At 57.2% G+C, this 55,762-nt stretch carries 57 protein-coding genes, 1 pseudogene and 2 riboswitches (2 of these 60 cut by a window edge); of the genes and pseudogenes, 43 read left to right on the top strand and 15 right to left on the bottom strand.

Annotated features, from left to right (window positions below; genetic code table 11):
- Together MJA45_RS20420 and MJA45_RS20415 are read left to right on the top strand one after the other, a co-directional pair.
- On the top strand, positions 1–140 hold the final stretch of the coding sequence (locus MJA45_RS20420; protein WP_315603741.1) for a YlbF/YmcA family competence regulator. The gene continues 196 nt to the left of window position 1, outside the view; 140 of the gene's 336 nt are visible here — the last part of the coding sequence; its start codon lies off the left edge, out of view; the stop codon is at positions 138–140.
- Between the two features lie 60 nt (positions 141–200).
- The gene (locus MJA45_RS20415) at positions 201–479 is read left to right on the top strand and encodes a hypothetical protein (RefSeq protein ID WP_315603740.1); all 279 of its coding nucleotides are present in this window, start codon (positions 201–203) and stop codon (positions 477–479) included.
- A gap of 140 nt (positions 480–619) precedes the next feature.
- Here MJA45_RS20415 and MJA45_RS20410 read toward each other — a convergent pair whose 3' ends face one another.
- The gene (locus MJA45_RS20410) at positions 620–1,228 is read right to left on the bottom strand and encodes an Hsp20/alpha crystallin family protein (RefSeq protein ID WP_315603739.1); all 609 of its coding nucleotides are present in this window, start codon (positions 1,226–1,228) and stop codon (positions 620–622) included.
- A gap of 185 nt (positions 1,229–1,413) precedes the next feature.
- On the opposite strand from MJA45_RS20410, the gene MJA45_RS20405 reads away from it, so the two are divergent.
- The 7 genes from MJA45_RS20405 (at position 1,414) to MJA45_RS20375 (ending at position 3,801) form a co-directional block, all read left to right on the top strand.
- The gene (locus tag MJA45_RS20405; RefSeq protein WP_315603738.1) at positions 1,414–1,692 is read left to right on the top strand and encodes a spore germination protein; all 279 of its coding nucleotides are present in this window, start codon (positions 1,414–1,416) and stop codon (positions 1,690–1,692) included.
- A 76-nt stretch (positions 1,693–1,768) separates the two neighbouring features.
- Positions 1,769–2,017: a hypothetical protein gene (locus tag MJA45_RS20400; RefSeq protein ID WP_315603737.1), complete on the top strand. Its 249-nt coding sequence runs from the start codon at positions 1,769–1,771 to the stop codon at positions 2,015–2,017.
- 73 nt (positions 2,018–2,090) lie between these two features.
- Positions 2,091–2,303 (top strand): hypothetical protein, encoded by a 213-nt coding sequence (locus MJA45_RS20395; protein WP_315603736.1) that lies wholly within the window; start codon positions 2,091–2,093, stop codon positions 2,301–2,303.
- The gene (locus MJA45_RS20390) at positions 2,296–2,547 is read left to right on the top strand and encodes a hypothetical protein (RefSeq protein WP_315603735.1); all 252 of its coding nucleotides are present in this window, start codon (positions 2,296–2,298) and stop codon (positions 2,545–2,547) included. Before MJA45_RS20395 ends, MJA45_RS20390 begins: the two co-directional genes overlap by 8 nt.
- Positions 2,548–2,550: 3 nt before the next feature.
- Positions 2,551–2,994, top strand: a complete 444-nt coding sequence (locus MJA45_RS20385; protein ID WP_315603734.1) for an Hsp20/alpha crystallin family protein — start codon at positions 2,551–2,553, stop codon at positions 2,992–2,994.
- Positions 2,995–3,006: 12 nt separating this feature from the next.
- A complete protein-coding gene (locus MJA45_RS20380) occupies positions 3,007–3,450 on the top strand; it encodes a hypothetical protein (RefSeq protein WP_315603733.1) in 444 nt (147 codons plus the stop codon).
- 24 nt (positions 3,451–3,474) lie between these two features.
- On the top strand, positions 3,475–3,801 hold the full coding sequence (locus MJA45_RS20375) for a hypothetical protein (RefSeq protein WP_315603732.1): 327 nt from the start codon (positions 3,475–3,477) through the stop codon (positions 3,799–3,801).
- A gap of 82 nt (positions 3,802–3,883) precedes the next feature.
- Here the strand turns inward: MJA45_RS20375 and MJA45_RS20370 are convergent, their stop codons facing one another.
- The gene (locus tag MJA45_RS20370; RefSeq protein ID WP_315603731.1) at positions 3,884–4,195 is read right to left on the bottom strand and encodes a hypothetical protein; all 312 of its coding nucleotides are present in this window, start codon (positions 4,193–4,195) and stop codon (positions 3,884–3,886) included.
- A 149-nt stretch (positions 4,196–4,344) separates the two neighbouring features.
- Here MJA45_RS20370 and MJA45_RS20365 point away from each other — a divergent pair, with 149 nt between their 5' ends.
- From MJA45_RS20365 to MJA45_RS20335, 7 genes are all read left to right on the top strand, one after another.
- Positions 4,345–4,836 (top strand): GNAT family N-acetyltransferase, encoded by a 492-nt coding sequence (locus tag MJA45_RS20365; protein WP_315603730.1) that lies wholly within the window; start codon positions 4,345–4,347, stop codon positions 4,834–4,836.
- A 119-nt stretch (positions 4,837–4,955) separates the two neighbouring features.
- The gene (locus tag MJA45_RS20360) at positions 4,956–5,048 is read left to right on the top strand and encodes a YjcZ family sporulation protein (protein ID WP_315603729.1); all 93 of its coding nucleotides are present in this window, start codon (positions 4,956–4,958) and stop codon (positions 5,046–5,048) included.
- A 131-nt stretch (positions 5,049–5,179) separates the two neighbouring features.
- Entirely contained in the window at positions 5,180–5,962 is a 783-nt protein-coding gene (locus tag MJA45_RS20355) for a YheC/YheD family protein (protein WP_315603728.1), read from the top strand.
- Positions 5,963–6,157: 195 nt separating this feature from the next.
- Entirely contained in the window at positions 6,158–7,315 is a 1,158-nt protein-coding gene (locus MJA45_RS20350; RefSeq protein ID WP_315603727.1) for a YheC/YheD family endospore coat-associated protein, read from the top strand.
- Positions 7,312–8,673, top strand: a complete 1,362-nt coding sequence (locus MJA45_RS20345; RefSeq protein ID WP_315603726.1) for a YheC/YheD family endospore coat-associated protein — start codon at positions 7,312–7,314, stop codon at positions 8,671–8,673. Before MJA45_RS20350 ends, MJA45_RS20345 begins: the two co-directional genes overlap by 4 nt.
- A 196-nt stretch (positions 8,674–8,869) precedes the next feature.
- Positions 8,870–11,038, top strand: a complete 2,169-nt coding sequence (locus MJA45_RS20340) for a 5'-nucleotidase C-terminal domain-containing protein (RefSeq protein ID WP_315603725.1) — start codon at positions 8,870–8,872, stop codon at positions 11,036–11,038.
- A 264-nt stretch (positions 11,039–11,302) separates the two neighbouring features.
- Entirely contained in the window at positions 11,303–12,643 is a 1,341-nt protein-coding gene (locus MJA45_RS20335) for a DRTGG domain-containing protein (protein ID WP_315603724.1), read from the top strand.
- Positions 12,644–12,656: 13 nt separating this feature from the next.
- Here MJA45_RS20335 and MJA45_RS20330 read toward each other — a convergent pair whose 3' ends face one another.
- From MJA45_RS20330 to MJA45_RS20320, 3 genes are all read right to left on the bottom strand, one after another.
- Positions 12,657–12,953 carry a YtpI family protein gene (locus tag MJA45_RS20330; RefSeq protein WP_315603723.1) on the bottom strand — a complete coding sequence of 99 codons (297 nt, stop codon included), beginning with the start codon at positions 12,951–12,953 and terminating at the stop codon, positions 12,657–12,659.
- Positions 12,954–13,017: 64 nt separating this feature from the next.
- Positions 13,018–13,509 (bottom strand): sporulation membrane protein YtrI, encoded by a 492-nt coding sequence (locus tag MJA45_RS20325; protein WP_315603722.1) that lies wholly within the window; start codon positions 13,507–13,509, stop codon positions 13,018–13,020.
- Positions 13,506–13,835 (bottom strand): YtrH family sporulation protein, encoded by a 330-nt coding sequence (locus tag MJA45_RS20320; protein WP_407083061.1) that lies wholly within the window; start codon positions 13,833–13,835, stop codon positions 13,506–13,508. The genes MJA45_RS20325 and MJA45_RS20320 overlap by 4 nt, the downstream gene beginning before the upstream one ends.
- Positions 13,836–14,011: 176 nt before the next feature.
- Here MJA45_RS20320 and MJA45_RS20315 point away from each other — a divergent pair, with 176 nt between their 5' ends.
- The 7 genes from MJA45_RS20315 (at position 14,012) to MJA45_RS20285 (ending at position 22,992) form a co-directional block, all read left to right on the top strand.
- Entirely contained in the window at positions 14,012–17,812 is a 3,801-nt protein-coding gene (locus MJA45_RS20315; RefSeq protein WP_315603720.1) for a DNA polymerase III subunit alpha, read from the top strand.
- Between the two features lie 248 nt (positions 17,813–18,060).
- Positions 18,061–18,249, top strand: coding sequence for a glutamate decarboxylase (locus MJA45_RS20310; protein WP_315603719.1), 189 nt, complete (start codon positions 18,061–18,063; stop codon positions 18,247–18,249).
- 37 nt (positions 18,250–18,286) lie between these two features.
- Positions 18,287–19,147, top strand: coding sequence for an acetyl-CoA carboxylase, carboxyltransferase subunit beta (accD, locus tag MJA45_RS20305; RefSeq protein ID WP_315603718.1), 861 nt, complete (start codon positions 18,287–18,289; stop codon positions 19,145–19,147).
- Positions 19,147–20,115: an acetyl-CoA carboxylase carboxyl transferase subunit alpha gene (gene accA / locus MJA45_RS20300; RefSeq protein WP_315603717.1), complete on the top strand. Its 969-nt coding sequence runs from the start codon at positions 19,147–19,149 to the stop codon at positions 20,113–20,115. Before accD ends, accA begins: the two co-directional genes overlap by 1 nt.
- A 118-nt stretch (positions 20,116–20,233) precedes the next feature.
- The gene (gene pyk, locus MJA45_RS20295; RefSeq protein WP_315603716.1) at positions 20,234–21,988 is read left to right on the top strand and encodes a pyruvate kinase; all 1,755 of its coding nucleotides are present in this window, start codon (positions 20,234–20,236) and stop codon (positions 21,986–21,988) included.
- Positions 21,989–22,107: 119 nt separating this feature from the next.
- Entirely contained in the window at positions 22,108–22,593 is a 486-nt protein-coding gene (locus tag MJA45_RS20290; protein ID WP_315603715.1) for an acyl-CoA thioesterase, read from the top strand.
- A 3-nt stretch (positions 22,594–22,596) separates the two neighbouring features.
- The gene (locus MJA45_RS20285) at positions 22,597–22,992 is read left to right on the top strand and encodes an FxsA family protein (RefSeq protein WP_315603714.1); all 396 of its coding nucleotides are present in this window, start codon (positions 22,597–22,599) and stop codon (positions 22,990–22,992) included.
- Between the two features lie 148 nt (positions 22,993–23,140).
- Here the strand turns inward: MJA45_RS20285 and thiC are convergent, their stop codons facing one another.
- A complete protein-coding gene (thiC, locus tag MJA45_RS20280) occupies positions 23,141–24,958 on the bottom strand; it encodes a phosphomethylpyrimidine synthase ThiC (protein WP_315603713.1) in 1,818 nt (605 codons plus the stop codon).
- 85 nt (positions 24,959–25,043) lie between these two features.
- A riboswitch (TPP riboswitch) is annotated at positions 25,044–25,156 on the bottom strand.
- A gap of 162 nt (positions 25,157–25,318) precedes the next feature.
- On the opposite strand from thiC, the gene MJA45_RS20275 reads away from it, so the two are divergent.
- Both MJA45_RS20275 and MJA45_RS20270 read left to right on the top strand, forming a co-directional pair.
- Positions 25,319–26,818, top strand: a complete 1,500-nt coding sequence (locus tag MJA45_RS20275; RefSeq protein WP_315603712.1) for a sulfatase family protein — start codon at positions 25,319–25,321, stop codon at positions 26,816–26,818.
- A 110-nt stretch (positions 26,819–26,928) separates the two neighbouring features.
- Complete coding sequence (locus tag MJA45_RS20270; RefSeq protein ID WP_315603711.1) at positions 26,929–27,498, top strand: DUF1003 domain-containing protein; 570 nt, start codon at positions 26,929–26,931, stop codon at positions 27,496–27,498.
- A 102-nt stretch (positions 27,499–27,600) separates the two neighbouring features.
- On the opposite strand, the gene ytvI is transcribed toward MJA45_RS20270, so the two are convergent.
- Positions 27,601–28,677 carry a sporulation integral membrane protein YtvI gene (gene ytvI, locus MJA45_RS20265; protein WP_315603710.1) on the bottom strand — a complete coding sequence of 359 codons (1,077 nt, stop codon included), beginning with the start codon at positions 28,675–28,677 and terminating at the stop codon, positions 27,601–27,603.
- Positions 28,678–28,925: 248 nt separating this feature from the next.
- Between ytvI and ppk1 the strand changes: the two genes are divergently transcribed.
- Entirely contained in the window at positions 28,926–31,034 is a 2,109-nt protein-coding gene (gene ppk1, locus MJA45_RS20260) for a polyphosphate kinase 1 (RefSeq protein ID WP_315603709.1), read from the top strand.
- On the opposite strand, the gene MJA45_RS20255 is transcribed toward ppk1, so the two are convergent.
- Positions 30,976–32,511 (bottom strand): Ppx/GppA phosphatase family protein, encoded by a 1,536-nt coding sequence (locus tag MJA45_RS20255; protein ID WP_315603708.1) that lies wholly within the window; start codon positions 32,509–32,511, stop codon positions 30,976–30,978. The two genes, ppk1 and MJA45_RS20255, sit on opposite strands and share 59 nt — an antisense overlap.
- A gap of 265 nt (positions 32,512–32,776) precedes the next feature.
- On the opposite strand from MJA45_RS20255, the gene citZ reads away from it, so the two are divergent.
- The 3 genes from citZ (at position 32,777) to mdh (ending at position 36,255) form a co-directional block, all read left to right on the top strand.
- A complete protein-coding gene (gene citZ / locus MJA45_RS20250) occupies positions 32,777–33,892 on the top strand; it encodes a citrate synthase (protein WP_315603707.1) in 1,116 nt (371 codons plus the stop codon).
- Between the two features lie 100 nt (positions 33,893–33,992).
- Positions 33,993–35,288 (top strand): NADP-dependent isocitrate dehydrogenase, encoded by a 1,296-nt coding sequence (gene icd / locus MJA45_RS20245; protein ID WP_315603706.1) that lies wholly within the window; start codon positions 33,993–33,995, stop codon positions 35,286–35,288.
- 25 nt (positions 35,289–35,313) lie between these two features.
- Entirely contained in the window at positions 35,314–36,255 is a 942-nt protein-coding gene (gene mdh, locus MJA45_RS20240) for a malate dehydrogenase (RefSeq protein ID WP_315603705.1), read from the top strand.
- 53 nt (positions 36,256–36,308) lie between these two features.
- Here the strand turns inward: mdh and MJA45_RS20235 are convergent, their stop codons facing one another.
- A complete protein-coding gene (locus MJA45_RS20235; protein ID WP_315603704.1) occupies positions 36,309–36,731 on the bottom strand; it encodes a glyoxalase superfamily protein in 423 nt (140 codons plus the stop codon).
- 322 nt (positions 36,732–37,053) lie between these two features.
- Here MJA45_RS20235 and MJA45_RS20230 point away from each other — a divergent pair, with 322 nt between their 5' ends.
- The 7 genes from MJA45_RS20230 to MJA45_RS20200 all read left to right on the top strand — a co-directional run bounded on the left by MJA45_RS20230 (position 37,054) and on the right by MJA45_RS20200 (position 41,856).
- A complete protein-coding gene (locus tag MJA45_RS20230; RefSeq protein ID WP_315603703.1) occupies positions 37,054–38,124 on the top strand; it encodes an ABC transporter ATP-binding protein in 1,071 nt (356 codons plus the stop codon).
- Positions 38,121–38,927 (top strand): ABC transporter permease, encoded by an 807-nt coding sequence (locus MJA45_RS20225; protein ID WP_315603702.1) that lies wholly within the window; start codon positions 38,121–38,123, stop codon positions 38,925–38,927. The genes MJA45_RS20230 and MJA45_RS20225 overlap by 4 nt, the downstream gene beginning before the upstream one ends.
- On the top strand, positions 38,911–39,705 hold the full coding sequence (locus MJA45_RS20220; RefSeq protein ID WP_315603701.1) for an ABC transporter permease: 795 nt from the start codon (positions 38,911–38,913) through the stop codon (positions 39,703–39,705). Before MJA45_RS20225 ends, MJA45_RS20220 begins: the two co-directional genes overlap by 17 nt.
- A 28-nt stretch (positions 39,706–39,733) precedes the next feature.
- Positions 39,734–40,327 carry a GNAT family N-acetyltransferase gene (locus tag MJA45_RS20215; RefSeq protein ID WP_315603700.1) on the top strand — a complete coding sequence of 198 codons (594 nt, stop codon included), beginning with the start codon at positions 39,734–39,736 and terminating at the stop codon, positions 40,325–40,327.
- 28 nt (positions 40,328–40,355) lie between these two features.
- Positions 40,356–40,883, top strand: coding sequence for a GNAT family N-acetyltransferase (locus MJA45_RS20210; RefSeq protein WP_315603699.1), 528 nt, complete (start codon positions 40,356–40,358; stop codon positions 40,881–40,883).
- A gap of 17 nt (positions 40,884–40,900) precedes the next feature.
- Positions 40,901–41,332 (top strand): GNAT family N-acetyltransferase, encoded by a 432-nt coding sequence (locus MJA45_RS20205; protein WP_315603698.1) that lies wholly within the window; start codon positions 40,901–40,903, stop codon positions 41,330–41,332.
- 98 nt (positions 41,333–41,430) lie between these two features.
- Entirely contained in the window at positions 41,431–41,856 is a 426-nt protein-coding gene (locus MJA45_RS20200; protein WP_315603697.1) for a hypothetical protein, read from the top strand.
- A 536-nt stretch (positions 41,857–42,392) separates the two neighbouring features.
- Here the strand turns inward: MJA45_RS20200 and yfbR are convergent.
- Together yfbR and MJA45_RS20190 are read right to left on the bottom strand one after the other, a co-directional pair.
- Positions 42,393–42,980, bottom strand: a complete 588-nt coding sequence (gene yfbR, locus MJA45_RS20195) for a 5'-deoxynucleotidase (protein ID WP_315603696.1) — start codon at positions 42,978–42,980, stop codon at positions 42,393–42,395.
- Positions 42,981–43,115: 135 nt separating this feature from the next.
- Complete coding sequence (locus tag MJA45_RS20190; protein ID WP_315603695.1) at positions 43,116–44,300, bottom strand: polysaccharide deacetylase family protein; 1,185 nt, start codon at positions 44,298–44,300, stop codon at positions 43,116–43,118.
- Positions 44,301–44,464: 164 nt separating this feature from the next.
- Here MJA45_RS20190 and MJA45_RS20185 point away from each other — a divergent pair, with 164 nt between their 5' ends.
- The 4 genes from MJA45_RS20185 (at position 44,465) to MJA45_RS20170 (ending at position 50,009) form a co-directional block, all read left to right on the top strand.
- Entirely contained in the window at positions 44,465–46,009 is a 1,545-nt protein-coding gene (locus MJA45_RS20185) for a fumarate hydratase (protein ID WP_315603694.1), read from the top strand.
- Positions 46,010–46,219: 210 nt separating this feature from the next.
- A riboswitch (cyclic di-AMP (ydaO/yuaA leader) is annotated at positions 46,220–46,350 on the top strand.
- Between the two features lie 5 nt (positions 46,351–46,355).
- On the top strand, positions 46,356–47,111 hold the full coding sequence (locus MJA45_RS20180; protein ID WP_315603693.1) for a CAP domain-containing protein: 756 nt from the start codon (positions 46,356–46,358) through the stop codon (positions 47,109–47,111).
- Between the two features lie 262 nt (positions 47,112–47,373).
- A complete protein-coding gene (gene pnpS / locus MJA45_RS20175) occupies positions 47,374–49,167 on the top strand; it encodes a two-component system histidine kinase PnpS (RefSeq protein ID WP_315603692.1) in 1,794 nt (597 codons plus the stop codon).
- Positions 49,168–49,292: 125 nt separating this feature from the next.
- The gene (locus tag MJA45_RS20170; protein WP_315603691.1) at positions 49,293–50,009 is read left to right on the top strand and encodes a response regulator transcription factor; all 717 of its coding nucleotides are present in this window, start codon (positions 49,293–49,295) and stop codon (positions 50,007–50,009) included.
- 80 nt (positions 50,010–50,089) lie between these two features.
- Here the strand turns inward: MJA45_RS20170 and MJA45_RS20165 are convergent, their stop codons facing one another.
- On the bottom strand, positions 50,090–50,968 hold the full coding sequence (locus MJA45_RS20165) for an AraC family transcriptional regulator (RefSeq protein ID WP_315603690.1): 879 nt from the start codon (positions 50,966–50,968) through the stop codon (positions 50,090–50,092).
- 129 nt (positions 50,969–51,097) lie between these two features.
- Between MJA45_RS20165 and MJA45_RS20160 the strand changes: the two genes are divergently transcribed.
- Positions 51,098–52,183 carry a Gfo/Idh/MocA family protein gene (locus MJA45_RS20160; RefSeq protein WP_315603689.1) on the top strand — a complete coding sequence of 362 codons (1,086 nt, stop codon included), beginning with the start codon at positions 51,098–51,100 and terminating at the stop codon, positions 52,181–52,183.
- Positions 52,184–52,316: 133 nt separating this feature from the next.
- Here MJA45_RS20160 and cydS read toward each other — a convergent pair whose 3' ends face one another.
- From cydS to MJA45_RS20150, 3 genes are read right to left on the bottom strand one after another with little or no spacing between them, the layout of a single operon-like run.
- Positions 52,317–52,424 carry a cytochrome bd oxidase small subunit CydS family protein gene (cydS, locus tag MJA45_RS28670; RefSeq protein ID WP_407083060.1) on the bottom strand — a complete coding sequence of 36 codons (108 nt, stop codon included), beginning with the start codon at positions 52,422–52,424 and terminating at the stop codon, positions 52,317–52,319.
- Positions 52,425–52,430: 6 nt separating this feature from the next.
- A complete protein-coding gene (locus MJA45_RS20155) occupies positions 52,431–53,453 on the bottom strand; it encodes a cytochrome d ubiquinol oxidase subunit II (RefSeq protein ID WP_315603688.1) in 1,023 nt (340 codons plus the stop codon).
- Positions 53,454–53,456: 3 nt separating this feature from the next.
- The gene (locus MJA45_RS20150) at positions 53,457–54,791 is read right to left on the bottom strand and encodes a cytochrome ubiquinol oxidase subunit I (RefSeq protein ID WP_315603687.1); all 1,335 of its coding nucleotides are present in this window, start codon (positions 54,789–54,791) and stop codon (positions 53,457–53,459) included.
- Between the two features lie 380 nt (positions 54,792–55,171).
- On the opposite strand from MJA45_RS20150, the gene MJA45_RS20145 reads away from it, so the two are divergent.
- Both MJA45_RS20145 and MJA45_RS20140 read left to right on the top strand, forming a co-directional pair.
- The gene (locus tag MJA45_RS20145) at positions 55,172–55,435 is read left to right on the top strand and encodes a hypothetical protein (protein WP_315603686.1); all 264 of its coding nucleotides are present in this window, start codon (positions 55,172–55,174) and stop codon (positions 55,433–55,435) included.
- Positions 55,330–55,762 (top strand): annotated as a pseudogene (locus MJA45_RS20140) (glycosyl hydrolase family 95 catalytic domain-containing protein); its annotated part runs 185 nt beyond the window's last position; the annotation flags it as partial. The gene MJA45_RS20145 and the pseudogene MJA45_RS20140, both read left to right, overlap by 106 nt.

Raw genomic sequence — 55,762 nt, 5'->3', positions numbered from 1 at the left:
AAAGAATGGAGAAGCTCTTCCAGGTCTTGAACCTGAATCCTTCGATTGGAAGGCTGTTTGAAGCCGAGCGGCGTCTGTCCGTTGTGATGGAGGATGTCCAGAAGATTATTACGGAGCCTTTCGAGGCGGTTTTCCGCTAAGCATACTCGCTTCTTCCGGAGCATACAATGAACGGTACAAGCTTTGGGAGGAGGAGCAAGATGAAGGCGTTTCAATCGATCGGGCTGCTGAGCCTGACGCTCGGCATGATCATTTACGCGGTGCCGCAGCTTGAGATCGGGCAGGGCTGGACCCTTCCCACCATCTTTGGGGTCGTCTGGCTTTCCATGGCGCTGCTCATGGCGGCGGCCCACCTGCATGCGATTCTGGGCGTGGATGAGGAAACGGCGGAGGAGCTGAACCGCATCCGCCGTATGAAGAGGCTGCAGCTGGAGAAGAGGCTTAGAGGAGACGGCAGGCTCCTGCCGTTCCGCAAGTAGGAAAACGGCAGGGCGCCTGCCGTTTTTTCTTTTGGGAAAGAACGTAAAGCATGTCGGGCGGCGGGTGAAGGAGGCTTGTCCAGAGGAACAAGAACCAACCGAGCTCATGCGCTCAGTCGGCAGACCCCGGATGGCGGCGGTTACCGGTAGCGGACAAAAATCTCCTGCTCGCGGCCATCCGGCCTCTTCGGCATCTTGACCTCCAGCACCCCGTTGCCGTAGCGGGCCTGGCTGCCCATGATTTTAACCGGTGCGGGCAAGGAGACGGTCTTTTGCTTGCCTCCCGGGAGCCCTTCCAGCCGAAGCTCATGCGTTCCGACGAAGATTCGCAAGCTGTCCGTCACGGTCTTCTCCGAAATCCGGAAACGGGCTGTGACGAATTTGTCGGTTTCGCGGATATAAGGAGAGACCGGTCTTACGGACCGGGCCGAGGAGGTACGGTAGGTTCGTTCCTCTTTCGGTTGGGCCGTCTCGGTCTGCTGCCCGGGCATGGCCTGCTTGAAGGCATCGCGGATCACCCCTTCGAGCCAGGAGAAATCCATCCCGCCCGGGGAAGCATGCCCGTGAAGGCTGGTTGTTTTGCCATCCGCTCCCGGCTTTGGAATCGTACGCGACAGGATATCCTGGATCAGCGGCTCCACCCAATGGGTCGTATCCCCGAAAGGACCTTTTCCATCGGCAAAAGGCAGCTTAACCCCGAACAGATTGTGAAGCGTTTTCCAAGGCTCGTTTCCTCCGCTGCTGCTCATGATAGAAGCCTCCCCTTTCTACGTAAAACAGGGTGAACCGGCTCCGGCGCCGGGTTCGTTCCTGTTAAAAGCTTATGCGGGCGTCCGCCCCGGCGTGCCCGGCTGCTCCCCTATGGCATAACCCCGACTACGCTCTCATACTATACTATTTATAAGCAGGCGCATTTAGAAACGGGGGATGAATCATGCTGCGCCACCTGGGCGTGCATATTGACCTCAACAACATCAATGTCAATTCGATCGACCGCTCCTCCGGGATCTTCATCGGCCCTAACACCCAATGGGGATGGAGCGCCCATTCCAAAAGCCTAGCCGGCTTCGGAACGATTAACGGAATGTTCAACCGCTGCTCCCACAACCTTAACGTGGTCTACGACAACGACCTTATCGATACGCCGATTGACGACCGGGATATTATGATCAGCCGGGTGATAAGAAGCGAAGGGGTGGAAATCACCTCCTGAGCCAACGGGGAATAGGCTGAAGCACAGGAGAAGGCGGCAGCCGGAAACGGAGGCGGGCCTCTGGAGGTGAAGGACGATGGCGGTAACCGTTAATCTCAACAGTGTGGTCGTCAATGCCATGCAGACCGATTCGGGAGTATTCATCGGGGAGAACACGCAATTCGGCTGGGACAGCCATAACAAAAGGCTGGTCGGCAATGTTTCGATATTCGGCCAATACAACGTGCTGCCGAGCAATCTGGTCATTCTGAACAACAATGTCGTGATCGATACGCCTATTAACGACCAGGACATCAAGTTCGGGTTTACCAACCAGCAGGTCTGAGCCTGCTGCCGGCTTGGCATATTGAAGCAATCCCTTCATATACATTAGAAACGGGAAACGGCAGGTGATCCTTATGGTACGCATTCAACTGAACGATTGGTCCGTGGAGAAGCTGTCGGGCTCGTCCGGTCTTCATGCCGGGACCAATCTTATTCTTGGGAGAAAAAGCTCCTCTTCTTCAACCGAGGGCTTTGGCGCCGTGACCGGGAACCATAATGAAACGGCCGGAGGCCTTCATACGGTGAAGCCTTCGCCGGCGTCCGGGAAGGAGAAGAAGGATGGCTGATCCCCGTACCTGTATCCGGTGCAAGCACCAAGGCGAGCCGACCGATAAATTCTGCGTCCGGTGCGCCGCCCCCTTGATCAACAACTGCACGCATAAAGGCGACATCTTTACCAAAAAGTGCGAGAGGGTTAACCGGGAAGACGCCGCCTTCTGCTCGGGGTGCGGGGCTCCGACGGTTTTTCATAAGGAAGGCTTTGTGCAAGGCTACTCCAATGTTCAAGTGACCAGTACGCGGAGGCCCTGACCGATGGAGGATTATTTGTCTCCCGCGCTATGGAAAAAATTAAGAGGACAGGCCGGCCAAATACTCGGAGAGGAATTCTGGGAGGACCTAAGCCATCTTCTTCCCCGCAAGGAGCCCCGCCTGGATCTTTATCTGCATGAAGGGGAACTGGTGGTGGCGGCGGAGCTCGCCGGGCTGAAATCGCCCGAGCATCTGAAGGTGGGGCTCGGAGGAAACTTCCTCCATCTGCACGGTGAAACGGAATATCCTTACCCGGTGCCCGAAGAGGACCTCCTCCTCGCCGAGCGCAGCCTGGGCCGGTTCAGCCGTAAAATCAAGCTGCCGGTTGCCGTCCTGCCTCAGGAAATCAAGGCTCGTTACGAGAATGGCCTGCTCGTGATCCGGCTTGCCATAGCCCCCGATCCGGGAGACGTGCCGGTGGAGGTCGATTTCGGACAACAGCCGTAAAGCAATGGGGTAATGAGCATGCTCAATCTGTTCAGAAGGAACAAGCCGCCGCCCGATAAGCTCCTGAAGGATATCGCCGCCCGGCTGGAAAGGCTGGAGAAGGGGCTGGAATCCGTTTCCGGGCGTACGGCGGAGTACCGGGTAACGATTGAAAATGTCAATGTCCATCATCCCGTGCTCGAGAATCTCACCTTTAAGCTGGACAGCCTCAACATCCAGGAGCTGAGCGGCGCCCTTAATCTCGGAAACAACTTCTCCCCGAAGGTAGGTTCCCTGGATCCTGCCCCGGAGAAAAAGAATACCCCGCCGGTTCGCCGGGAACCGGCGGAGCCGCCCTTATCGCCGCCGGTGAGGAGGAAGAATGCGCCGGGCGGGTCAGGGAATGCTGCGGGCAAGCCGGATACGAATGAAAGGGGACTGGAAGGGACACAGACGGGATTCCGCATGAAGCTATGAGGTCAAGCGAAGGGGGGAAGGACGATGGCGGCTTCCTTGCTGTCGCCGACGTTCGTTATCGGACAGCTGCGGATTGGTAGCGTGGAAGGAGCTTCCTGTGTGAACTTCGGCAACAACCTGCCCTCGGGCTTTGCGAGCCGCAAGATGCACAACCAGGGGTTTGGTTCGGTGGGAGGGGACGGCAATACGATCCGCGGAGCGCGCTCCACGGTCCGGGAGACGGAAGGGGAAAAGAGTCAGGCGGCCGAAGCCGAAGGGGAGGTGCCCGATTGGATCCGGGAGCTGATCACCGCCTCGTTCAAGGACTATGGGGGCGAAACGTCCGAGAAGGAGGGGCGTCCCAATGGCTAGGAGACCGAAACGTAACAGCGCAAGAAAGGCCCGGCAGAAGATGCCGGGCCTTTCTTTGATAAGCAGCTTAGTGGCGAAAGGATCAGTAGAAGCCTCCTCCATAAAATCCGCCGTAGCCTCCGCCAAATCCTCCGCCGTATGGGAATCCATAGCCTCCGCCGAAGGCAAAGGGGGAAGTTCCTATCGCAAGAAGATCGAACAAGACAAGGGGAATGATGGCTTTAACCGACACCTTTTTATCCTTACCCCTGCTTTTGCCGTTGGACAGAATCAGTTCACTGCCTTTGATGCGGACAAGTTTGCCTGACACCACGCTGCCGTCTTTCTTCAAGGCATAGATCTGCTTGCCGACAAGCTTTCGGACTTCCGCTTTCGTCACCGGTTGCTGCTTCATGGTATGCACCTCCGTTTCCAGTCTTACCCTATCCTATGAAGGGCCCGGGAAGCTTGTATGGTTATCGGTTTAGGTCAGGCAAAATGTGCTCATCGCACAGGCAAAACCCGTGCCTCCTTATAGGATAATAAGGAAGGGAGGAATGAAGTATGCTTCGCAAAAGAATTGCCGCCTCCGACGACGAAACGATTATCCGCCTGTCCCGGGAGCTGCTGCTCCCCTTTGCACGCGCGACCAACCCATCCATAACGGTCGACCGCCTGGAAATGAAGAAGCGGCTTGGCAGGGGCGTGACCTGGGTATCCGCTTCCCACGGCCGGCCGCCGGACGGGTTTATCGTCTTCCTGGTCCGGGACGGCCGCCTGTGGATTGACCTGCTGGCGGTTTCCCCGGGCAGGCAGGGCTCCGGCAGAGGCAGCGCTTTACTCGCCAAGGCGGAGGAACACGGACGGAAAAAGGGCTGCCGGGAAGTTCGCGTTTTTGTAGATGAAAGCAACACAAGGGCCGAATGGTTCTATTACCGGAAGGGCTACCGGCGGGTTTCCTATGTTCAAGGGGTCAAATGCCACATTCTCGCCAAACCCTTGAGCCAAGGGAAACAGGCTTGGTTCGGAGGGGGCCATCCGCCTTTTCCCGCTTGAGCTTCCCATTTTTAGGGAGAACGGATAGGTGTCCAATCATTACGGTCCTTAAGGCCATAGGATAAGATGTGGATAGGGGAATCCACTTCCGAAGCTGGAGAGGAAGGGAGGAGCAGACCATGGGTTACGGATATTCTGGTTTCACCTCGGTAGGTGTCATTCTGGTGCTTTTCATCCTGCTGGTCATTGTCAGCCGCGCCATTATCATCTAATGGTACGGGAAGACCGGTTGTCCTCGGACAGCCGGTTTTTTTATGGCCGCAGGAGGCATTATGAGCGGAGGAAGGTGTCAAACGCTGGGATTGCTTCATACATAGTAGTAAAACCCACAATGGAGGGAATCATGACTTACCAAAACGTCCTGCCCAACAACAAGCTGGGGAAAACCCGATTTCTTAATGGAAACAGCGAGCTGAAAAAGCATATTCCCGAAACGGCACCGGAAACGAAGGAGGATCTCTACGAATTTCTGCAGAGGTACAAAACGGTGTACGTCAAGCCGAATCATGGGACCGGCGGCCACGGTGTCATGCGGGTAAAGCGGACTTCCGATGAAGGGTATGAGTACCAGCTGGGCGAGAAGGTTTATGCTTTCCCAACCTATGAAGAAATGTACCATTCCCTTTACCGCATCACCTCCAAGAGGAGGCATCTCGTTCAGAAAGGGATTCGTCTGCTTAAATACCGGGGCAGGCCGTTCGATGTCCGGATCATGGTTCAGAAGAACCTTAAGGGAGAATGGGAAAATACCGGCATCATCGGAAGGGTAGCTCATCCTAACAAAATCGTAACGAATTACCACAGCGGCGGCACCCCGCTTGCCATGCACACGCTTCTGAAGCCGTACCTGACCGGCAAGCAGATCGACGAATACCTGGTTCATTTGAACCGGCTGGGCCGCGAAATCGCGGAATACTTGGTGAAAGGCTATCCTTTTGTTACGGCTGTGGGCGTCGATGTCGGCCTGGATTCCAAATTCAAGCCATGGATCATTGAAGTGAATACCCGCCCCGACCCCTATATCTTCAAAAAGCTCAAGGACAAGTCCGTCTTTCGCCGCATTATCCGCTACGTGAAGGCCCATCGGAAAGCGTCCCGCTTCTCGGAAGCCGCCGGGGGAAGCTAGCTTCCTGCGGTTCTCCTTCGGGCGGTGCGCAAGAGCAGGGCTCCGCGCTCGCCGCGGGGCTCTGCTCTTGTCGGGTGAGAGACAAACCGGCAGCCGGGCTCTCCTCACTCCCGGCGCGACCGGCGAATACACTGTATGATTAGCAGCCCGGCCAATCGATAACCGATCACCCGGGCTGTCAACGGAGGAACGTCTATGAGCAAACCGGTTATCGGAATCATGGTCTGGAGAAACGGCAGGACCTTAAGCGAACCGGCCTATTTCCGGGGACTGGTCCGGGAAGGCCAGAAGCTTGGGGCCGTCACCTATCTCTTTACCCTGACGGATATCGAAGACAGAAAGAAGAAGATTAACGGCCTTACCCTTTCTCCCGAAGGAGAATGGCAGGAACGGGAGTTTGGCTGGCCCGATGTGGTTATTGACCGTTACCGGAGGGGGGGTTCCCTGTATACCGGTATTCGCAATTCGAGTCTTTTCGTCTATGCCAACAATAAATTTACCAACAAGTGGACGGCCACTCAGCTCTTTTTAAGGGAGGACCGGCTCAAACGCTGGATGCCCGAGACGCTGGAATACAATCATTACAACCTGCGCCGTATGCTGAACCGGCATTCCCTTCTCTACATCAAGCCGGGGAACGGCACGGCGGGCAGCAGCATCGTCAAGCTTAAGGTTCTTTCGAACGGCTATGAGGTGCTGGGCCGCAGCCGCAATCTGACAAGGCGCAAAGCGGTCCTTCCCTCCTCATCCTCGCTGCGGAACTGGCTTGACCAGTGGACGGTGAAAGAAAGGATCCACAATGGCAATTTCATGGTCCAGCAAGGGTTGGATCTGGAATTGGTACCGGGCCGTGTGGTCGACACGCGTCTTCTGATTCAGAAGAACGAGAAGGGGGTCTGGGAAGTCACCGGCCTCGGGATGAGGGTCGGCGCCCCCCGCAGCTCCACCTCCAACCTTCACGGAGGCGGCAAGGCCCTGCCCTTTCATGTGCTCCTTCATAAACGCTTTGGGAAGACCCGGACCGAGAGCATCCGCCAGGAATGCGAGGAGCTGGCCCAGGAAGTGGTGAGGACCATCGAACGCCATTTCGGCTCCATGATGGAGTTCGGGCTCGATATCGGCATCGATGTCGACGGCAAAGTGTGGCTCATTGAGGTGAATCCTAAGCCGGGCCGAGAAATCTTCCGGGAGATGGGGGATAAGACCCTCTACCGCAAAGCCGTCCGCCGTCCGCTGGAGTACGCCGTTCACCTGGCTCAAGCTCTGGCCAAAACCTCGGCCGCCTTGGATGAGGAAGCCTTGGAGCCGAAATCGGCGGGCGAACCGGATGAAGATGCCGAGGTAGAATCATGACCAGAATGAAAGTAAGAATTGCGATCAGCAGAGACCGGGACGAAACCTTCGTTTACCTTCCCCGCACACTGATCAAGAAGCTGAAGCTGCCGGAGGGGCTGCCCATCCGGCTGAAAGCAGGGGCTTACGAGCAGTACGTTCGGGTAATGAGTGCCCCTCGCCTGACGGATATGCGTTTGTCCGAAGGACTGCTGGACCGGGCGGGCTTGGAAGCGGGATCCCAGCTCTGCATCCGTTACAAGGATCGCACCCTTGCCTTGGGGCCGCTCATTGGTGTTCTCCTGAGGGGCGTTCCGTCCAAGAATCCGGAGCGTCCCTTCGGCAACATCACGTCCTTTTGCCAGGAGCTGATCCAGGCGGGCGAGCAGTATGGGGCCCAAGTGTTCTTTTTTACCCCGTCCGGGGCCGCCGATACGGCATCCCTTCGCGGCTGGACCTTCTCGGGGCGGTGGAAGCAGAGGAGGTTTCCGCTTCCCGACGTCGTTTACAACCGGCTGACCTCCCGGATCATTGAGGGCAGCGAAGCCATCCAGACCTTTATGAGGGAGGCCAAGAGCCAAGGGGTCCATATCTTCAACGAGAGATACCTGAACAAGGCAGAGGTTTTTGAAGCACTGGGCAAGGAACGGGGGCTCTCTCCTTATTTGCCGGAATCCTACCTGTACCGAAATTCCGCCATGATGAAAGCGATGTTCAACCGCCATCCGGTGCTTTTCCTGAAGCCCATCATGAGCTCACTCGGCAAGGGGATTATCCGGATCCGCAAGCATGCGGGGGGAACGTTCACCTGCCACTTCGCCAGTCCGTCCGGTCCTCCCCGCGAAGCCGCTTATCCAAGCTTTGCCAAGCTGATCTCCGGTCTCTCCGGCAAGCTGAAGTCGAACAAATATCTCCTGCAGGAAGGGCTTGATCTCATCACCGTAAAAGGCTCTCCCGTGGACTTTCGGGCGCTCGTCCAGCGAAACGGGGAAGGCCAGTGGAGCATCACTTCCATTGTGGCCCGAATAGCGGGCAGCCAAAATTTCGTGTCCAATCTTGCCCGCGGCGGACGGCTTAGCCCGGTACCGGAAGCTCTGGCTCAATCGAACCTGAACGGAATGCTTCAGAAGAAGGTAAGAGCGGAGCTCAGCAAAGGAGCTCTGGAGATTGCCAAAGGCATCGAAACGCAGATTGACGCGCATTTCGCCGAGCTCGGCATTGACTTGGCGGCGGATACCCGCGGACGGGTTCTGCTCCTGGAGATCAATTCCAAGCCTTCCAAGGAAGACAACACTCCGCTTGCCCCCTCGGACGAACCCAAAATCCGTCCCTCGGTAAGGCGCGTCGTCCAATATGCCCGCTTCCTTGGCCAGTTTTGATGCAGACCCTCCCGAACGAAGGGAATTCCAAAACCCGCTTCACCGGTCCCCGGTGGCGGGATTCTTACATAGAGGGGCTAGGGCATGAGCACAAATTTAACATAAAGGTAAATAGGGCTTAACATTCCCCGCTTACAATGGGAGGAGGCAGGCCTCCCGGCTTGCCGTCAATCCAACGCGGAAGGAGTCTGTTTTAATGAAGAAGTGGTTATGCGGCGTGATGAGCTTAGCCCTGGCCGGTTCCCTTGCCGTACCGGCAGGAACGAGCGCAGAACCGTCCGTCCAGCCGGTCCGGGTTCAGCTTCTTGGGATCAATGATTTTCACGGGCAGCTCGACACGGTAGCGGACGTGAAGGATTCGTCCGGTCAAGTGGTCGACCAGCGGGGAGGGGCGGAGTACCTCGCCTCCTATTTGAAGACGAGGAAACAGGAGAACCCGAACACCCTGCTCGTTCATGCCGGAGATGCGGTAGGCGCAAGCGCCCCTTTGTCCGCCTTGTCCCAGGACGAGCCTACCCTGACCTTCCTTAAAGGGCTCGGGTTCTCGGTCGGAACGCTCGGCAATCATGAATTCGATCACGGGGTGGCGGAACTGAAGCGCCAGGTCTATGGCGGAGTGAATCCCGCTACGGGACAAGTCTGGGAGGGAACGGCTCCGGACCTTTCCTACGTGATCGCCAACGTGGTGGACGAGAAGACCGGGGAGACACTGTTCCCCTCCTACACCATTAAGGAGACCGGCGGGGTCAAAATCGGCTTCACCGGTGTGGTGACGATGGAAACCCCCAGCATCGTCAATCCGTCCGGCATCAAGGGCTACAAGTTCATCGACCAGGCGGAGTCCGTGAACAAAGCGGTAGCCGAGATGAAAAAGCAGGGAGTCCAAACCATCGTCGTCCTGGCGCATGATCCCGGATTCGGCAAAACCGAGCAGGACGCGAACGGCGAAGTGGTGGAGCTGGCGAAGAAGCTCGACGACGAAGTGGATGTCATTTTTGCCGGGCATAATCATGGTCTTCTTAATGTTAACGTAAACGGGAAATTGATCGTTCAGGCTTACTCATACGGCACTGCCTTCTCGGATGTCGATTTGGAGATCGATCCCGCCACCGGTCAGGTCATGGCGAAGCGTGCGGAAGTCGTCAGCACCAACCACAAAGGCGTTACCCCGGATGCCGAGACGGTCCGCTTCCTGGAGCAGCTTAAGGCCGGAACGCCCAAGCTGTATGAATCGGTCGGAACGTCGGGCGAGGCGATCACGCGTACCGCTTCCCCGGCGGGGGAAAGCGCCCTCGGAAATCTCATTGCCGACGGCATGCGCGCCGCCATGAAGACGGATTTTGCTTTCATGAACTCGGGCGGGATCCGCTACGATCTTCCCGCCGGAAAGGTGACGTATGGCGACCTGTTCAAGGTCCAGCCCTTCGGCAACGTGCTCATCAAGATGACCTTGTCGGGCGCCCAGTTCCGCGAGCTGCTCAACCAGCAGTGGAAAGGACAGGATCCGGGCAGGCCGCGCATCGGTCAAATTTCCGGGTTTGCCTACCGATGGGACGACAGCAAGCCGGACGGAGAGAAGGTGCTGGACATCCGGAAAGAGGACGGAACTCCCGTAACGGACGGGGCCTCTTATACCATCACGGTGAACGATTTTATGGCAAACGGCGGCGACAAGTATGTTCTGCTTAAGGAAGGAGCCGAGCGTACGGCAGGACCGCTGGACCTCGATGCCACCCTTCAGTACATACAAGACCGCTATACCTCGCAGGGGAAACCGTTAGCAGCGTCCATCGAAGGGCGGATCACGAGGGTCCCATCCCAGCCGGCTTCCGCTTTTGAGGATGTTCTGCCCGGGTTCTGGGCTTATGATGCCATAGCCGCGCTGGCGGAACGCCGCATCATCAGCGGAGTAAGCTCCACCCGCTTTGAACCGGAGCGGAAGGTGACGAGGGCGGAGATCACAGCGCTGCTCGTGCGGGCGCTTGGCCTCAAGGGGACGGCAGGCTTGCCGTTCACGGACGTTCCGGCTTCTTACGGGCTGGCTCCGGAGCTGTCCGCCGCCTTCCAGGCCGGACTCATCGACGGAGTGAGCGCTTCTCAGTTCGCCCCCGACCGTCCGGTGCGCCGGGAGGAGATCGCCGCTTTGGCCGTGCGCGCTCATCAAATTAAAACCGGCCAAAAGGCGGAAGAAGCCGGCGATGCTTCTTTCCCGGACGGTAAGGAGGTCAGTGCTTGGGCCAAGCCTTATGTTAACGAAGCCGCCCGGCTCGGGCTGATGGAGGGACGTGTAGGAGGAGTGTTCGCTCCCCAGGCGCCGGCCACGCGAGCCGAAAGCGCCAAGCTGGTTCATACGCTTATCCGGTAAGGGGGGTGCCCCTGTACGGGAATGGAATAGAAAAAAGGCCCGCATGCGAGCATGCGGGCCTTTTTTCCGTACATCTATTTATATGAAATAAAGGGGGGTATCTATACCTTACCCGCGGAAGATTAAAGGAAGCTGAAAAGAAAGTGACGATTATGTTACAAAGAGGAGCAGCCCGGACACGCCAAGCCTATGCTTTTATTTTGAAGGACGGGGGGACTATAATGAGAGATAGGATTTCCCAGAAAGCAAAAGAGGTGCAGCCGGATGGCCAATGTCATACACGACGGGAACTTGACCAAGCATGAGCAAATATTGAAGCATATAGAGGGGCTTAAGGTAGGAAGCAAAATCTCCGTCCGCAAAATCGCCCGCGACATTCAGGTCAGCGAAGGCACGGCCTACCGGGCCATCAAGGATGCGGAGAACCAGGGGCTCGTCAGCACAAAGGAACGGATCGGGACGGTCCGGGTGGAGAAGAAGCTCCGGCGGAGCATCGACCGGCTGACGTTCGCCGAGGTCGTCAACATTGTCGACGGCGAGGTTCTGGGAGGTTCCGACGGACTGGACAAGGGCTTGAGCAAATTCGTCATCGGCGCCATGGAGCATGAGGCGATGCTGCGGTATATCGATGCCGGCAGCCTGCTCATCGTGGGCAACAGGGAAAGCGCCCACCTTCTTGCCCTGAAGCAAGGAGCGTCCGTTCTGATCACGGGGGGCTTCGACACGAGTCCGGAAGCGAAAGCCCTTGCGAACGAAAAGGGACTTCCCATTATTTCCAGCTCCTATGACACGTTTACCGTCGCTTCCATGATCAACCGGGCCATTTATGACCGTCTTATCAAGAAGAAAATCATGCTGGTGGAGGATATCCTATCGGCCCCTGCCTCCGTTTATGCCTTGAAGGCCAGCCAGAAGACGGAGGATTGGAGGAAGCTTCTCGAAGAGACGGGGCATAACCGCTTCCCGGTCGTAGACGAATGGAACCGGGTTATCGGGATGGTCACCTCGAAGGATATGGTTGGAGCGGAGCCGGAGCAGACGATCGAGAAGCGGATGACGCGCCACCCGATTACCGTTAACCTTCAAACGTCGGTCGCCTCCGCCGCCCACCTTATGGTTTGGGAAGGGATCGAGCTTCTGCCCGTTGTCGACGAGGGAAGGAAGATGATCGGCGTCATTTCCCGCAAGGATGTCCTGAAGGTGCTCCAATACATTCAGCGGCAGCCGCAAATTGGAGAGACGTTCGAAGATCTGGCCTGGTCGGCCTTCAGCGAGGAGCGAGACGGGGAGGGTCAGCTTGTTTTCCGCGGCCGCGTCACCCCGCAGATGACCAATCACCTCGGCGCCGTTTCAGCCGGCGTGCTGACGACGGTCATGACCCAAGCGGCCTACCGGGCTGTCCAGGAGCATAGAAAAGGAGATCTTGTCATCGACAACATCTCCACGTATTTTCTCCGGCCGGTCCAGATGGAAAGCGAGATCGAGATCCGCCCCCGGCTGATCGAGGTCAGCCGCAAATTCGGCAAGATCGATATCGAAATCCACTCCGGCGGCCAAACGGTATGCAAGGCTATGCTGACGGCGCATATGTTCGATCCGACTTGACCCGGACCGGACGTTAAGCCTTCCTTGAGCTGTAGAACGAGTGGTTCCGAAGCCCGGCGAACAGGTTGAAGAAGCCGAGAAGAAGGAACAGCACGCCGAGGACGACCCTGACCTTGCTTACTTCAAACAGAAGAAACTGCACGAGGGCAAAAAGAATCAGCATCGCGCCCATGCAGAGGTTCATCCGTGCGGCGAGCAGGCCACGCCGGACCGGATCCTTCTGCACCCGGTAGCGGTAGCTGTAGACGACGGTTCCGAGCAGCGCAAGCAGGATCAGCGCAAAGAAAAGATAATGGTACCAGGCGATCATGGTTCTCATCCTTTTATAACGTTTTGTCCTTACTGTACGTGTTTTGGGCCGGGAAAGCAATGGGTCAGGTGTGCTTGCGGGCGGTGGTCCACACGATCAGCTCGTTTTGGATGACGGCCATGGTTTTGACCCGGATCTCGTAGTTTCTATCCCGGACGGCTTGGTAGATATTGCCGTTTACGATCTCCATGAAGACGCCCGGTGCCTGCTTGACGGCTGAAACCGGTTTGCCGCTTGCGACGAGCAGGTCTTTGTGAATGCGGGTCTTCAGCTCCGTAAGCGACAGGTCGTCGATCGGATCGTTCGGGCTGTACGGCTCCACGTTCACCGTTATTTTGCTGATGACGGTCGGCTTCTGCTTGCTTCCCGTCTGCTGCTTGATCTCGTTGTTCAGCTTCTCCATTTCTTCTTTAAGCTTGTGATTCTGGATGGAGAGGACGCTGAAGTTGTGATGCATCAGACTCAGGAAGACCGCCGCTCCCACGATCGCCCCTGCCATAAACAGCCCCGCTCCCATCACCCATTTCCGGTAAAGAGCGGACGGGGGGACCCTCACGGCTCCCCACCTCCCTTGCATATCCACTGAACGAGCGAGAATCCCACCTGGGCTCCGATAAACGCCGTTATGATGTAGACGATCTGCTTGATCGCCGGTGACAGGTAACCCTCCTGGATGTTCGTTTCGATCAAACGTAGAGGGTCTATGGTCCCTCCCACGGCCGCCACCATCGCCCAGATTTTGATATTGGACGCGATGGATTCCATCACCAGGGACGGAGGCTGGAGCATCAGCACCGCCCCGATTCCCCCGAGCAGGCTTCCCCCGAGCACGATGCCGAACGCCACACAGAAATCGATGACCAGCTTGGTCGCAACCGCCATTGACATCCCATCCGTTCCCGATTTATTGGTAACTGCTTCATTTATATGAGAAGAAGGACAAACCTAGACGCCTCAATTTGCCTAGGAGTCTTGCCAAAAAGGCGAATGTGGGTTCGCACCGCCGGGCGCGTTATGGTAAAATAGATAGAGTGACTAAACCGGATAGGAGCCTTGCCATGAGCCCATTTGTCCATCTTCACGTGCACAGCGAATACAGCCTCCTCGACGGCGCGGCCCGCATCGACGATCTTGTCGCCCGCGCGGCCGAATTGGGCATGACCTCGCTTGCCTTAACGGATCATGGCGTCATGTACGGCGCCATTCCTTTCTATAAAGCCTGTATAAGCCGCGGAATCAAGCCGATCATCGGCTGCGAGTTCTACTATACGAGCGGCTCCCTTCATGGGAAGGGCTCCCGGCAGGAGCAGCCGATCTACCATCTTATTCTTCTGGCGAAGAACCAGACGGGCTACGAGAACCTGATGAAGCTGACGTCGATCGCTCACCTGCAGGGCTTTCATTACAAGCCGCGCATCGACCGTCAGCATCTGGCCCTTCATGCGGAAGGGCTCGTGTGCCTGAGCTCCTGCCTCAAGGGGGAGATCTCCCAGCTGCTTCTCGCCGACCGCAAGGAAGAGGCGAAGAGGGCGGCGGAGCAGTACCGGGAGCTCTTCGGGGACGATTATTACCTTGAAATCCAGGATCACGGCATGATGGAACAGAAGAAGGTCATGCAGGGCATGATCGAGCTCAGCCGGGAAACCGGCATCCCGCTGGCGGCCACGAACGACGTTCACTATATCCATCCGGGAGACCATGAGGTTCAGGATATCCTTCTCTGCATCGGAACAGGCAAAACCATGGATGATCCCGAGCGATTCAAGATTCAAACCACCGCTCTTTATTTAAAGAGCGGGGAAGAGATGAGCCGGCTGTTTCCCCATGTTCCCCAAGCGATCGACAATACGGGGAAGATTGCCGAAAAATGCTCCCTCGAGCTCGAATTCGGCCGGTCGATTCTGCCTGCATTCGAGCCGATTCCCGACGGTCTGCAGGCGGACGGCTACCTTCGCCGGCTCTGCGAAGAGGGCCTGCGGGAACGGTATTCGGCTCAGCCGGAATGGAAGAACGCGGAGTACCGCAAGGAACTCGAGGAACGGCTTGATTACGAGCTGGGCGTTATCGGAAAGATGGGCTTCTCCGACTATTTCCTGATCGTCTGGGACTTTATCCGGTTCGCCCATAAGAAAGGAATTGCCACCGGCCCGGGACGGGGATCCTCGGCGGGAAGCCTGGTGGCCTACGTTCTCCGCATTACCGACGTGGACCCTCTCCGCCACCGGCTGCTCTTCGAGCGCTTCCTGAATCCGGAGCGGATCAGCATGCCGGACATCGACATTGACTTCAGCGACGAGCGCCGGGAAGAAGTGATCGATTACGTCGTGGCCAAGTACGGCGAGGCGCATGTCGCCCAGATCATCACCTTCGGAACCCTGGCCGCGAAGGGAGCGGTCCGGGATGTGGGCCGCGTCATGAACCTTCCTTACGGTGAGGTCGACCGTGCCGCCAAGCTGATCCCGAATCGGCTCGGCATCACCTTGAAGAACGCCCTGACGCTTAATCCCGATCTGAAGGCACTTGCGGACAAGCAGCCCTCCACCGCCCGCCTCCTCGAGATGGCGATGAAGGTGGAGGGGATGCCCCGCCACGCCTCGACCCACGCCGCCGGCGTGGTCATCTCGCGTGAACCGTTGACCCGCTACGTTCCTCTCCAGGAGGGAACCGAGAAGACCGCTCTAACTCAATACACGATGGAAAATCTGGAAGCGATCGGGCTCTTGAAGATGGACTTCCTGGGTCTCCGCACCTTGTCCATCATCGAACGGACACTCCGGTGGATCCAAGAGCGCCGCGGGGTGGAAGTAAATTTCCAGCGAATCGACGAGGGGGATCCCTTGACCTACGAGCTTCTGGGCAGAGGAGAAACCACCGGAATCTTCCAGCTGGAGTCACCCGGCATGAGGCGGGTACTGAAAGACCTGAAGCCGAGTGTCTTCGGGGATATCGTCTCGGTTCTCGCGCTTTACCGGCCGGGCCCGATGGAATTCATCCCGAAGTATATCCAATGCAAGCACGGCCTGGCGGAGGTGGACTATCCCCATCCCGATCTTGCCCCCATTCTCGGGGATACGTACGGAATCATCGTTTATCAGGAGCAGATCATGCAGATTGCCTCCGCTATGGCTGGCTTCTCGCTGGGAGAGGCCGATCTGCTGCGGCGCGCGGTCAGCAAGAAGAAGCGGGAAGTGTTGGACGAACAGCGGGCTCACTTCGTAAAAGGCTGCCTCACCCAAGGGTACGGGGAAGAAGAAGCGCGGCGCGTATACGAGATGATTCTCCGGTTCGCCGATTACGGGTTCCCGCGGGCTCATGCTACGGCCTACGGAGTGCTGTCCTTCCAAACGGCTTATCTTAAAGCCCATTACCCGGTCGAATTTATGTCCGCCATGCTGACCGCCGTAATGGGCAGCCACCGCAAGGTGGCGGAATATGTCGATGAATGCCGCCGGATGGGTATCGAGGTGCTGCCTCCCGATGTGAACGAGAGCGGAGTGGTCTTTACCCCGGCTGGGGAAAACGCGGCTCCCGCCGGTCATAAAAGCGGAGCCGGCGAGGAACCGGACGAGGAAGCGGAGAAGAGGGCGAGCGCGGATGGCAGGGAGCCTTCAGGAGAAGGGGAGAAGAAAGCCGCTCGGGGGCGGATCCGCTTTGGCCTTGCCGCCATCAAGAACGTCGGCACGCATGCCATTGAAACGATCCGCAAGGAGAGGCAGGACGAGCCCTATGAGAATCTGCTCGATTTCTGCCGGAGGGTGGATCTGCGCGTCTGCAACAAGAGGGTGATTGAATCGCTTATTCAAGGAGGAGCCATGGATTCGCTTCCCGGGCACCGTGCCCAGCTTCTGGCGGTGCTTGACGAAACGGTGGAAGCCGCCGTGAAGTGGAAGAAGGAGCGGGACGATCTCCAGCTTCACCTGTTCGGCTTCACGGAGGAAGTGAACTGGACGATCGATTACCCCGAGGTCAAGCCCTATACCCGCATGCAGAAGCTGGATATGGAGAGGGAGCTTCTCGGGCTCTTCCTGTCCGGTCATCCCCTCGATGATTACGAGGACGAGCTCCGGGAGCTGGAGATCGACCCCATCCAATATTTACCCGATATGCCCGATCAGAGCGATGTCGCGGTGGCCGGGATGGTCGTTTCGATGAAGCTCATCGTCACGAAGAAGGGCCAGCAGATGGCCTTCGTCGAGCTCGAGGACCGCATCGACAAGGTGGAGGTCGTTCTCTTTCCCGAGCTGTGGAAAGAGTGCCGGGAGCGGGTCGACAAGGGCCGGCTGCTCGTGGTGAGGGCGCGGCTGCAGCTCGACGAGGAGAGCGGCAAGCTGCTCGCCGAGCAGGTGCTGCCGCTCGGCGAGCCGGGCCTGCGCGAGCGGCTGCAGGCCGCGCGCAGCGGCGGGCGCCGCTCAGGCGCGGCGGCCCCGCCTCGCGGCAGCAGCGCCAGCCGGCCCGCGGCGGCTTCGCCCCGCGGCAGCAGCGCCGGCTCGCCCGCGGCGGCCACGCCCCGCGGCAGCAGCGCCGGCTCGCCCGCAGCAGCCACGCCTCGCGGCGGCAGCGCCGGCCCGCCTGCGGCGGCCACGCCCCGCGGCAGCAGCGCCAGCCCGCCCGCGGCGGCTTCGCCTGCGCGCTCGCAGAAGGTCTACGTCAAAATCGCGGCTTCCAAGGAGCAGCCGCCGGTTTTGACCCGCCTTCAGGCGCTGCTGCAGGCCCACGCGGGCCCTCTGCCGGTGCTGCTCTTCTACGAGCGGCAGCAGAAGACGCTCGCGCTGAGCGAGCAGTACCGCGTGAAGCCTTCACCGGAGCTGTTCGCGGAGATCGCGGAGCTGCTCGGCCCCGACACCGTGCGGGTAAAATAGCTCACCCTGCGGCTTGCAAGACCGCCGGAAGGCCGGCTAGAGCCGCCCCGTCCCTCCCCCGTGACGCACGGCGCGGCTCTTCTTCTCCGCTGCCAGCCGAACGCGAGAATGGCCCGCTTCCACAAGATTCGGGGCCGTTTCTCGCGTTTTCTTCTTGTTTAGCTTTGTTGCTATAAAAAGTGTAGTTGTGCTATCATTATTCCATTGTGTTTGTTTCGATGAAGAGCGGGTTAGGGAGGGTATTGCTCATGTGGACGGTGATTTATATTGCTCCGACAGCGAAGATCGCCGAGCGTATAAAGCAGAAACTGACGGAAGAAGGCTTTCTTGTCCAAGTCCGGGCAATCGACCTTTCCAAAAATCAATTCGAAATTCGGGTCCCGGAAGGGGAGCTCGAAGAGGTCCAGGAAGTGCTCAATTCGATTTTGCACAGGTAATGTCTACCTGCAGAATAACGCCTGGTGAGGTGTCTATGTGTTAAAGGATTTGTTCCAAAAGAAGAAGAAATATGCAACGATTCCTTCCGAGAAGGCGAAACGCGACATTCCCGAAGGATTGATGAACAAATGCCCGAAGTGCGGAGCCATCCAATTCAGCATGGAGCTGGAGAAGAACCTGAAAGTGTGCTCGACCTGCGGCTACCACTTCATTCTGGGCGCTTGGGAACGGCTTTCCATGACGCTCGATGATGGAAGGCTGTTTGAATATGACCGGGATCTGATCTCGGAGGATCCGCTCGGCTTCCCGGGCTATGTGGAGAAGACGGCGCAGATGATCGAGAAAACGGGCCTTATGGACGCCGTGGTCACCGGGGAAGGGACGATCGGCGGGTTTCCGGTGGTCGTTTGCGTGATGAGCTTTGAATTTTTTACGGCAACGCTAGGAAGCGTTGTGGGAGAGAAGATCGCACGCGCGGCCGAAAAGGCGATGCAGAAGGGGTATCCCCTTATCATCTTCTCCACCTCGGGCGGGGCCCGGATGCAGGAAAGCATTCTAGCCCTAATGCAGATGGCCAAAACAAGCGCTGTTCTGAACAAGTTTCATGAGAACGGCGGCTTGTTCATTTCCGTCTTAACCGACCCTACCCTGGGCGGGGTAAGTGCGAGCTTCGCCAATTTGGGCGACTTTATATTGGCCGAGCCCGGGGCGGTCATCGGCTTTGCCGGACGCCGGGTTATCGAGCAGACGATCCGCCAGAAGCTGCCGGATAACTTCCAGACGGCGGAGTTTAACTTAAAGCATGGTCAGCTTGACAAGGTGGTCCACCGGAAAGACATGAGAGCGACCTTGACCAAAATTCTCGACATGCACACGGTAAAGGAGGTTAGTTCCTGATGGCGGGTGAATTGCCTTTTGAACAGCCTCTACTTGAGTTTCGCGCCAAGATTGATGAGCTGCGCAAGCTCGGAGCGGACAAGAAGATCGACTTCAGCGACGAGATCGGCCGGCTCGAAGAACGGTACAAGGTCCTTGAGGAAGAGATCTATGCCAACCTGACGGTCCAGCACAAAATGCAGATTGCCAAGTCCCCGATGCGTCCGACCACGCTCGATTATATCCAGGCGGTCTGCACGGATTTCCTCGAGCTTCATGGAGACCGGATGTTTGCCGACGATCTGGCCATCGTAGGCGGAATCGCCAAGCTGAACGGGCTGCCGGTTACCGTCGTCGGCCACCAGAAGGGCAAGGACACCAAGGATAACATTGCCCGCAACTTCGGCATGCCGCATCCCGAGGGATTCCGCAAAGCCCTTCGGCTCATGCAGCAGGCGGATAAATTCAACCGTCCGATCATTACATTCATCGACGTTCCGGGTGCCTACCCGGGCGGAGCCGCGGAGGAGCGGGGGCAGGCGGAAGCCATAGCCCGCAACCTGAGGGAGATGGCCTCCTTCGGAGTGCCGGTGATTTGTGTCGTGATCGGAGAAGGAGGAAGCGGCGGGGCATTGGCCTTGGGTGTCGGCAACCGCGTTCTCATGCTCGAGCACGCCATCTATTCCGTCATTTCGCCGGAAGGAGCGGCGTCCATTCTGTTCAAGGACGCCTCCCGTTCCCTCGAAGCGGCCGAGAAGATGAAGATAACGGCCCAGGACATCCTGGAGCTCGGCGTGATCGACGATATCGTACCGGAGCCAAAGGGAGGCGCCCACAAGGACAAGAGCCTGCAGGCCGATGCGATCCGGGAGAAGCTGTGGCAGCATTTGCAGGAGCTTCTTCCGATGTCCCGGGAAGAGCTGAAGGAAGACCGCTTCAACAAATTCCGAGCCCTTGGCCGGGTCAGCCATTATCAGCACCTCGGGTAGAGGAGCTTGCGAGCCGGCGGCCCTAAGGGCTTTCTCGCGTCAACGTTTATCCCTGGAGTCGGCTGTTAAGACTTCATGCTAGATAGAAATGCGTTCCAAACAGGAGGAAAAAGAAACCATGCGCAAAACAAAGATTGTATGTACCATCGGACCGGCCAGCGAACATCCGGATATGCTGAAGAAGCTCATCACGGCCGGGATGAACGTGGCCCGTCTGAATTTTTCCCACGGAGATTTTGACGAACATGGAGGACGGATCACCAACATCCGCAAGGTAGGCCAGGAGCTCGGCAGGAATGTCGCGATCCTTCTCGATACCAAAGGACCCGAAATCCGCACCGGCAAATTAAAGGAAGAGCCGCTTGAGCTCGTGCAGGACGAGACCCTCGTGCTTACCACCGAGGAGATTCTTGGGGACAAGAACCGCATTTCCGTAACGTACGCGGAGCTTCCGCAGGACGTTCATATCGGCTCGACCATCCTGATCGACGACGGCCTCATCGGCTTGACGGTTGAGGATGTGCAGGGAACGGAAATCACTTGCCGCATCGTAAACGGCGGTCCGATCAAGAGCAAGAAAGGCGTCAACGTACCGGGCGTCAAGATTTCCCTGCCCGGCATTACCGAGAAGGATGCGAACGATATCCTGTTCGGAATCGAGCAAGGCGTTGACTTCATCGCCGCTTCTTTCGTACGCAAAGCAAGTGACGTGCTCGAAATCCGCGATCTGTTGGAGAAGAACGACGCTTCCCACATTCAGATCATTTCCAAGATCGAGAACCAGGAAGGCGTGGACAACCTCGACGAGATCCTTCAGGTGTCGGACGGTCTAATGGTAGCCCGCGGAGACCTCGGCGTAGAGATTCCGGCGGAAGAAGTGCCGCTCGTTCAGAAGAAGATCATCCAGAAGTGCAACGTAGCAGGCAAGCCGGTTATCACGGCGACCCAGATGCTCGATTCCATGCAGCGCAACCCGCGGCCGACCCGCGCGGAAGCAAACGACGTGGCGAACGCAATCTTTGATGGAACGGACGCCGTTATGCTGTCCGGGGAATCGGCTGCCGGGAAGTATCCGGTGGAGTCCGTTACGACCATGGCCCGGATCGCCGAGCGTGCCGAATCCGCTCTGGAGCACCGCGAAATCTTCATCAAGCAGAGCCAGCAGCAGCAGGTGACGGTGACCGAAGCCATTTCCCAGGCTGTCGCTAACTCGGCTCTTGACCTTCATGCCCAGGCGATCATTACTTCGACGGAAAGCGGCTATACGGCGCGCATGGTGTCCAAATACCGCCCGGCCGCCCCGATTATCGCGTTCACAACGAACGAGGGAGTTATGCGCCGGCTGGCCTTGGTGTGGGGCGTTATCCCGATTATGGGAGAGAAGGCCAAGACGACGGATGAAATGATCGAGATGGCGGTGGACAACAGCATCAAGCAGGGGCTGATCCGGCTTGGCGATCTCGTGGTCATTACAGCCGGCGTACCGGTGGGCCGTTCCGGCTCCACGAACCTGATCAAGGTTCACCTTGTCGGGGAAATGGTCGCGAAGGGCCAAGGCATTGGAAGCCAAAGCATCACCGGCAAAATCTGTGTGGCCCGCACGCCGGAAGAAGCCCTCAAGCATGTATCCGAGGGCTGCATTCTCGTAACGGCGGCGACGGACAAGGAATTCATGCCGGCTCTGGAGAAGGCGGCCGGCATCATTACCGAAACCGGCGGGATTACGTCCCATGCGGCCATTGTTGGCCTTAACCTGGGCATCCCGGTTATCGTGGGGGTAAAGGACGCCATGACGCTGCTGGAGGACGGGATGGAAGTATCCCTCTATGCCGAGGTCGGCGTGGTTTACTCCGGCAAAGCCAAAGTCCTGTAACGTATATTAAATCATTCAAAGTGGAGCGGGGGTTTCCTGCTTCACTTTTTTACCAGAAGGAAGATTACCGGAAGCGGTGTCGGATTAACACCGCTATAGCCGGTTAAGGAGGGGACCTCATGGCTGCACCCTGGCACAAGCTTGAACTTCGCGTCCGCTATCAGGAAACCGATCAGATGGGAGTCGTGTATCACGCCAATTATTTGAATTGGTTCGAAATCGGACGCACGGAAATGATCCGGGCCCTCGGGATGACTTATAAGGACCTTGAGGAGCGGGGGCTTCTGCTTCCGGTTCTGGAGGCGGAGCTCAAATTCCGGAAGCCGGCCCGCTACGACGACCGGATCACGGTCTATACCCGGGTGACCGCGCATTCCCCCATCCGGATCCAGTTTGATTGCGAGATCCGGCGGATCGAAGAGAAAGAGGACCGGGGAGCCCGTTCCTTGGACGAGGAGACGGTGGAGCCGGCCGGGGAGCTGCTTGTGGAAGGAAACACCAAGCACGTTTGGCTGAACCGGGACTGGAAGCCCGTCCGGATCGACCGGGAAGTCCCCGGCTTGTACCGGCTGCTGCAGCAGCGGATGCTCCTGGAGGAGGAATAGCCCATGTTCCGTTGGCTGGTGGCTTTATTCATTCTTGTCCCGGCATTGGAAATCTGGGGATTGATCTCCATCGGACGGCTGATCGGAGGGTGGCCCACCTTTCTTCTCGTCCTGCTGACCGGCTTTCTGGGAGCGTACCTCGCCAAGCGGGAAGCCCAGAGGGTGTGGCGGTACGCGAACGACCAGATGGCAAGGGGACAGGTTCCCACGGCTTCGATTCTGGATGCCATCTGTATTTTCGCAGGAGGCCTTCTGCTGCTTCTGCCCGGGTTCCTCACCGATATCGCCGGTCTCGTGCTGCTCCTTCCTGTGACCCGTTCCGCCTGCAAGGCAGGCATCCTGTACCTCCTGCAGAAGCAGCTGGCCAAAGGCAGCATCCGGTTCTTCCGGCGCTGGTAAGGAGCGGCCCTCCGCTTAAGGCTGAGCATTTCCCAATGGGATGAGTCCCAAAAGCCGTACGGTTTCCAACCGTACGGCTTTTTTGTACGCCCAGCAGGGGCGTCCTCTTTAAGGGAAAGTCCTCTGCGTCTATGAATGAGCTCACCTGTCAGCGGTAGACCGAGCCTCCGGTTTGCTGAAAGGCTTCCGCCTTCTCCTGAAGCCCGGCTTGAATGGCCGTTTCCTCGGATATCCCTTTTGTCCGGGCATACTCCCGGATATCCTGAGTGATTCGCATGCTGCAGAACTTCGGCCCGCACATCGAGCAGAAATGGGCGGTCTTGGCTCCCTCGGCCGGCAGCGTCTCATCATGATACTCGAGCGCCCGTTCGGGATCGAGGGAGAGATGAAACTGGTCGCGCCACCGGAATTCAAACCGGGCCTTGGACAGCGCGTCGTCCCTTTCCCGGGCGCCCGGATGGCCTTTGGCCAAATCGGCGGCGTGGGCGGCGATTTTGTAGGCGATGACCCCTTCCCGCACATCGTCCTTGTTCGGAAGACCCAGATGCTCCTTCGGTGTGACGTAACAGAGCATAGCCGTTCCGAACCAGCCGATCATGGCGGCTCCGATGGCGGACGTGATATGGTCGTAGCCGGGAGCGATGTCGGTCGTGAGCGGACCGAGGGTATAGAACGGCGCATCCTTGCATAGGTCCGCCTGGCGTTCCACGTTCTCCTGGATTTGGTGCAGGGGAACATGACCGGGGCCTTCGATCATCACCTGCACGTCATGCTTCCAGGCGATGTCCGTCAATTCGCCCAGCGTCTCCAGCTCGGCGAATTGGGCTTCGTCATTGGCGTCGGCGATGGAGCCCGGACGCAGGCCGTCTCCCAGAGAGAACGTCACGTCGTAGGCTTTCATAATTTCGCAGATCTCCTCGAAATGGGTATAGAGGAAGTTCTCCTGATGGTGGGCGAGGCACCAGGCCGCCATAATCGACCCGCCGCGTGAAACGATCCCCGTCACCCGTTTGGCGGTCAGGGGAATATAGCGGAGCCGGACGCCGGCATGAATGGTGAAGTAATCCACCCCCTGCTCCGCCTGCTCGATGAGGGTATCCCGGTACAGCTCCCAGGTGAGGTCCTCGGCCCGGCCCCCGACCTTCTCCAGCGCCTGATAGAGAGGAACCGTGCCGATCGGCACCGGGGAATTACGGAGAATCCATTCCCGGGTCGTATGGATGTTCCGGCCGGTGGAGAGGTCCATGACCGTGTCGGCCCCCCAGCGGATGGCCCATCTCATCTTATCGACCTCCTCCTCTATGGAGGAAGCGACGGCGGAATTCCCGATGTTGGCGTTGATCTTCACGAGAAACCGCCGGCCGATGATCATCGGCTCGCTTTCGGGGTGGTTGATGTTGGCGGGAATGACCGCTCTTCCGGCCGCTACCTCGCTTAGCACAAGCTCCGGCGAGACGTTCTCCCGAATGGCGATATACTCCATCTCCGGGGTGAGGATGCCTCGGCGGGCATAGTGAAGCTGGGTCACGCTGCTTCCCGGTCGGGCTCGCAAAGGGTACCGCTTCATCCCGGGCGCCGCCTCCATCCGGTTCTCCATGCTTTCGCCGGCCGGGAAAGGGAAGGCAGCCAAGTCATGAGCGTTCCCATCGTCCTCCGGTCTAAGGAGACGCCCCTCATACGATTCGGTATCCCCGCGCTCCAGGATCCACTCCAGCCGGTTGGGCGGGAGCCCCAGGCGGATGTCCGTCACTGCGGCTTCGTCGGTATAGAGCCCGCTTGTGTCGTATACCCGAATCGGGGGATTAGGGGTTTCCCCCTGCGGGCCTGTCGTGGGGGATTGGGCGATCTCCCTCATCGGCACCCGCAGATCAGGGCGGGAGCCCTGTACATACACCTTGCGGCTTCCGGGCAGACTCATAGGCTCCGCCGGCTTGGATACGGTTGGTTTTTCGCTTGTCATGTTCATTTCCTCCTCATGGAAAAGTTGTGATCAAGCGGAGAATCTCTCTGCATAGCAAAAAGACCGCCACGGCAAAGAAGCGGTCTTTGTATGCACAAAGGCTTACTTATTCCTCCGCTGGCATTACCCAGATCAGGTCTCACGGTCGACGGCGTAACGGCCATCCTCTCAGCCCGGCTAGCCCGAGCTCCCGTTTGTATTCGGTTACCAACCCAGCATACCCAACCGGCCCCGGGATGACAATCCCTTCCGGCAAAAATGCGCCCAAAGGACCAGCCCGGCTGCTGGCGGCATTCCGCCGCCCTGCTATAATGGGATTGGGCAAGACAACGCGGAACGGACAGCAGCGAAAGGAGGAGGTTTCCATTGGCTGAAAAACCTAATGTCATTCTGATCACGACGGACCAGCAGCGTTATGACAGTGTAGGAATGAGCGGCAGCTCATTCGTGAAGACGCCCAACATGGACCGGCTGGGAAGGGAGGGAGCTTTTTTCCGGAGGGCCTATTGCCCCAATACCGTCTGCTCTCCCTCAAGGGCTTCCATCATGACCGGCCTGCATTTGTCCCGCCACGGGGCGTACAACATCGGCACCGCGGCCCTGGACCCTTCCCGGTTTCTCAGCCATGAGCTGAGGAGAGCGGGGTACCGGACTTACCATGTCGGCAAAGCCCATTGGTACCCTTGGGGAACGGTGAATCCGGAAACGGCCCCGATTGGAGAAGACGGCGCCCCGCTGCGGGATTTTGTCGGGTTCGACGCGGCCGAGGTCAGCATAGGGCATGCCGGGCCGGGAGGCATTACGGGTCATTATGCCTATTGGATGCGAAGCAAGGGTTACGACCCGGCGGCGTTCCAAGCCCGCAAAAGATTCGATAAGGACGACAACGGCACGTCGGATTACGAGCTGCCCGTTTCGCTTCACAGCGGGACGTGGATTGCCGAGCGGGCGGTTCAATATCTCGAGAATCATGACCACTCGGAGCCCTTTTATTTGAACCTGGGCTTTCCCGATCCCCACCATCCCCACATGGTCCCTATGGATTTCAAGGACCGGGTGGATCCCGAGGCCATTCCTTACCCGGCTATCCCCGAACCCGATGCGGAAGAAGATCCCCGTCTGCCGGAGCATATCCCCCATTTCCGCAAGGGGACCATCAACGACAGCCGTTTCCGGGGGAGATTCGGGATGGCGGGCAACCAGAATACCCCTTGGGCCGATTATTTCCGCGACCGGGAGAAAGGCAAGGGAACCCGGGCCTACTACTATACTCTCGTTCAGTTAATCGACAAGCAGCTTGGCATCCTTCTCGACGCCTTGGACCGTCTCAAGCTGGCGGAGGACACGATCGTTATTTTTACGTCGGATCACGGGGAAATGCTCGGTGACCACGGCATCGGCCAGAAGGGCCCCCTTGTGTATGAAGGGGTTACCCGTGTGCCTCTCCTTATCCGGTATCCGAATTCCTTCCGGGGACGAACGGTGGAAGATTGCGTGTCGCTGGTCGACCTTCTGCCCACGGTGCTCGATTATGCCGGGATTCCCGACACCCTGCGACGGGACGGGATCAGCCTTAAGCCTCTTCTGGAAGAAGAAAGGAAACTTAGGCGGCCGGGTGTGCGCATCGAGTACAAGGAGGAGCCGGACCGGATCCGCTACAAAGCCTGGGTAACCCCCGAATGGAAGCTGGCCGTTTACTTGGGGGAATCGTTCGGGGAACTCTATGACCTTAAGAACGACCCGGAGGAGAAGATTAACCGGTTCGGAGACCCGAATTACGAAGCCGTTCATCTGCGCCTTATGACCGAGCTGCTGAACGATCTGGAGCGGAGCGAGCCGGTGAGCGGGCGGGAATCCAGGGTATAACGGCGAATTCGGCCCCTCCTGCCTCGGTCTGGTCGGGATTTCCAGCTTAAGCCGCTTTGGAGACGGGTAAGGGAAAGGAGACACCACGAAGAGGCAGGAGGTTCTCCTTAGTGAAAACGGAACAGATGACGCTGGAAAATTGTGAAGAAATGCTCCTTCGTGAATTGGAAAAATACCCGAACCAGAAGCTCGAGAAGGACGATGTGTACCGGGTGGCCGAAATGGTGAGGGAATACCAAGGACGGATCAAGGCCTATCTTCACGAGCAGCAGGAGAAGAAAGTGACCAGCTTAGACAGGCTGGCTGACAAGGTCGCCCGCTTCGGCGGCAGCTGGGGCTTTATCGCGATCCTGGCTTTTATCATCGCCAGCTGGGTGGTGCTCAACTTTTTTGCCTCGTGGAACACGCTGTTTATCTTGAGCTTTTGCATGTCCTGCATGTCGGTCTTCACCGCCCCCTTCATTCTCATGAGCCAGAACCGGCAGGCGGTCAAAAACAAGCAGGAGCAGATGCTCGACATCGCGATCAATTTCAAGGCGGAGCAAGAGAATATGGAAATACAGAGCCATCTGAAGCAGATCCTGGAGCGCATGAACCGTTTGGAGGAACTTCAGAGCGGGAGGGGAAGGGAGACCCAAAGGGAAGGGAAGGAGCAGCAGGAGAAGCTAACCGTTTCCTGATGCTTTGAAAGCCGCTGCTAACGGATCATCCTCTTGTCCCACAAACAAACAGCCGGAATCTTTCTGCAGGAAGCAGGGAGTCCGGCTGTTTTCGGTGGGGTATTATTCGGAGGGGGATCCGTGAAGGATATACCGGTAGATATCCCGAAACACGTTGGCCCGGTGAAAAGCGGAGAGGATGACCAGGGTGACCGGACCGATGATAAGGCCAAATACGCCGAAGAGCTTGAGGCCAACGAACATGGCGATTAAGGTGACGAGGGGATCCAGGCCGATGCTGGAGGCCAGCACCTTCGGCTCGATGATTTGGCGGTTGATGAGAATGATACCGTACAGAATGCTGAGGCCGACCCCCAGGTAGAGGTTTCCCTGCAGAAAGATGAACAGGATCCAGGGCACGAGCACCGCTCCCGGGCCTAAGTAAGGGAGAAGATCGAAGAATCCGGTCAGAAGCCCGATGGCGAAGGCATATTTTACCCTTAGGATGAGAAGGCCGATAATCACGACAATGGTCGTCACGGTAATCAAGATGAGCTGAGCGCGTATATAGCCGAAGAGGGCGGTCTGAAGGTCGGACCAAATAGCGCTTGTCGCCTTGCGGGTACGCTCGGGGAACCAGGAGGCCAACCGGGTGGTTACCTTGTACCAGTCCTTGCTGATGAAGAAGGCCGCGAGCAGGACGATAACCGTAATGGTAGCCGCGCTTGGAAGAGCCGAAATAACGGACACAATGCCGTTCAGAATTCCCGTGATGAAGCTGGAGCCGGTATCCGCGAGGCTCTTCGCCGTTGAGGTCAGGTTTGAATTAATGGTATTCTGATATTGAGGATTTTCCTCGTAGAACCGGTTTAGCTGGCTGACGATTCCCTGTATGTATTCGGAATTAAGGAAGAGATTAAGCTCGCTGATCCAGGTGTTCATGCTGCGCTGAAGGGATTCGGTGAGGGAGCTGATTTCCACGACGATGTTCGTGACGAGCAGGGTCAGGAATCCCGTTGCCGCGCCGAGAAAAATGACAAGCACGACAAGGACCGCGGCCCATCGGGGCATATGGGTTTTGCGCTGGAAGTAGGTTACGGCAGGATTGAGCAGATAGGCCAGGGCAAATCCGATCAGAAAAGGATAAATTAACGGAACGGCGTAGTAGAGGAACAGCACACCGGCCGTCAGAATAAGCACAATCTTAAGTCCTCTCAGGACTTGTTTTTGTAAGAGGGAATCCAGAGTGACCACCCTTTCCTTGCTTGCCGACTGTCTTTATTGTATCACGAACGCCATCTAGCGGGTAATAGCCGGAAGAGTTAACATCCGCTTAACGTTTTCTTAACATAGGGCTGACAACTTGGCTTGATAATAGAAGAATATCGACAGATCTCCCCTGAACCATACGGAATTCGACAAGGAAGTCGTTAAATACTGGAGGCCCTATGACCCGAACGGAACGAGGAGAAGTGTCCCGCTATTTGAACCGCGATTTAAGCTGGGTGGAATTTAACAAAAGAGTGCTGGAGGAGGCGCAGGATCCGGCTACTCCCCTGCTGGAAAGGGCCAAGTTTCTTGCCATCGTCTCGACCAATCTGGACGAGTTCATGAGCGTCCGGGTGGCTGGGCTGCAGGATCAGCAGAAAGCGGGGTACACGCGTAAGGATTTTACCGGCTACACGCCGTCCGGTCTGTTAAAGCGAATCATGAAGCGGACCTCCCGTATGGTAAACGATCAATACAAGGCTTACCGGGAAGCGGTTCGCTTCTTGGGGCGCGAAGGAATATACATAAGCCGTTACGACGATTTGACCGCCAGCCAGAAAAAAGCGATGGACCAGTATTACACCGACAATGTCTTTCCCGTGCTTACCCCCATGGGAGTGGATCAGAGCCGGCCCTTTCCGCTCGTCAACAGCCTCTCGCTCTATCTGGCGGTTGTCCTTCTTAAGGAAGGGGACGATCCGGAGGAGGAGCCTTATTTTGCTATTGTCCGGGTTCCTTCGAATCTGTCCCGGCTTGTCCGGGTGCCGGCACGCGGAAACAGCAAGAAGCAGGAATTCGTCCTGCTGGACGATCTGATCAAGCAGCACATCCGCAGCCTGTTCGCCGGGTATGTCCCGCTTGCCGTCGATCCTTTCCGGCTGACCCGCAACGCGGACCTGACCTTGAACGAAGAAGGGGCGGAGGACCTTCTCGAGGAAATCGAGAAGGAGCTGCGGCGAAGGCGCTGGGGAGTGCCGGTCCGGCTGGAGGTGCACAAGGGCATTCATGCCTACGCGCTTGAAATGCTGAAGGAAGAATTCGAAATTGAAGACAATGTGTTTGTCATCGACGGCCCGATCGATCTCAGCTTTCTTATGAAGCTTCCGTCTCTTGTCGAGGGCTTTCCCCAGCTGAGGTACCCGGAGCTTATTCCGGTCTACCCGGAAGAGCTGGAAGAAAGCGAAAGCCTGTTCGAGGTGCTCGGGCAGCGGGATGTCCTTCTCTACCATCCTTATGAATCGTTCGATGCGGTCAATGATTTCCTGATGGAGGCGGCGGAGGATCCGTACGTTCTTGCGGTCAAAATCACCCTGTACCGGGTAAGCGGCCATTCGGTGCTTATCCAGGCCTTGTCCAAAGCGGCGGAATCCGGCAAGCAGGTCACCGTTGTCGTGGAACTGAAGGCCCGGTTCGACGAGGAGCGGAACATCGCGTGGGCCAGGCAGCTGGAGAAGGCGGGCTGTCATGTCGTGTACGGCCTCGTGGGACTGAAGACACATGCCAAAATTACCCTGGTCGTCCGCCAGGAGCAGGATACCCTCCGCCGGTATGTTCATGTGGGCACCGGGAACTATAACGAGAATTCCGCCCGGCTTTATACGGACCTGGGCCTGTTCACCTCCGATCCCTTGATCGGGGAAGACGCCTCCTCGCTGTTCAATGAGATTACGGGCTTCTCCGCTCCTTCCGACCTGCATACCTTTGCGGTCGCGCCAACGGACCTGCTTCCGGTGCTGCAGCAGCTGATCCGCCGGGAAGCGGAGCATGCCGCCGCCGGCCGTCCGGCCCGCATCATCGCCAAAATGAACTCGCTGTCCAACCAGGAAATGGTCGACGCCCTATACGAGGCTTCCCAAGCGGGGGTTCCAATCGATTTGATAGTCAGAGGGGTTTGCTGCCTGCGTCCGGGAGTGGAGGGATTAAGCGAAACCATCACGGTCCGGAGCATTGTGGACCGCTTCCTGGAGCATTCACGCGTGGTATATTTCGAGAACGGCGGGGAGCCGGATGTGAGGATTTCCAGCGCGGATTGGATGACCCGGAACCTGACAAGGCGGATTGAGCTTATGTGTCCCGTCCGGGACGAGGGGCTTAAGCAGGATCTTATCCGCATCCTCCATATGAGCCTGGAGGATAACGTCAAAGCCCGCCATCTGCAGCAGAACGGCTTGTATTCCCGCCCGGAGGGGGAAGACAAGCCGTTCCGGAGCCAGTTCGAAGCCGCTAAGATCAGATCGTGGAAAAAACGACCGCCCGGCAGCGGGGAGTCAGTCCCCACACCTTCTTGAATTCCTTCTCGACCGTTTCGACCTCCGCCGTTTCCAGCTGCGGCAGGCGGCTGCATTGGAGATGGAGATCCAGCGTTTTGCGTCCGGCCGTGGCGGTCAGCTCCGCTACCGGCTGGGTTTCGCTGCGGTCGAGAGCGGCGGCAAGCCGGAGCAGGGTACCCAGGGTAACCGCAAGGGAGCAGTCGGGCTCGCTCAGTATGTCCTTGTGGGCGAGATAGGCGTGCCGGGTCCGGTTCTTTGTTTTGTACGAGGCGATAAGCCCGCACAGCAGAATCTCCCGGTGGGTCAAGCCGTCCATACGCGAATGGGCCATCAGGTAGAAGGTATGCTTCGAATAGGAGTAGAAGTTGACGGCCACCCCTATTCGGTAGAGCAGGGAAGCGGTATGCAGGCAGCGCCGCTCGGATTCCCCAAGGCCGTGGACCGGGGCCAGATCGTCAAACAGCTTCAGGGCGAGGCGGTTGACCTGCTCCACGTGGGCCAGGGGAACGGACGGGTACAAGCTCAGCATATGGCGGACACTGTATTCGGCCACGTCGGAGATGACGGGCTGGCCGGGGAAAGCCGCCTCGAAGAGCAGCCCGTCTCTAAGCCCGGCGCCGCTGATCTTGTAATGCGCCGCCCGCATCTGCCGGAACAGGGTCTGCAGGATAACCAGACCGGGTACGATGATGTCGGCGCGGTCCTTCGACACCCCGTCCAGCTTGTTGCGTTTCTCCAGGGAGAGGGCGGTGAGCCTGTCCAGCACGGATTCGACGCGCGGGGGAGCGATATCGAAGTTATGCGTCATGGGCAGGGAGTACTTCGTCTGCCGCTGAACCAGCTTGCCGAGGGTCCGGATCGTGCCGCCGAGCCCGATGAGGGGCAGACCCGGCTGGCTGCGGATCCAGGGCTCCCGGCGCACCGCCTCCTCGACCATCCGGCGGATCAAGGCGAGGTCGGACGGCTCCAGGAGGCCGCCGCGGCTGAACCGCTTGGCCGTATTGACCGAGCCGAAGGGGAAGGAGACGCTGTTCACGATCTTCCGGTTCCGGAACAGGGTCACCTCCGTGCTGCCGCCCCCGATGTCAACCAGAAAGCCGTCCTCGACGGAAAGCGAGTTGATCATCCCGACGAAGCCGAGACGGGCTTCTTCCTTTCCGGACAGCACCTCGATGTCGAGACCGGTCAACCGGATCAGCTTGGCGACAATTTCGGCGGAATTCGCCGCGTTGCGGATGGCGGCCGTCGCCACCGCCCGGATCTGGGCCGTCCGGTTAGCCGAGCAGAGCAGCTTGAACTGCTCAAGCGTTTCGGCCAGGGCGAGGATATCCTTCTCCCCCAGCCGGCCGTCGCTTCCGATCCGCTCGCTTAAGCGTGCCGCCTTCTTGCTTTCGTCGATAACCCGGTGGGACAGCCTTCCCGTCTGCTCATAGATGCCGAGGCGCACCGAGTTGGAGCCGATGTCGATAATGCCGATCCGCTTGTTCGGTTTCATGGGTCCAGGCCTCCTTCGGGTAGAATTTTCTTATATTCTACCAATATTTCCGGCCGGATCAAAACTTACGCCGGAGCTCTTGAAATTTTTATCCTGGAGAAAATTGAGGTATAATAGTCCGGGGCAAGAAAAAACGTTTATGGTGTCGATAATGAAGTTTTATGCCGGTTTGGTTCACATCCTTGTAAAAATACTTTATTATTAAGATTAGATCATGTGATAAATGTTATTTATGCCTCAATTTCTATACAAAGGAGAGATGAACATGACAGCAACGAAAGGCTTGGAAGGCATCGTCGCCACCACTTCCTCCGTCAGCTCTATTGTGGACGGCGTGCTGACTTACCGCGGGTACGACATCGACGACCTGGCGGAGAACGCTTCTTTTGAAGAAGTCGCCTATTTGCTGTGGTTCGGCAAGCTTCCTAACGCTTCCGAGCTTGAGCAGCTGAAGAAGGACCTGAATGCGAACGCCTCCGTCCCGGATGCCGTTATTCAGCAGCTGAAGCTGTATCCGAAGAACACCAATTCGATGGCTGCCCTTCGCACGGCTGTTTCGAGCCTGGCCCTCTACGACGAGGAAGCCAACGACATGAGCCGCGAGAGCAATGTCCGCAAGGCGATCAAGCTGCAGGCCCAGCTGCCCGCGATTGTTGCCGCTTTCGCCCGTATCCGCGAGGGCAAAGAGCCGGTGGCTCCGAAAGCCGACGCCGGGTCCATCGCCGAGAATTTCCTCTACATGCTGACCGGGGAGCAGCCGAATAAGATTGCGATCGAAGCGCTGGAGAAGGCCCTCGTGCTTCACGCCGATCATGAGCTGAACGCTTCCACCTTCGCAGCCCGGGTTACCGTGGCTACCCTGTCCGATATCTACTCCGGCGTAACGTCCGCGATCGGTGCTCTGAAAGGGCCCCTGCACGGCGGTGCGAACGAAGCGGTTATGGCCATGCTCGAGGAGATCGGCACGATCGACAACGTGGAGAGCTACGTGCAGAACAAGCTCGCCAACAAAGAGAAGCTGATGGGCTTCGGTCACCGCGTTTACAAGAACGGCGACCCCCGCGCCAAGCATCTTCAGAAGATGTCCCAGGAGCTCGGCAAAATTACGGGCAACCTGAACTGGTACGAAATGTCCATCAAAATCGAAGACATCGTGACCGGACAGAAGGGCCTGAAGCCGAATGTCGACTTCTACTCGGCGTCCGTCTACACATCGCTCGAGATTCCGCGCGACCTGTTCACGCCGATCTTTGCGATTTCCCGGACCTCCGGCTGGACGGCTCACATTCTCGAGCAGTACGAGAACAACCGCCTGATCCGTCCGCGTGCGGAATACACCGGCCCGGCCACCCAGAAATACGTTCCGATCGAGAAGCGCTAATCCGCAGCTTCCCGGTCTTGGTTCAAGCGCCGTCCTTACCGGACGGCTTAGCCGTGTGAACGGCTGTACTTACCTATCATTCTTAAGGAGGATACTTACCATGCCACAATTCGAGAACTACTCCCTGCCAACGGAAGGCGAGAAAATTACGATCGACAACGGCAAGCTGAATGTTCCCAACAACCCGATTATTCCTTTCATCGAAGGGGACGGAACGGGACCCGACATCTGGGCCGCTTCCCAGCGCGTTCTGGACGCAGCTGTAGAGAAAGCCTACAACGGCGAGAAGAAAATCGCCTGGTACGAAGTGTATGCCGGCGAGAAGGCCTTCAACAAATACAACAACTGGCTGCCTAACGACACGCTGACCGCTATGCGCGAATACACGGTTGCCATCAAAGGACCTCTGACGACTCCTATCGGCGGCGGGATCCGTTCCCTGAACGTGGCCCTTCGTCAAGAGCTGGACCTGTACGTCTGCCTGCGTCCGGTTCGTTACTTCGACGGCGTTCCTTCTCCGGTTAAGCGCCCTGAGCTCGTCGACATGGTCATCTTCCGCGAGAACACGGAAGACATCTATGCCGGGATCGAGTACAAGGAAGGCTCCGCCGAAGTAAAGAAAGTGATCGAGTTCCTGCAGCAGGAAATGGGCGCGAACAAAATCCGTTTCCCGGAAACGTCCGGTATCGGCATCAAGCCGGTATCCCGCGAAGGCTCCGAGCGTCTGATCCGCGCAGCGATCGAATATGCGATCAGCCACGGACGCAAGAGCGTAACGCTGGTGCACAAAGGAAACATCATGAAGTTCACCGAAGGAGCGTTCAAGAACTGGGGTTACGAGCTGGCGGAGCGCGAGTTCGGAGACAAGGTGTTCACTTGGGCGCAGTATGACCGCATCAAGGAAGAGCAAGGCACCGAAGCCGCTAACCAGGCTCAGAAGGTGGCCGAAGAAGCCGGCAAAATCGTCGTGAAAGACGCCATCGCCGACATCGCCCTGCAGCAGGTTCTGACCCGTCCGACGGACTTCGACGTTATCGCTACGCTGAACCTGAACGGCGATTACCTGTCTGACGCCCTGGCTGCCCAAGTTGGCGGTATTGGAATCGCACCAGGTGCTAATATTAACTACGTAACCGGCCATGCCATTTTCGAAGCCACCCACGGAACGGCTCCTAAATACGCTGGCAAAGACGTCGTGAACCCGGGATCGGTTATCCTGTCCGGCGTTATGATGCTCGAGCACCTGGGCTGGCAGGAAGCGGCCGACCTCATCTACAAAGGCATGGAAACCGCCATCAACAACAAAACGGTCACTTACGACTTCGCCCGCCTGATGGAAGGCGCAACGGAAGTGAAGTGCTCCGAGTTCGCTAACCAGGTCATCCAAAATATGTAATCCACCATACAGGAGGAGACCCGCCATGGCCATTCGCCGCAAAAAGATTACCGTGGTCGGCGCCGGATTCACCGGTGCCACGACCGCTCTGATGCTTGCCCAGAAGGAACTGGGAGACGTTGTTCTGGTTGATATTCCGCAGCTTGAGAACCCGACCAAAGGGAAGGCTCTCGACATGCTGGAAGCAAGTCCGGTCCAAGGCTTCGACAGCAACATCATCGGGACGTCCAACTACGAAGACACCGCCGGTTCGGACATCGTGATCATCACCGCCGGGATCGCCCGGAAGCCGGGGATGAGCCGCGACGATCTGGTGAACACCAACGCCGGCATCATGAAATCGGTTTGCGGAAACATCGCCAAATACTGCCCGGAGTCCATCGTCATCATCCTCTCCAATCCGGTGGATGCGATGACTTATGTGGCCTTCCAGGCACTGGGCTTCCCGAAGAACCGCGTCATCGGACAATCCGGCGTACTGGATACGGCCCGCTACTGCACGTTCATCGCGCAGGAGCTTAACGTATCCGTCGAGGATGTGCGCGGCTTCGTTCTGGGCGGCCACGGCGACGATATGGTTCCCTTGGTGCGTTACTCCAACGTGGGCGGCATTCCGATCGAGAAGCTGATCCCGGGGGACCGCATTGACGCCATCGTGAAGCGGACCCGTACGGGCGGCGGCGAGATCGTCAACCTGCTCGGCAACGGCAGCGCGTACTATGCTCCGGCGGCGTCCCTCGTTCAGATGACGGAAGCCATCTTGAAGGACAAGAAGCGGATCATCCCTTCGATCGCTCTTCTCCAAGGCGAGTATGGCTACGACAACCTGTTCATGGGGGTGCCGACTCTTCTCGGCGGCGACGGCATCGAGAAAATTTTCGAGCTGGAGCTGACGGCCGAAGAGAAAGCCGCTTTGGACAAGTCCGCGGAATCCGTCCGCAATGTCATCCAAGTGGTGCAGGGCTAAGCCCCCTGCGCCGACAGAAAAAGCTTTCCCCGCGGGGAAAGCTTTTTTGGTTGCTATAAAGTAGCCCGAGGTGTTCTGACCCCATTATATGGCTTCTGCTCCACGGCCTCGAAGAAGACGAGCCGGTTGCCGAACGGGTCGTGGATGGACATTTCCTTCATGTTCCACGGAGTCTTATGGATGCCGGGCCGCGCGTACTTGTAAGCTTTGCCGAGCAGCCGCTTCTGGTAGTCCTCCAGCTTCTCCGTATGGATCCGGACGGCCGCTCCCGGGCAGGCGTCCCCATGATGCTCCGACAGATGAAGCACGCAATCCCCGCGGGACACTTGCCTATACAGCGGCAGTCCCTCTTCAAAACGGTGCTCCCAATCGAGCTGAAATTCCAGGAAGTCGAGATAGAACTCTTTGGCTTTCTCCTCTTGAAACACGCGCAGAATAGGGATGACCGGCGGATAAGCAGCAAGGGAAGTAGACATGGGCGACCTCCTAAAATGTGGATACGTTTATTATAAAACAAGCCCGGCAAAATTGTCCTTTACATGCCGTGTGAGCTTGTGATAGGATAAACGAATTAAGTGGAAGGGCTTCTAGGGAGCCGACGGATCAAGGCGTTACCCCGATGCCGGTAGAGCAGGGGACGCGGTCCGGTCGAACCGAGCGAAGCCGGGCCGTGAGCAACAGCCGTGCCTACACCGTAGGGATAAAAGACCTTCGGCAAGTTCCGCCTTTAACCGGGCGAGCTTGGCGGAGGTCTTTTTTGCTTTACCTAAATAAAGGATGGAAAGGAAGGGAAATCCAGTGCAAACCATACGAGTGGAGGCACTATCCAAGGCGTTTCAAGTGAAACGCAAAACCCCGGGTTTGAGCGGAAGCCTCCGCTCCCTGTTCAAGCCGGACTACACCGTCAAGACGGCGGTGGAGCCGATCGATTTCCGTGTGGAACAGGGGGAGGCGTTGGCTTTCCTTGGCCCGAATGGGGCAGGCAAATCGACGACGATCAAAATGCTCACCGGCATTCTGCACCCGTCCGGCGGAACGGCCGAGGTGCTGGGCTTCTGCCCCTGGAAGGAGCGGAAGCGGCTCGCGTTTCACGTCGGCTCGGTGTTCGGACAGAAGTCGCAGCTGTGGTACCACCTGCCGCCGGTCGACACCTTTGAGCTCATGAGCCGCATTTATGAGCTGGGGCGGGAGGATTTCCGGAAGCGGCGGGACGATCTAATCGAGAGATTCGACCTGGGTCCTTATTTGGCCACTCCTGTTCGGAAGCTCTCCCTGGGCGAACGGATGCGCTGCGAGATTGCAGCGGCTCTTCTTCACCGGCCCAAGGTCGTGTTCCTGGATGAACCGACGATCGGGCTCGACGTCGTGGTGAAGCAGCGGATTCGCGAGTTAATCCGGGAGATGAACCGGGAGGAAGGCGTTACCGTCTTCTTAACGTCCCACGATGCGGGGGATATCGAGCAGCTGTGCAGGCGGGCGATCGTCATCAATCACGGAAGGATTATCCTGGATGACACCGTATCCGGCATGAAGAGGGATTTCCTGACCCGCAAGACTGTTCAGCTTAAGCTGAAAACCGAGCCGGAGCCTTTTTCCTTCGAGGGGGTCGAAGTGTTGAAACAGAAGGGAACGGGGCTGAAGCTGTCCGTGGATACGTCCTGTACCCCGATTGAGACGGTACTGGCCCACTTCGTCCGCACCTACCGGCTCGAAGACGTCACGATCGAGAACCCGCCTATGGAGGAAATCATTACGCAGATCTATGCCCGTACCGGGCAGGCAGGCCGGGAACAGCCGGACCTTCAGACGGCCGGGGGACGGGGACAGGAGAGGAAATGGCCCGCTGGGAAGGGGAGGAAGGAGGCATGACCATGATCGCGCGGAAGGCCGTCAAATATGCCGCCATCGGCAAAATCACCGTCAGAAGCCATCTCGCCTACGTGACGGACTTTCTCGTCCGTTCCCTTTTTCTGCTCATCATCCTGTACATATTCAGCCAGCTGTGGGGAACGACGTTCGCCGGGGAAGGCTCCTCCACCATTGCGGGGTACAGCTTCAAGCAGATCCTCTGGTACCTGATCCTGACGGAATCCATGACCATGGCGTTCCCCAGTCTGGCGAGCCGGATGGAGGAAGAGGTCAAAAGCGGGGATATCGGCTACAAGCTCACCCGCCCGGTCAGCTACCTATCCTTTCAGTACGTGAGCTACCTGGGAGAGGTCTATGTGCGGCTCTTGGTCAACCTGGCCGTTGCCGGACTGCTTGGCTTACTCCTCCTGGGGCCCCCGAGCTTCGGTTGGGGCTGGGCCGGGTTCTTCGCCGCTTCGATCGGAGCGGTCACCGTTAATTTTATGCTTACCCTTATTCTGGCGCTGAGTTCCTTCTGGGTCGAAGAAACGCGGGGACTGGAATTCGTCTACAACAAAATTCTGTTCACCATCGGCGGAATGCTGATGCCGCTTGAGATCTATCCCGAGACGCTCCAGCGGGTATGCGGGTGGCTGCCGTTTCAGACGATCCTGTATTTCCCGGCCCGGACCGCAGTGGCGTTCGACGGGACCGTCCTGGTTAGAATGATCGGCATTCAGGCGGCTTGGATTGCGGGTCTTGGATTGGCCGCCGCCTGGGTTTATGCCAGAGGAGGGAGGAAGCTTCATGTCAACGGCGGGTAACCTGTTACGTTTCGTAAGCGCCTGCTGGAAACTTAATTTGGCGGGAGCCATGGAATTCCGGATGAGCTTCCTGCTGACAGCTGGGATGATGATGATTAACAACGCTGTCTGGATCTTCTACTGGAGCGTGTATTTCCGCCGGTTCCCGGTCGTGAACGGCTGGGAAATGAACGACGTCACGATGATGTGGGCGGTTAGCGCCGGAGGCTTCGGACTGATGGCTGTTTTCTTCGGAAACGTGAACCGGATCTCTAGTATGGTGGCTAACGGACAACTGGACACGTATCTGGCCCAGCCGAAGCCTGTTCTGCTGCACGTGCTGATCAGCCGCATGTCGGTATCGGCCATCGGAGACGTCCTTTTTGCGTTCATTCTTTTTGTTCTATTTGGGGATTTATCCTTCTGGGGGATCGCCAAGTTCGCGCTTGCTCTGCTGATCGCCATGCTGATTTTTCTCTTTTTCTCGCTGACAGCCAATTCCCTGGCTTTCTACATCGGCAGCGCGGATGGACTAAGCTTTCAGCTCTTCCAGGCGCTGCTCGCCTTCTCGACCTATCCGACGGGGATTTTTAAAGGTTGGGGGCGGCTCGTTCTGTTCAGCGTCATTCCGGCGGGCTTCATCAGCTATCTTCCCATTGGGCTTATCCGTTCGGTGGATGTAACGTTCCTTACAGGAGCTGCTGCCGTTTCCTTAGGGCTGGCTGTAGGGGGCACTTGGTTCTTTTATCGCGGGCTGAGAAGGTACAGCTCCGGGAACATGATGGGGATGAGGGCTTAAATTAAGAAAATAGACAGGAGGAAGGACCATGTTCAAGTACAAAGTGGATGACCGGCTTTATCTCGCCCAGCTGGAGACCGGACATGCGGAGGAGCTGTTTCAGCTGACGGTCCGGAACCGGGAGCATTTGGGGGAATGGCTTCCCTTCGCCCATGCGACCCACCGGGTGGAGGATACGCTGGCCTATCTGGAGAGCTGCCGGGTTCGGCATGAAGCGCAGGACGGCTTGTCGGCGGGGATCTGGCGGGAGGGCCAATTGGTGGGCACGATCGGACTTCACGATTATAACCGGGACAACAGGCGGGTGGAAATCGGGTACTGGCTTAGCGAGGATTGCTGCGGGCAGGGGATCATGACCCGGGCGTGCCGGGTTCTCATCAATTATGTGTTCAGCGACCTGGAGTTTAACCGGGTTCAGATTAAGGCGGCGGTGGGGAACCTTCCCAGCCGGGCGATTCCCGAGCGTCTCGGCTTTACGCAGGAAGGGACTCTGCGGGACTATTCCTTCCTGAACGGGCATTACGTGGATATGGCCGTTTACGGGATGCTTAGAAGAGAATGGACCAAGGGAGTCTACAACGGACGTACGGCCAGCGGGACGCAAGAAGGTAAGGTTATCTAATTTGCATCAATTAAGGAGGGAAAGGGAAATGGAAGGCGAGGAGGAACTAAGGCTGATCGAGCCGTCGGCGGACTGGGAGAAGGAATACAAGGAGATGCTGGAGGATTGGCAGCGATCCGGGGAGAAGCGCGTTCCGTTCGTTCTCGACATGGACGCCCGGGATTTTCCCCGGCTGATCCGGGAGCTGGAGAACTCCAGCAGAGGAATCGGGCTTCCCTCCGGATTTGTCGAGCATTCTACTTATTGGCTCGTACGAGGAAGCCGGATCGTGGGCGTCGTCAATCTCCGGCACCGGCTGAACGAGAAGCTGCTCCGGATCGGGGGCCATATCGGCTACGGAATCCGTCCCGGGGAACGACGCAAGGGCTACGCGACCGCGATCCTCACCATGACTCTCCTCAAGGCCCGGGAACGGGGGATTCGGCAGGTGCTGGTTACGTGCGACAAGGACAATACCGGTTCGGCCCGCACCATTCAGAAGAACGGCGGCGTTCTGGAGTCGGAGGCTCGGGAAGGCGAGACCCGCGTGCAAAGGTATTGGATTGAGGTTACCTAGTAGGAGGACGAAGAAACTTGGAAAAGACATGGGGAGACTATGTAATCAGCACGGACAAAGGACGTCTTGACCTGGAGGTGATCCCGGGCTTCCTCGGCCGAAGCTACTGGGCGGCGCATCGACCGGAGGAAACCATCCGGAAGTCGATAGAGGCTTCGTTATGCTACGGGGTGTACGAGGGCTCCCGGCAGGTGGCGTTTGCCCGGGTGGTCACGGATGGGGCGACGATGTACTGGCTGTGCGACGTCTACGTAGCGGAGGAATACCGTGGAAAGGGGATCGGCAAGAGGCTGGTGGAGGCGGTCGTCGCGGATGACCGGCTGGCGGGCTTGAGCGGCTTCCTTGGGACGAAGGACGCTCACGGGCTGTATGAAGCGTACGGCTTCCGCTCCGATCCCGAGAAGCTGATGAGAAGGCGCCCGGAGGCAACGATTCCAACAACTTTGTGAACCGGCGTCTCCCATTACCGGAAAGATTGTTTATCGCTTTCTCCTTACGGTATACTGAGAGGGATTAGACAACCTTTTCAATGAATAGGGGGAAAACCGTGAATCAATTTATTCTGTTTCTGCATTTGCTTAGTGCCGTCGGAATGGGCTTCTATCTGCTGTTTCCGTTCCTGTACGGCCGCGTGGCCTCGCTGTCCGCTGCCGCGAAGGAAGGCTACACGAGCCTGCTCACCGGCGCAAACCGGATCGGCCAGATTCTGCTTGTCGTCCAGTTCTTGACGGGAGGTTACCTGGTCAGCAAGGGCGAGTATTCGGTTCTGTGGATGATTCTGGCTTCGGTGCTGCTGCTCGCGATCGGCGGCATGACCGGTGTGCTGGGGGCGAACCTGAAAAAGCTGAACGCCGCCGTTAAGGGTGGCCAGCCGGCCGGTGCCTATGAAGGCAAGGTCAAGACGTTCGGAGCCTTGAACGCCATTCTGCTTCTGGCCGTTCTGTTCGTCATGAACTACCCGAACTTGTTCTAATTTTAGATTGTTTTAGCTTGGAAAACACCAAAAACCGGAGGGAAGGTCCCTCCGGTTTTTGGTGTTGGGTTGTTGGAGAATAAAGGGGCCGGTAACCGGCCGTTGTTTGTCTTGGGTGGGCCCGGGCTAGTTATTGAGGACAGCCGTAAGGGGGCTTGGGCAGGCCCAGGCGGTCCAGGTGTGCCGCAGACCGTTCTCTGCCAGTAGGCGAGCTGATCATCGAGATCCTTGGCGGCATGCTGCTGAATGATCTCGAGCGACGTCGTGGCGGCGACCTGCGGCAGTCCGTGCGGCTGATGCGAGAGTAACGGCCATAACGACCATTTTCACAGCTTTCAGAGAGCGTTTCGTTTTCATTAGGGTTCTTCCTCCATTAATGAGATGAGTAGGACCTGGCTGCGCGTGCACTCGCAGTCAAGCACATTCCTACCTTTCCTTTTGGAAAGCTGCAGGTTTCGGTACCAGCAACCTCATTATGGAATAATTCGGAAGAACCGGACAGTACTAACTTTTTTTAGTACCTCCCCGGAACAAGCTCAGTCTGCCAGCTCATCCAGCGTCTTCTCCAGACTCGGGGCGAGATGCTCCAGGAAGTAGCGGACCTCCTCCAGGTCCAGCTTCTTCAAGGCCTGCTCAATCTGCCCCTTGGCGACAGCGAACTCCCGGTTGCCCGCCGACAACTCCGTCACGCACTTCAGGTACGCGTCGAGCAAGTCGGCTGCTTTCACGAGCTTCTGAAGCTCCCCATCCGGGGAGCTTTTGGAGCCGAGCAGAGGGCGGTAGCTCTCCTTCAAAGGCTCAGGTACCATGGCCAGGAGCCGTTCGGCGGCCAGCTGCTCGATTCCGCGGAAGCTCGAAAGGATGGTCGGGTTCTGGTGCTTGACTGGGGTTGGGATATCCCCCGTAAACACTTCGGTGGCGTCATGAAAGAGCGCCAGGGTCACGGCTCTGTCCGCATCCAACTTCCGGCCGAACAGGTCGTTGCCGATTGTGCAGAGCACGTGGGCCAGCAGGGCGACATGATAAGAGTGCTCCGCGACATTCTCTTCCACCACGTTGCGCATCAGGCTCCAGCGTTTGATATACCTCAACCGGTACATATAAGCAAAAAAGTGATGATCCATACCAACCTCCGAGAGATAGAATGGGCGGGCGGCGATGAGCCCGCCAAGCCGCATCGCCAGTCCGGGATGCGGCTAAACAGAGCTACCGGATAAGGCGGTCCTGCCTTATCCGGTAGCGTTAACGGTCTATGCGATTTAGCGCTGCCCCTTACGGCCTTCCGCGTCGGAATCGCTTGCGTCCGGAAGCCGGGCCGTGTACAACCGGGTATGGGGATCGGACGAAATGTCGATGCCGAGCAGCTTCTCCAGATCTTCCAGCAGAATGTAGGAACGGCTGCCGACAATCGTCACCGGCTTATCCAGCGTCAAGACACGTTCCCCGCTGACGGCTTCTTGGCTGCCCGGGCGGACCTTCCATTGGATCCCGTTGTAGTGGATAACGGTGCTGCCGTCCGCTTTGTCCTTCGTCAGTTCTCCGCCGACCTGCTCGAGGGTATCCCTCAGCCCGACCATGCTCTTGGCGGGTCGGGGGGCGGTCACCCGCCGCATGATCATGTTATGAAGAGCAAGGGGAGTGATATAGGGACTTCCCGCGTTAATGCGCGGTATTCTTAGCGGGTCCATTCCTTGAGTGGCCATCCGGGGAAGGATGGTGAAGGCGTATTGGATTCCGCCTTCTTTTACCAGCGAGGCGGCGAGTGGATTATAGATCCCGTACGGGTAGGCCATCGCGTCCACCTGATGCGGCGTCAGATCCTTCAGCCGGCCTGTGCAGGCTCGGGTATCGTCCACGATCCGTTTCTTGTATTCGTCCTCCGTCTCCGTCCGGCCGTCCTTCGGAAGCCGGGCGACCAGAAGGGCTTTGCCCTGGTCTCCTTCCGTTTTGCCGTGAAGGCTGTCCGTGTGGCATTGAACCTCGATTCCCGGGGAATGCAAGGTCATGGTCCGGATTTCGTCGCGGTTCAGGAAAGGAATGTTGCCGTCCAGCGGATGATCCAGCGTGCCCGTGATGATGAAATTGACCGCAGGAATGTTCAGCTTGGTCAGAACGGGATAGGCGTTCTGGTAAAATCCCTCGTAGCCGTCGTCAAAGGTAACAAGGACGGCGTTATCCGGCACCGCGGCCCCATTCATGAAATCCTTGAATTCTTGAAGAGAGATGAAATGATAGCCGCGCCCCTTCAAATACGAGAGCTGGCTGCGAAAAAGCTCGGTAGTGATCGTGGCTCCGCTTTGGTCCGTGTCGTGAATGTGATGATACATGAGAACCGCCACCTGGCTGCGGTAAAGCGTTTCGGGCTTAAAAGCACTCAGGCTCGAAACGAGAAAGGTAAGACCGGCGATTGCGATAACCGCGGTTCTCAACAAAAACTTGATCATGCGTAACTGTTCCTCTCCATCCTGCGTTTTGCATTTTCAAACGACGCCGATATGCTATAATTATAGGGATGCGTATCCCGGTATTAGCTTCTAAACGGAACCTAAGCACCGGCGGATTACTAGATTACAGATTGCTGAGCCAATCGAGAGGAGAAGCCCGTTCCATGAAGCATTTTCAAGAGAGCGTTTATAAACTGATCGTGGAAACATCCACTAATCTTCCCGGCGATGTTAGGGAAGCCATTAACCGTGCCAAAGCGCAGGAGGACAGCGGAACCCGTGCCGCCTTATCCCTTTCTACCATTGCCGATAATATCGAAATGGCTGAATGTAACGTGTCCCCGATTTGCCAGGATACCGGCATGCCTACCTTTATTATACATGTCCCGGTTGGTGCTAACCAGATTGTTATGAAAAAACAAATCTTAGAAGCCGTCAGCCAGGCTACGAAGGACAGCAAGCTGCGTCCGAACTCCGTGGACTCCCTGACAGGGGCCAACAGCGGCGACAACCTCGGACCGGGTACACCCGTTATCCATTTCGAGCAGTGGGAACGCAACGAAGTCGACGTCCGCCTTATTCTGAAGGGCGGCGGCTGCGAGAACAAGAACATCCAGTACAGCCTGCCTGCAGAGCTTGAAGGCCTGGGCAAAGCCGGCCGTGACCTGGACGGCATCCGCAAATGCATTCTGCATGCGGTCTACCAGGCCCAGGGGCAGGGCTGCAGTGCCGGCTTCATTGGGGTAGGCATCGGCGGGGACCGCACGACGGGCTACGAGCTCGCCAAGCATCAGCTGTTCCGCCGCACCGACGACGTGAACCCGAACGAGGAGCTTCGCCAGCTCGAGGAGTACGTCCTGGAGAACGCCAACAAGCTAGGCATCGGCACGATGGGCTTCGGCGGGCAAGTGACGCTGCTCGGCTGCAAGGTCGGCGTGATGAACCGCCTGCCGGCCAGCTTCTTCGTCTCCGTCGCTTACAACTGCTGGGCATACCGCCGGCAGGGAGTTCTTCTCGATCCGGAAACCGGGGAAATCCGGGAATGGATCTACAACAGCAGCACAGGAGAGAAGGTAGCCGTTAGGGACGAAGCGGAAGTGGCGGCTGCGGCCGGCCAGCCGGAGCGCCGCGAGATCGTGCTTCAGACGCCGATTACAGAAGAACAGGTCCGCGAGCTTCGTGTTGGGGACGTCGTCGTCATCAACGGGATGATGCACACCGGGCGCGATGCGCTGCACAAGTATTTGATGGACCACGATTCCCCCGTGGACCTGAACGGCTCGGTCATTTATCACTGCGGACCGGTCATGAGCAAGGACGAGCAGGGAGAATGGCACGTCAAGGCGGCCGGCCCGACGACGAGCATCCGGGAGGAGCCTTACCAAGGCGACATCCTGAAGAAATTCGGCATCCGCGCGGTCATCGGCAAGGGCGGCATGGGCGCCAAAACGCTTAAAGCCCTCCAGGAGCACGGAGCCGTTTATTTGAACGCTATCGGCGGCGCCGCCCAGTACTATGCCCGCTGCCTGAAGAAGGTCGAGGGAGTGGACTTCATGGAATTCGGGGTGCCGGAAGCGATGTGGCACCTTCAGACGGAAGGCTTCGCCGCGATCGTGACCATGGATTCCCATGGCAACAGCCTTCACGCCGACGTGGAGAAGCATTCACTTGAGAAGCTATCTGAGCTTAAGGAGCCGGTTTTCCAGTAATAAGAATTGGGTAGGGACCATCTGCGCGGCAGATGGTCTTTTTATCGTTGGAGGATTCGTCTTCGTTATCAAGGGTGTCGACGGTTCCTGAATAAGGTAGATAAGGCGCGAAATCGGGAGGAAGTGGGTGGATTAGCTATCCTGTTCTCTAGTAAATCCATAATTTGTAGGATGATAGACAGGAAGGGATTATGGTAACCTGATGGGGCTTACAAATTTAGGCCGAAGCCCCTTAAGGGGCGCGGGGGAACCACAACTGGGGTGAAACCACGTCAAGTGGTCGGGCAACTCTCTGATCCCGAACCCGACAGCTAACCTCGCAGGCTGCAAAGGGAGGATTATTGCATTGAAGCATGTTTTTAAGAAAGTAGTCATGACAGGTGTTATTGCTCTTACGCCTCTTCTCTCGGTAGGGGCTGCACATGCCGAAGGGGCCACCCCGGCGGGTAACGATTATCAATCGTTATATACATTTCTTCAGAAAAGCGGGTTTACGTTTAAAGGGGTCGAACAGCTTAAGCCGCTGTTTGATAACGGCCAAGCCTTCTGGCAAGGTTACGTCGTAACCGTACCCGGCGTTCCGTCCGCTCCGGCAGCCCCAACGCCAGAGCCGGTTAAGCCGACACCAGCTCCGGCAGCCCCAACGCCAGAGCCGGTTAAGCCAACACCAGCTCCGGTAGCCCCAACGCCAGAACCGGTTAAGCCGACACCGGCACCAGCCGCACCGACAACGGCTTCCCAGTTTGCCTCCGAAGTCGTCAACCTGGTGAACCAGGAACGGGCCAAAGCCGGGCTTAAGCCGCTTTCCGTAAGTAGCGCTCTATCGGCCATGGCGAAGGATAAAGCGGTCGACATGTACAACAAAAATTACTTCGACCACAACTCGCCGACCTACGGTTCGCCTTTTGACATGATGCGCAGCTACGGCATTTCTTACTCCTATGCGGGAGAGAATATCGCCAAAGGGCAGCGTACTCCGCAAGAGGTGATGAACGCGTGGATGAACAGTGACGGTCACCGCAAAAATATTCTCAACCCTAACTTCACGACGATCGGCGTCGCGTACTACAACGGGGAATGGGTACAGGAATTTATCGGCTAAGGTTAATCTTCTTGGACTTATCGGGCTCTCCAGCCGCCATCGGCGGCTTGGGGGGCTTTTTTATTGGACAGGGGTTCTTACGGTAGGATTCCCTGGTGCCGAAGAGGTATCCCTTCTGGCACCTTCTTTACATAATCTTTAGAAAGCGGGCACACGATAGACGAACGAACGCCTTTCTTTTCACGGAAAACCGTATTACCATGGGTAGTGATACGCGCAAGAGGCGCCAACCGCCTCCTGCGTCGAAGGAAGGGGAACCCCATTGGAGAAATTTCGCGTTAGGCTTACTCTGCTATTCGTTGCTTTGATCGGGATGTCCGTGCTCGTCGCCGGATTGTTTACGGGACAGCTGCTGAAAAGAAGCTACATCGATGCCCTGCAGACGAATATGGAACGGGAAATCGCCGTCATTCTGGCTTCCGGGGAATGGACAAGAACGGGGAGCATACCCGACTTAATGAAGGTTTACAGCGACAAAGTTCACTATTACAAGGAAGCCGCGGGGGCACGAATAACGTATATAGCGGCCGATGGAACGGTCCTGGGCGATTCGGATCACGACCCCGCCACGATGGACAACCATTTGGGGCGCGAAGAGATCCAGGATGCCGCCCAGGGGACCATCGGGTTCTCCACGCGGCACAGCGATACGATTGGACAAAATATGCTGTACGCCGCTAAGGCCGTCAAGCAGAACGGGCAGACGATCGCCTATATCCGGCTTGCCATGTCGCTGGAGCAGGTGGAGGAGTCCATCGATAAGCTTTGGCGCTTCCTGCTGTTCGGACTCGCCATTCTGTTCCTGATCGCGGTCATGGTCAGCTTCCGGATCGCTTATAACCTCACGCGGCCGCTCGAAACGATCGCCCAGGTGGCACAGCAGATCACGAACCGCAATTACAAGTACCGGGTGAGCGCATCACGGCGGAACGAAGTCGGCCGGCTGGGAGAGGCGATCAACACGATGGCCGACAGCCTCGAGGTTCAGATGAAGCAAATCTCGGAGAACGAACGAAGGCTGAAGAACGTTCTGGATAACATGATGAGCGGAGTGCTCATGATCGACCGCAGCCATACAATTGTTCTGCTTAACCGGGCGGCGGAGGATTTACTGGGCTTCACCTCGGAAGAACTGCTCGGCAAGCCTTACGAGGCCGCTAACCGGCAGGTTGAATTTTCCCAGATGATCCGCGAATGCATGGAGACCCGGGAGTACGTCCGGGATGAAGTGGTGTTCTATTATCCCGAGGAGCGAATTCTGGAGATTAACCTTAATCCGCTGTATGGGGCAAACGGAGAATGGTCCGGCGTCCTGATCGTGCTGCACAACATAACGGCGGTTCGCCGTCTCGAACGGATGAGAAGCGAGTTCGTGGCCAACGTCTCGCATGAGCTGAAGACACCGGTAACGGCCGTCAAAGGCTTTGCCGAAACGCTGCTTGCCGGCGCCATGAACGATCCCGAAACCGCAAAGTCTTTCCTGCAGATCATCTATGAAGAGAGTGACCGTTTGAACCGGCTGATCGGGGATATTCTGGAGCTTTCCAAAATCGAATCGAAACGGATCCCGCTTCATTTCTCTCCGGTCGAACTGAAGGAGTTTATCGAGAAGACGGTGCATGTCATGAAAGCCCAGGCGGACAAGAAGAAGATCACCCTGGAGCTCGAAGCCGGAGAGGATCTGTATCTGGAAGCCGACGAGGACCGGCTTCGCCAGATCGTCATCAACCTGCTTTCCAATGGAATCGCTTATACACCGGAGGGCGGCAAGGTGAAGGTCAGCGTGGAACCGCTTGTGGCCGCCTCAGGGGAAGAAGAGAAGATCCGCCTGACCATCTCCGATACCGGAATGGGCATCCCGAAGAAGGATCTCCCCCGGATCTTTGAGCGCTTCTACCGGGTGGACAAAGCCAGATCCCGCAGCTCGGGCGGAACGGGGCTGGGGCTGTCCATCGTGAAACATCTGGTGGAGCTTCACCACGGCACCATTGCCGTAGAAAGTGAAGTCGGCTTGGGCTCGCGGTTTATCATTGAAATCCCGGTTCTTCACCCTTAACCGGGTTTGGGACGGCCCGGCCGGTTTTAACATTCCGTTAACATTTGCTTTACATGATCTTTACGCATACGTGCTAGAATAGAGAGGCCGGACCTTTGACTTTCTTATCAACTGGGGGGATGCCCATGCCGCATACCATTCTAATTATCGAAGACGAGCCGACGCTTGCCCGTCTTCTGTCCTATAACTTGACGCAGGAGGGCTATGAGATTCAAGTGGCCGAGCATGGGGGAGACGGGCTTCAGACAGCCCTCCAGCAGCCTTTTGACCTTATCATTCTCGACATCATGCTTCCGGGGATGAACGGCTTCGAAATTTTGGCGAAGCTCCGCCAGAAGGGCGTGAAGACGCCTGTCATCATCCTGACGGCACGAAATGCCGAGGAAGAGGTTGTTCAAGGGCTCAAATACGGGGCCGACGATTACATGACGAAGCCTTTCGGGGTAGCGGAGCTGCTCGCCCGCGTGACAGCCGTGTTAAGGCGGACCCAGCCCGGCGAGGCGATGACCGACCGGAGCCCGGAGGGCGAGAAGGTCTTTACGGTCGGGGATCTGAGAATCTACCCGGACAAGTATGAAGTTCTTCTGAACGGAGAGTCCATTCCCCTGCGGCCGAAGGAATTCGAGGTGCTTCTCTACCTCGTCCAACGACCGGGAGTGGTGGTGACGAGGGACGACCTGATGAATGTCGTATGGGGCTTTGATTACATAGGCGGCCAGAGAACCGTCGACGTTCATGTCAGCTCCCTTCGCAAGAAGCTGGAGATGAACCAGGATACCGTTCAGATCGACTCGATCCGGGGGGTCGGCTACAAGCTGGTTTCGACCCAGCGGACCAAATAAGCCCTTACCCGGCCGGAGAGGGCAGGTAAGGGCTTAACAGTCGGGGGGCAGGAGGGCTGGTCCGTCTACTCGGCCGGCACTTAAGAGGGCTCCTGCGACCATTCCAGCATCTTCTTGCGGTATTCGTTCGGAGAGCAGTCGTTGTATTTCTTGAACAGCTTGTAGAAGTGAGCCATGTTGGGCATTCCGATTTCTTCGCCGATCTGGGCGACACTCATATCCTTCGTCAGCAGAAAACGCTCCGCGCGTTTTATTTTTTTGTAATTGACATATTCGAGAAACGACATGCCGATCGCTTTTTTGAAATATTTCACGAAGTAGTAGTAGCTGATGTTCGCGACCTTGCTTGCCTCTTCAACCTGAATCTTATGAGAAAGATTCTCGTCGATATAATCGAGCACCGGCTTCAGCCGGATAAGGTCCGCGTTGTCCCGCCTGTGCATCAGCTTCCGGGAATCGTGGCGGATCAGGCACAGGATGATCTTCTTGATCAGCATGCTGACCGCGATCTCGTAGCCCTCCTGCTTGGCCTGGGACTCCTTGAAGATCTCCTGAACACAGTCGTACACTTCGCGGCGGACGGCTTCGTTTTCCTTGAAAATATAGTTCAACCGGCTGAGGGGAAAGCCCGGTTCGAAGAAAAAGCGGAAGTATGGAAGGACGCTCTGGTCCATGTAGTGCTGGATGTCAAACTGAAACACATAATACTTCGAAGCTTCGGACAGCGTGCGGTCCCGGTGAAGCTGCGAGGAGCCGACCAGAGCCAGCTCGCCCGGCTTCAGCTGATAGAATTCGTCCTCGACATGGACCTCGATATGGCCTTCCTGAACGGCGTAAAACTCCAGCTCTTTATGATAATGCCAGCGTCCGAGCTGCTCTTCCCGGTGCCGGTGAGCTTCGAATATTTTGAGGGACAATAAAGGGTTTTCATATTGAATGTTCTCATTGAAGAATTCCACGGAAGGCTTCCTCCCAAATGCCAAAATTACATACAAGGACAACCAGAATAAACATTTCCTTTTGGAATACGTAGGTCTATACTATATTCTAGTATCATTTGCTCCATAATTCAAAGGAGGATTTATTCCATGTCGAAGAAGCTTAAAATCGCAATCATTGGCTGCGGAGGCATCGCCAATGGAAAGCACATGCCGAGCTTGTCCAAATTGGACAATATCGAGCTCGTTGCTTTCTGCGATATCATCGTAGAAAAAGCTCAAGCTGCTGCAGAGAAATATGGTGCAGAAGGCGCTAAAGTGTACGAAGACTACAAAGAGCTTCTGCAGGACAAATCCATTGATGTCGTTCACGTTTGTACGCCGAACGATTCCCATGCCGAGATCTCCATCGCCGCCCTGGAATCCGACAAGCATGTTATGTGTGAGAAGCCGATGGCCAAAACGGCTGCCGACGCCCGCCGCATGCTCGAAGCAGCCAAGCGCTCCGGCAAGAAGCTGACGATCGGCTACAACAACCGCTTCCGTAATGATTCCCAGCATCTTAAGAAGGTTTGCGAAAGCGGAGACCTGGGTGAAATTTACTTCGCCAAGGCTCACGCCATCCGCCGCCGCGCCGTTCCGACCTGGGGCGTATTCCTCGATGAAGAGAAGCAGGGCGGAGGTCCGCTCATCGACATCGGAACCCATGCCCTTGACCTGGCTTTGTGGATGGTTGACAACTACAAGCCGAAGGTCGTTCTGGGAACCTCCTACCATAAGCTGTCCCAGCGCGAGAACGCGGCCAACGCTTGGGGTCCTTGGGATCCGAAGAAGTTTACGGTTGAGGATTCCGCTTTCGGTATGATCACCATGGAGAACGGGGCGACCATTATCCTCGAATCCTCCTGGGCCCTGAACACCCTCGATGTGAAAGAAGCCAAGGTTACGCTTTGCGGAACCGAAGGCGGCGCGGACATGGAGAACAACTCCCTGCGCTTCAACGGGGAAGAGCACAGCCGTCTGTATTCCCGTGAAGTGAACCTGAAGTCCGGCGGAGTAGCCTTCTACAGCGGCAAAACCGAGAGCGATGCCGACCTGGAAGCCCGTCTGTGGATCGAAGCGATTCTGAACGACACCGATCCGGTTGTTCTTCCGGAGCAGGCTCTGGTCGTTTCCGAAATTCTCGAAGCCATTTACGAGTCCAGCCGTACCGGCAAGGCCGTATACTTCAGCTAATTGTAGGACCAACTAATCAAAGGCAGCCCTTCGTCATCTGGTATGACGAGGAGGCTGCCTTTTTTGTTCGTTGTGAGAGCGGGAGGGTTCCACTCTTCATGGCACCGGCCGGCCCGCCGGTTCAGGCGATCCTTTAGCGGGAGCCGTTGTCGCTCTTCCGGCGGCCCGTCAAGAAGAACAGGACGGCGATCGAGAAGACGACGATAAGGGGCGGGGCGATCATAATCAGAAAATGCTCCATGGGACGTCATCCTTTCTTATTTGTTCCTTGCACATACCGGCTGTCGAAGAGGAACAGGCGCATAAGCAGGTAGAGCGACGGAATCAGAAGGAGCAGGCCCGCCACAAAAGCAACGATCAGGGCGATGGCCATCGTTTCGCTCGTAAAGCTGTCGTACAGCTGAACATAAGGGTACAGAATGTAGGGCAGGTGAGCCGCCCCGTAGCCGAAGAAGGCAAAAGCGAACTGCAGCATGACGCAGAGAAAGGCAAGGCCGTAATGCCGGTTCCGCCAAATCAGGTACAGCCCTATGAGGAAGAACAGGAACGAAAGCACGAACATCCAGCTCAGGTCAACCATCCGGTTGAAGTGGACCGGATTGTGGTGATCAATCGCGAAGAACACCAGCAGGGAAGCGAGAATCGTCGGGCCGCTCCAAGCGAGCGCATATCGCCGCACTATCCTCAGGGCGGGGCGATCGCCGGCGCGGTTCGCATAGAAGGCGAGGAACGCAGCCGAGATGTACAGCACGCTGACCAGCGCCAGAAGGACGACGGCCCAGGAATAAGGGCTGCGGAACAGCTCGCCGTACAGGAAGTGAACCTTGCCGCCGGTCACTTCGATGAAGCCGCCTTCGGATATGGTAAGCACCGTGGAAAGGGCTGCCGGGATGAGGAGGCCGCTTGCTCCGTACAGAAGCAGATACAGCCTGCTGTCCTTGCTGCCGTAGTTGCCGAAGGCATAGTACGAGCCGCGGATAGCGAGCAGGATCACGGCGATGCTGCCCGGAATGAGCAGGGCCGTTCCAAAATAATAGGCTGAATCCGGGAAGAAGCCGACCAGCCCCACGAAGAAGAAGACGAGGAAGACGTTCGTCACTTCCCAGACGGGGGAAAGGTAACGCTCGATGATGCCCTGGATGAGATGCCTTTTGCCGGTGAGGACACTGTAGTAGCTGAAGAAGCCCGCCCCAAAATCGATAGAGGCCACAATGACATACCCGTACAGAAAAATCCAAAGCACCGTAATGCCCAGCAGTTCGTAGCTCATCGGTTATTCGCTCCTTTCCATGTCGGCGAGCTCCTGCTCGGCCGGTTTGTTGCGGAACAAGCGGCCGAGCACCTTGGTGCAGGTGAAGGCGAGAAGGGCGTACAGCAGCAGGAACAGCACCAGCATAAGGCCTACATGCTCCGAGGTGGTGGCTCCCTCCGCCGTTTTCATATAGCCGCGAAGAATCCAGGGCTGCCGCCCGATTTCGGCGTAGATCCAGCCGAATTCAATGGCGAGCAGGGAAAGCGGACCGCCGGCCGCTATCAGCCTCAGGAGCAGCCGGTTGTGGGGATTCCCGCGCTTGCGCCAGACGGCGAGCCAGTACCAGCCGGAGACGACAATGAGCAGAATGCCAATGGAAACCATCCCGTCAAACAAGTAATGAACGAAGAGCGGGGGACGTTCGTCCTCGGGAATTTCATTCAGCCCCTTCACCTCGCTGCCGGGAGTTCCATGAGCGAGTATGCTTAAGGCGTAGGGGATTTTGATGCCGAAACGGACCTCGTTGTTCTCATCGAGAAAGCCGCCCAATATAAGAGGCGCATGCGTCTGCGTTTCAAAATGCCATTCGGCCGCCGCCAGCTTCTCGGGCTGGTACTTGGCCAGGAATTTGCCCGACAGATCGCCAACCAAAGCGGTGGCGAGCGAGAAGACAAGAGCCGCCGTCATCGTCAGTTTGAGGGCTTTATAATAGTAGACGTGCGTCCGTTTCTTCAGAAGCGAGAAGGCGGCGATCGCAGCCAGAACGAAGGCGCAGGTCATGTACGCTGAAGTGAGTACATGGGAAACCTCGGTCGGTGTGGCCGGATTAAACATGGCCTTGATCGGATCGATATCGGTAATCCGGTTTCCCTCAAGGGTAAATCCTTGAGGGGTATTCATAAACGCATTGACCATCGTAATGAAAACGGCGGAGAAGGAAGATCCGATCACGACCGGTATGACGAGCAGAAAATGGGTATACCTGGAGCGGAACCGGTCCCAGGTGTACAGGTAGATGCCGAGAAAGATGGCTTCGAAGAAGAAGGCGAAGGTCTCCATAAACAGCGGCAGGGAGATAGCTTGACCAGCGACCCGCATGAAGCTGGGCCAAAGCAGGCTGAGCTGAACGCCGATGCTCGTTCCGGTCACTACCCCGACGGCAACGGTAATGACGAAGCCGCGCGCCCACCGCCGGGCGAGCAGGAAATAGTGGGGATCCTTCCGGCGGATGCCGGTCCATTCGGCCAGGGCAATCATCAGCGGAACGCCGACCCCGATCGTCGCGAAGATGATGTGAAAGCCTAGCGTCAGCGCCGTCAGGATACGGCTGAAAAGCACGGGATCATTCGGAAACATAGGACGACCTCCAACCTTATGGATTCTCTAATCTAGCGCGCAAAAAAAAGCCTAACGTAAACCATTAACCTTAAGGATACCGGAATAAACTTCCTGTCTTCATTATATCGCAAGGTATGTGATTATTTTCACATAATTGTGATCGATCGGTGGCGATTGTATGACGGAATGATGGAATCCAAATTAGAGAAACGGCCTATCCTATATGGGCGGAAGCTAGCAGAAAGGCCGGTCCCACCCAGCGGACTTCACTATTTTCCACTCCTTATATAAATCTCGCACATAATTTCTGAGCGTTGTGAAAGCGTTATCTTTGGTGATACATTGGTCACTAGCAAGTTGTTCCACTCCAACCATCCAAGTCGAAAGGGGGGATCCTGATGGAAAGAGCCGTTCGCTCCGTCGTCACTTCTCCGGTTAAGAGCCGGGCTTGGCGCGTGATTCGAAAGGACTTTGCCAAGAACAAATATCTCTATCTGCTGTCGATCGCAGGCATCCTGTACTATCTTATTTTTAAGTACATCCCGATTTACGGAGGGAGGCGGAGCCCGGGCATCGGCATATTTCGCATCTGTTCGCTCTTCATCCCGGTACCCGAATCAGTCCGGCCTCGACACCGCAGCTTGCCGCCGCGGCCAAGGTAACCTTGCAGCAAAGGCTCCAAAATGGAGGAGGCCATACCGGCTGGAGCCGGGCGTGGATCATCAATTTCTGGGCGAGGCTCCTGGAGGGGGACGAAGCCCTTCATCACATCGAGGAGCTGCTGCGTCACTCCACGCTGCCTAATCTGTTCGACAATCATCCTCCTTTCCAGATCGACGGCAATTTTGGGGGAACGGCCGGAATCGCCGAAATGCTGCTGCAAAGCCACCGCGGAGAGCTGCATGTGCTGCCTGCCCTTCCATCCAGCTGGAAGAAGGGGGCGGTTCGCGGCTTGCGGGCGAGAGGCGGGTATACGGTCGATATCGAAT

Source organism: Paenibacillus aurantius, from assembly GCF_032268605.1.
Taxonomy (GTDB): Bacteria; Bacillota; Bacilli; order Paenibacillales; family NBRC-103111; genus Paenibacillus_AO; species Paenibacillus_AO aurantius.
Note: the sequence above shows the minus strand (reverse complement) of the source record. Positions and strands in the feature narration are given on the sequence as shown.

What these genes read in the sequence shown, in the direction of transcription:
- MJA45_RS20415 (WP_315603740.1), top strand. Translation starts at nt 201, where the DNA reads ATGAAGGCGTTTCAATCGATCGGGCTGCTGAGCCTGACGCTCGGCATG.
- MJA45_RS20410 (WP_315603739.1), bottom strand. Translation starts at nt 1,228, where the DNA reads ATGAGCAGCAGCGGAGGAAACGAGCCTTGGAAAACGCTTCACAATCTG.
- MJA45_RS20405 (WP_315603738.1), top strand. Translation starts at nt 1,414, where the DNA reads ATGCTGCGCCACCTGGGCGTGCATATTGACCTCAACAACATCAATGTC.
- MJA45_RS20400 (WP_315603737.1), top strand. Translation starts at nt 1,769, where the DNA reads ATGGCGGTAACCGTTAATCTCAACAGTGTGGTCGTCAATGCCATGCAG.
- MJA45_RS20395 (WP_315603736.1), top strand. Translation starts at nt 2,091, where the DNA reads ATGGTACGCATTCAACTGAACGATTGGTCCGTGGAGAAGCTGTCGGGC.
- MJA45_RS20390 (WP_315603735.1), top strand. Translation starts at nt 2,296, where the DNA reads ATGGCTGATCCCCGTACCTGTATCCGGTGCAAGCACCAAGGCGAGCCG.
- MJA45_RS20385 (WP_315603734.1), top strand. Translation starts at nt 2,551, where the DNA reads ATGGAGGATTATTTGTCTCCCGCGCTATGGAAAAAATTAAGAGGACAG.
- MJA45_RS20380 (WP_315603733.1), top strand. Translation starts at nt 3,007, where the DNA reads ATGAGCATGCTCAATCTGTTCAGAAGGAACAAGCCGCCGCCCGATAAG.
- MJA45_RS20375 (WP_315603732.1), top strand. Translation starts at nt 3,475, where the DNA reads ATGGCGGCTTCCTTGCTGTCGCCGACGTTCGTTATCGGACAGCTGCGG.
- MJA45_RS20370 (WP_315603731.1), bottom strand. Translation starts at nt 4,195, where the DNA reads ATGAAGCAGCAACCGGTGACGAAAGCGGAAGTCCGAAAGCTTGTCGGC.
- MJA45_RS20365 (WP_315603730.1), top strand. Translation starts at nt 4,345, where the DNA reads ATGCTTCGCAAAAGAATTGCCGCCTCCGACGACGAAACGATTATCCGC.
- MJA45_RS20360 (WP_315603729.1), top strand. Translation starts at nt 4,956, where the DNA reads ATGGGTTACGGATATTCTGGTTTCACCTCGGTAGGTGTCATTCTGGTG.
- MJA45_RS20355 (WP_315603728.1), top strand. Translation starts at nt 5,180, where the DNA reads ATGACTTACCAAAACGTCCTGCCCAACAACAAGCTGGGGAAAACCCGA.
- MJA45_RS20350 (WP_315603727.1), top strand. Translation starts at nt 6,158, where the DNA reads ATGAGCAAACCGGTTATCGGAATCATGGTCTGGAGAAACGGCAGGACC.
- MJA45_RS20345 (WP_315603726.1), top strand. Translation starts at nt 7,312, where the DNA reads ATGACCAGAATGAAAGTAAGAATTGCGATCAGCAGAGACCGGGACGAA.
- MJA45_RS20340 (WP_315603725.1), top strand. Translation starts at nt 8,870, where the DNA reads ATGAAGAAGTGGTTATGCGGCGTGATGAGCTTAGCCCTGGCCGGTTCC.
- MJA45_RS20335 (WP_315603724.1), top strand. Translation starts at nt 11,303, where the DNA reads ATGGCCAATGTCATACACGACGGGAACTTGACCAAGCATGAGCAAATA.
- MJA45_RS20330 (WP_315603723.1), bottom strand. Translation starts at nt 12,953, where the DNA reads ATGATCGCCTGGTACCATTATCTTTTCTTTGCGCTGATCCTGCTTGCG.
- MJA45_RS20320 (WP_407083061.1), bottom strand. Translation starts at nt 13,835, where the DNA reads ATGGCGGTTGCGACCAAGCTGGTCATCGATTTCTGTGTGGCGTTCGGC.
- MJA45_RS20315 (WP_315603720.1), top strand. Translation starts at nt 14,012, where the DNA reads ATGAGCCCATTTGTCCATCTTCACGTGCACAGCGAATACAGCCTCCTC.
- MJA45_RS20310 (WP_315603719.1), top strand. Translation starts at nt 18,061, where the DNA reads ATGTGGACGGTGATTTATATTGCTCCGACAGCGAAGATCGCCGAGCGT.
- accA (WP_315603717.1), top strand. Translation starts at nt 19,147, where the DNA reads ATGGCGGGTGAATTGCCTTTTGAACAGCCTCTACTTGAGTTTCGCGCC.
- pyk (WP_315603716.1), top strand. Translation starts at nt 20,234, where the DNA reads ATGCGCAAAACAAAGATTGTATGTACCATCGGACCGGCCAGCGAACAT.
- MJA45_RS20290 (WP_315603715.1), top strand. Translation starts at nt 22,108, where the DNA reads ATGGCTGCACCCTGGCACAAGCTTGAACTTCGCGTCCGCTATCAGGAA.
- MJA45_RS20285 (WP_315603714.1), top strand. Translation starts at nt 22,597, where the DNA reads ATGTTCCGTTGGCTGGTGGCTTTATTCATTCTTGTCCCGGCATTGGAA.
- thiC (WP_315603713.1), bottom strand. Translation starts at nt 24,958, where the DNA reads ATGAACATGACAAGCGAAAAACCAACCGTATCCAAGCCGGCGGAGCCT.
- ppk1 (WP_315603709.1), top strand. Translation starts at nt 28,926, where the DNA reads ATGACCCGAACGGAACGAGGAGAAGTGTCCCGCTATTTGAACCGCGAT.
- MJA45_RS20255 (WP_315603708.1), bottom strand. Translation starts at nt 32,511, where the DNA reads ATGAAACCGAACAAGCGGATCGGCATTATCGACATCGGCTCCAACTCG.
- citZ (WP_315603707.1), top strand. Translation starts at nt 32,777, where the DNA reads ATGACAGCAACGAAAGGCTTGGAAGGCATCGTCGCCACCACTTCCTCC.
- icd (WP_315603706.1), top strand. Translation starts at nt 33,993, where the DNA reads ATGCCACAATTCGAGAACTACTCCCTGCCAACGGAAGGCGAGAAAATT.
- mdh (WP_315603705.1), top strand. Translation starts at nt 35,314, where the DNA reads ATGGCCATTCGCCGCAAAAAGATTACCGTGGTCGGCGCCGGATTCACC.
- MJA45_RS20235 (WP_315603704.1), bottom strand. Translation starts at nt 36,731, where the DNA reads ATGTCTACTTCCCTTGCTGCTTATCCGCCGGTCATCCCTATTCTGCGC.
- MJA45_RS20225 (WP_315603702.1), top strand. Translation starts at nt 38,121, where the DNA reads ATGACCATGATCGCGCGGAAGGCCGTCAAATATGCCGCCATCGGCAAA.
- MJA45_RS20220 (WP_315603701.1), top strand. Translation starts at nt 38,911, where the DNA reads ATGTCAACGGCGGGTAACCTGTTACGTTTCGTAAGCGCCTGCTGGAAA.
- MJA45_RS20215 (WP_315603700.1), top strand. Translation starts at nt 39,734, where the DNA reads ATGTTCAAGTACAAAGTGGATGACCGGCTTTATCTCGCCCAGCTGGAG.
- MJA45_RS20210 (WP_315603699.1), top strand. Translation starts at nt 40,356, where the DNA reads ATGGAAGGCGAGGAGGAACTAAGGCTGATCGAGCCGTCGGCGGACTGG.
- yfbR (WP_315603696.1), bottom strand. Translation starts at nt 42,980, where the DNA reads ATGGATCATCACTTTTTTGCTTATATGTACCGGTTGAGGTATATCAAA.
- MJA45_RS20190 (WP_315603695.1), bottom strand. Translation starts at nt 44,300, where the DNA reads ATGATCAAGTTTTTGTTGAGAACCGCGGTTATCGCAATCGCCGGTCTT.
- MJA45_RS20185 (WP_315603694.1), top strand. Translation starts at nt 44,465, where the DNA reads ATGAAGCATTTTCAAGAGAGCGTTTATAAACTGATCGTGGAAACATCC.
- MJA45_RS20170 (WP_315603691.1), top strand. Translation starts at nt 49,293, where the DNA reads ATGCCGCATACCATTCTAATTATCGAAGACGAGCCGACGCTTGCCCGT.
- MJA45_RS20160 (WP_315603689.1), top strand. Translation starts at nt 51,098, where the DNA reads ATGTCGAAGAAGCTTAAAATCGCAATCATTGGCTGCGGAGGCATCGCC.
- cydS (WP_407083060.1), bottom strand. Translation starts at nt 52,424, where the DNA reads ATGGAGCATTTTCTGATTATGATCGCCCCGCCCCTTATCGTCGTCTTC.
- MJA45_RS20155 (WP_315603688.1), bottom strand. Translation starts at nt 53,453, where the DNA reads ATGAGCTACGAACTGCTGGGCATTACGGTGCTTTGGATTTTTCTGTAC.
- MJA45_RS20150 (WP_315603687.1), bottom strand. Translation starts at nt 54,791, where the DNA reads ATGTTTCCGAATGATCCCGTGCTTTTCAGCCGTATCCTGACGGCGCTG.
- MJA45_RS20145 (WP_315603686.1), top strand. Translation starts at nt 55,172, where the DNA reads ATGGAAAGAGCCGTTCGCTCCGTCGTCACTTCTCCGGTTAAGAGCCGG.